Raw genomic sequence first — 56,418 nt, 5'->3', positions numbered from 1 at the left:
CATACTCTGCACACCGGTGGCCATGTTGGAATCCTGATGGTTCACATAGTCCGTCGCCAGGATCTCCTTGGCCTGGGTGTAGCCGTCGCTGGCCCACAGGTCCTGTGCGGCCTTGGCCAACGCCTTGTTGGCGTCGAGCTGCGAGGCCCCGTCCGTGCTGGCCGCGAGGACGGTGGCCGGCGAAAGAGCCAAGGCCGCCGCCGCCGCATAGCTTGCGATCTTCTTGTTGAGCTTCATGTCATGTCTTCCTTGTTGTTACCGGCGCCGTTCAGGTCTGGGGCGCCTTGGGCTGCGTCACCAGGCCAAGCTCCTGGAACAGGTCGAACTTGTCCCAGTTCACCCAGCTCTCAGCGATCCGGCCGTCTTTGATCCGGTCAACCTGGATGCCGGTGATGGTGTAGTTCTTGCCGTCCGGCTGAACACCCATGAACGCGCCCGACAGAGTGACCGTGTTTTCCCAGACCGTCGTCACCAGGTCGCCTTCGGCGATCTGCGACTGGATGGTCACCTCGGTGGGCGTAAAGGCCCTGTGAAAGGTGTCGAGCATCGCGACGAAACCGTCGCGGTCCATGCTCTGCATGCCGGCGACGTTGCTGTTGTCCTGGTGGTTGACATAGTTGCTGGCCAGGATGTCGGTGGCGCGGACGTTGGTGTCGGTGCTCCACAGCTCCTGCGCCATCTGGGCGAGCGCCTTGTTCATGTCGAGCTGCTTCGAGGCGCTCTGCGTGGCGGCCAACGCGACGGCCGGCGACAACGCGACGAGGCCCGCGGCGACAGAGGTTGCAATCTTGTTCATCGGATTTTCCTTCTTGTTGTTGGTCGACCCGCGACCGGCCGATCGGCCGGTCGCATCGACATTTTCAGGCGGCGCCTGATCAGGAGGTAGGCGAGACGGGCTCGTTCACCAGACCGAGATCGTTGAACAGGTCGAACTTGTCCCAGTTGACCCAGCTCTCGACGATCCGGCCGTCCTCGATCCGATCGATCTGGATGCCGTGATAGGTGTACTGCTGGTTGGTCGGCTCGATGCCCATGAACGGGCCGGAGAAGGTGACGGTGTTCGACCACATGGTCGAGACCTTGTCGCCCTCGGCGACCTGGAAGTGGATCGTCACCTCCGACGGCGAGAACGTGCGCTCGAAATCCTCGATCACCGCCAGATAGGCATCGCGATCCTTCGTTTGCATGCCGCTCACCCGGTTGGTGTCCTGATGGTTGACGTACGTCTTCGCTAGAATGTCGTCGGCCGAGACCTTCAGACCGGTGTCCCAAAGCTTCTGGGCTTCAAGGGCCAGGGCCTTGTTGGCCTCGAGCAGCTTGGCGCTATCCTTGGCGGCGAGCGCGGCGGCGGGCGAGAGAGCCATCACGCCGGCAGCGAAAGACGTTGCGATCTTGTTCATTGGTTTCTCCCTTATCGTCGGTCGTCACGCCCTGCCCAAACTCATGCGCGGAGGGCATGACCGGTTCGTGGGGACCGTTCGTCGAAGCGCCGCGCGGCCAAGCGCGCCACTCCGCCGATGCCCCAGATATGGTGGCGTAGACTGACCCCTACCCCCGTATGGGCGCAGATGAGCTATCAGCCTGCCAATTTGAGAAGCCGCTGAAGGGCGGGTGAAGGGGGTTTTGCCGTCTAGTTCACAAGGCCGAGTTGGGAAAGGAGGCCAAACTTGTTCCAGTTCCCCCAGCTCTCGGCGATCCGGCCATTCTCGATACGGTCGATCCGAATTCCGCCATAAACGATCTCTTTGCCGGTCGCGGCGACACCCATGAAGTCGCCCGTATGGACCGCCGAAAGCTGCCAGCGGGTCGCCACCATGTCTGCCTCGGCGGTCTGTGACAGAACAGTGACGTCGATTGGATTGAACGAACGATGGAAATCCGCGATCACGGCAAGATAGGTCTTGAGGTCTACGGGCCGCGTTTTGCCGTCGTCAGCCGCCTCGTGGTTCACGTAGGCCGACGCATAAACATCTTCGGCCGTGGCGATGTCGCCGGTGCTCCACATCTGCTGGGCTTGACGGGCCAGGGCCTTGTTCGCCTCAAGCGTTTCGGAATCCTGAGCCAGGACCGGGATCGGGCAGATAGCCCAGATCATCACCATCATGAAAAACCGTCTCACCGTGTGGCCACCTCGCATTTGCCGGACGCGCGCTTAGCCCGCAATCTTCAGCAGGGGCTCTCGGTTGACGCGGCCATACAGATGGCGCTGGGTCTCTTTGCTGCCGATCACGCCCGGTTTGTCGCAGTAGCTCAGTAGCGCAATACAGCGCCACGTTCCCGGCGCCGGCGCGGTGACACGATGCATGGAATGGCGGCCTTCAAAAAACTGCAGGTCGCCGGGTTTCATATCAAGGTCAACCACCCTGTCCGACGTACCGTCCAGCACCGCCGTCACGTCGTCGTAGTTTTCGTTGTCATCGCTGCGCAGATAGGACGCGTACTGAAAACGACCGCCTTCCTCCGGCTCGTGAACCAACAGCGACACGACAAAGTGGGTGACATCGAAATGCCAAGGCAGCGCTTCGCCCGCCTCCTGGATGGAAAGGGCGCAAGCGCCCAGAGGGTCGGCATAAGGATAAAGAACGTCGACCCCGGCGACCCGGCGGACAAACTCGGTCATGGCGGGGGTCTCGTAAAGCTGCCGGGTCAACGATTGGCCATCCAGCCAGTCATAGCCGACAAAGCGGTTGCGTCGTAACGATTGGCGTCTGCGCGGATGACCAGCCGGCCAGTCGCCGTCCGAAACTCGCTGATAGGGTGGATAGGGCCAAAAGTCCCGTTCGACGGGGATCGTCCGATCGCGCAGGCGTTCGCCCTCTGCCGCCATGTTGGCCGCGGCCTCGGGCAGCACGAAGCCCTTCAGAATCGAACAGCCGTCATCGGCCAGACCGGCCCTTGCTTCGGCGACCGCGGCTTCGAAGCCCGGGCCGTCAACGTCATGGATGGGATACCGCGCTGCATCAACAATGCCGTCCAAAGCCATCGCCTCGCCTCGCACAACGTTGTGTCTGGCGACACGCTACGGCCGGCCGGGATCGAATGGAAAGCACTTTTCGCAGTTGGTGTGACGCCTGGCGCTCGACGGCGAGCCTTAGAGGTCAGGGTGTGTGCCGCCGTCAGGCGCGCCGAAGAACGATGACCCGCTCGCCGCCATAAGCTGGCGGCGCGCCTTCGAAGTCACTGAACTCCGCTTCGATCTCGAAACCGGCGTGGGCAATCAGATGAGCGAACTCGTGGCGATAGGTCCATCGTATCGCCAGCTCAAGATCCTCCCGTCGGCACATTTTGCCGTTCTGATCGAACTCCTCATGGCGCCAGACGTCGCGGCGCACCTGGGTCATCAGGTCAAGGTCGGCCTTCAAAAGTGACTTGCGGACAATATTGCCGGTGACGATCGAGCGGCCCTCGCGTTCGCTGTTGGGCAGATCTTGCTGGCCAGTCAGATACTCCAGCCGCGGATCGAAGATGTGCAACACGACTCCACCGCCTGGCGCCAGATGATCGGCCATGCGCGCGAGCGACGCCATCTGATCTTCCGGCGTCAGCAGGAGCAGAAACGAGCGATAGGCAATGACGCTCAACGGAAAGCGTTCGTCGAGGTTGAACGTCTCAAGCCGGCCTTCGACGAACGTGATCCGATCGCTTAGAGACGGCGCATTCTCCGCGACAAGCGTCTTGGCGAGCGCCAACATCGCCGGGGATGCGTCGACGCCCCAGACATCGAAACCCGCTTCGGCCAGACCCCTAGCAACCCGGCCAGTGCCGCAGGCAAGTTCCAGCACCGGGCCACCAAAACGCCGTGCCGTGTCGACATAGAACGCGATGTCGCCGGCGATCTCGCGCGGCGGCGGTTCGCACAGGCTCTCGTAGCTCTCAACGTTGAGATTCAAGGACGCATAGAAGTCTTCCATGCGCCGAACCTAGCCGACCGAAGCGCCCTGACAAGGGCGTCGTCGGTTGGGTCTACGTGTTCATGGAGTCGAAGAAGTCGTCGTTGTTCTTCGTGTGCTTGAGCTTGTCCAGCAGGAACTCGATCGCATCGACCGCACCCATGGGCATCAGGATACGGCGCAGCACCCACATCTTGGCGAGTTGGCCCTTGCCGACCAGAAGCTCTTCCTTGCGGGTGCCCGATTTACCGACGTCGATGGCCGGGAAGATGCGCTTGTCGGCGATCTTGCGGTCCATGACGATCTCGGAGTTACCGGTGCCCTTGAACTCTTCGAAGATGACCTCGTCCATGCGGCTGCCGGTATCGATCAGGGCGGTCGCGATGATAGTCATCGAGCCGCCGCCCTCAATGTTACGGGCGGCACCGAAGAAACGTTTCGGGCGCTGCAACGCGTTGGCGTCGACACCGCCGGTCAGCACCTTGCCCGATGACGGCACGACGGTGTTATAGGCGCGCGCCAGGCGCGTGATGGAGTCGAGCAGGATGACGACATCGCGCTTCTGTTCGACCAGGCGCTTGGCCTTTTCGATCACCATCTCGGCGACCGCGACGTGACGGCCCGCCGGTTCGTCGAAGGTCGAGCTGATGACTTCGCCCTTCACCGAACGCTGCATGTCCGTCACTTCTTCCGGGCGCTCGTCGATCAGGAGCACCATCAGGAAGACTTCGGGATGGTTCGCCTCGATTGCGTGCGCAATATTCTGCATCAACACCGTCTTACCGGCGCGCGGCGGCGAGGTGAGCAGCGCGCGCTGGCCTTTACCCAAGGGCGAGACCAGTTCGATGATCCGGGTCGACAGATCCTTCTTGGTGGGATCATCGAGCTCCAGGTTCAATTTTTCTTCTGGATAGAGCGGCGTCAGGTTGTCGAAGGTTACACGGTGGCGCGTGGTCTCCGGCTCCTCGAAATTGATGTTCGAGACCTTGAGCAGCGCGAAGTAACGTTCGTTGTCCTTGGGCGCACGAATCTGGCCCTCGACGGTGTCGCCCGTCTTCAGCGCAAAGCGCCGGATCTGACTGGGGCTGACGTAGATATCGTCGGGACCGGGCAGGTAGTTGGCTTCGGGGCTTCTCAGGAAGCCGAAACCGTCCTGCAGCACCTCCAGCACGCCTTCGCCGAAAATCGGCACGTCCTGGTCGGCGTATTCCTTCAGGATCGCGAACATCAGGTCCTGTTTTCTGAGGACGCTGGCGTTCTCGACGCCGAGTTGCTCGCCGTACTCGAGCAGCTCTTCGGGTTTCTTGTTTTTCAGTTCTTGAAGATTGAGCTGTTCTAGCTCAGGGGGGCTTTTTGCTTCTGCTTCGCTAGCGGCCATTCTTATGCCTGATGCGGCGATCCTAACGGAACGCCTTCCATGGGAGGTTGGGAAATCTTGCTCAGCCACCGCCTGGTCGCGGCTTAATCGGACATCTTTCAGGCCAAGGACGGCCTATGTCGGGCTGGTTTAGATAAGATACCTAAGAAATAGGGGCGGGTGGGCAAAGAGTCAAACAACAATCGTGCAACGATCGACCGTTTTCATCAGAACGGCTTAACGACGGCAAGCAGAACAATTGCAATCATGACGAGTGTCGGCGCCTCGTTCATGAACTTGTAGAAACGCGGCGTGCGCGTGTTCCGGTCCTCGGCAAAGGCGCGCCGCCAGCGGGCGAAAAACATATGAAGGACCGTCATCGCGATCACCAACACAACCTTCACATGCCACCAGCCATCTTGCCAAACTCCGGGTGAACTCGCGATGACGAGCAGAATGCCGAAAACATAGACCGCGATCATGGCGGGATTCATGATCGCTCTCAAAAGGCGCCGCTCCATGGTCTTGAACGTTTCCGACATGGCCGAGCCGGGCTCGGTGGCCGCGTGGTAGACGAAGAGGCGCGGCAGATAGAGAAGGCCCGCCATCCAGGCGATCACGGCAATGATGTGGAACGCCTTTATCCACTGAAAGTTGTTGAGCAGGAAATCCATTTCAGGCCTGCCGGCAGGGACATTTGGCCCATTCCGGTGGACAAAGGCGACGGCCGACGTTGCTCGCCGGATCGTCGTTGCGCGCGAACGCTTCACCGACCAATCCGGCCAGCCCCTCAATAAAGGACGGCTGCGTCTGCAGGGCGGGAACGCGGATATAGGTCTTTACCCCTGCCTTGCCCGCCATCTCTGCGTATTCGATGTCGAGCTCGACCAGGGTTTCAGAGTGCTCTGAAACAAACGCGATCGGGATGACGATAACACCCAGGCTTTCCGTACCAGCTCGCTTGATCTCGTCATCGGTCGACGGCCCGATCCAGGCCAGGGGTCCGACGCGGCTTTGATAACAAACGAGCCAATCGAGCTCTGGACGGCCAATGGCGGCCATGACCGCACTCGCCGTTTGTTCCACCTGCCACTGATAGGGGTCGCCGTTCTTGACTATCTTTTCCGGCAGACCGTGCGCGGAAAACAGCAGGCGGACCGGTTGGTCGTCGGCCTTTTCCAGCGCCTCGCCCACCAGCTTGGCCTGGGCCTCGATCAGGCCGGCTTCTGTCGGATAGCAGCAGACCGTGTGGGTAGGCACATCGAGCCCCGCCGCCTTTGCCGCGCGCTTCCATTCACGCACCGAGGACGCCGATGTCGTGGTCGAAAACTGAGGATAGAGCGGCAACAGGACGATGCGATCCGGCGCGAACTCCTTGACCTGTTCGACGACCTCCTCGGCCATCGGATGCCAGTAGCGCATGGCGACGAAGACCCGTGCCTGGTCGTCGTTCAGCGCCTGCTGCAGCGCCCGCGCCTGATCCCAGGTCTGCTCCAGAAGCGGTGATTTCCCGCCGATCTGGTCATAGATCTCGCGCGCCTGCTTCTGCCGACGCTGGCTGATAACCTGAGCCAGGATCGGGCGAAACGGCCAGGGCAAGCCGATAATCGCGGGGTCGTTGAAGAGATTGGCCAGGAACGGTTGAATCGCGTCGGGACGATCGGGCCCGCCCAGATTGAACAGGATAACGGCGGTGCGGGTCATTCCGCCGCCTCAAGATCCGCCTGGCGCACGACCTCGATCAGTTCGGCGACGTGTTCCGGCGGTGTTGGCGGCATGACGCCATGACCCAGATTGAAGATGTGCGGACCACCGGCGAGCGCCGCGCGGATCGCGCGGATTTGCGCGGTCATGGCCGCACCACCGGCGAGCAGCAGTACCGGATCGAGATTGCCCTGGATCGTGGCGTCGCGCTGCAGGCGGGCCGCGTCGCCAAGGGGGACACCGTGATCGATCTGAAGGCCGGCGCAACCGGTCTTCTCGACATAGGTGTCGTAGAGATAACCGGCGCCCCGGGGAAAGCCGATGACTGGGACGCCCGGATGACTTTGGGCTAAAGCGCCCACGATGGCCGCGGCCGGGCGAACACACCATGTCTCGAACGCTGTGGCCGAGAGAATGCCGGCCCAGCTGTCGAACAGCTGAACGCAATCGGCGCCGGCGTCGATCTGGTGACGCAAGAGGTCGATCACCGCATCGGTCAAGAGATCGATCAGCTGCTGAAAGCTCTGGGGATCGCCGGCAGCCCAGCATCTCGCCGCGGCGAAGTCCTTCGATCCACCGCCTTCGGCCATGTACGCCGCCAGGGTCCAGGGGGCGCCGGCAAAGCCGATCAAGGTCGTCAACGGATCAAGCGCGGCCTTGACCCGGGTCACCGTCTCGAAGACGGGCGCCAGGTACCCGGCCAGCCTGTCCGGCTGCAGCGACGACAGATCACCGGGGCTGATCGGCTCGAGAACCGGTCCTTCGCCCGCCTCGAACCGGACGGGCTGACCCAACGCGTCGGGAATGACCAGGATGTCGGAAAACAAAATGGCTGCGTCCAAGCCGAAGCGGTGTATCGGCTGAAGCGTAATTTCTGTTGCTAAATCAGGTGTATAGCAGGTCGTCAGGAAGTCAGGCGCGCTTTCGCGCAACGCCCGGTATTCGGGAAGATAGCGGCCAGCCTGACGCATCAGCCAGATCGGTGCCGGTGAGACGGCTTCGCCGCTCAGCGCGCGCAAGAGCGGCTTGGTCGGCCGGGTTGATTGCGTTGGATCTGACGTTGTCACGGGGCGGGGATACACCATCCTTCTTCAATTTAGAATTTAAAGAAAAGGTAGTTGATGTAGTGAATCCACCCGGATTTCGGGGATAGATCGGAAGGGCCGGTTTATCCCTCGTGATGTCCCCATACGTGACATGTCCCGGCATGGATCTGGGGAATTGGTGGAGCATGACCATCGACTCGCTGGATCGCTTCGACCCACCCCCGGGACAACTTTGTGGGTGAGTGATCGATGGCAGTGACGGCAGGCAAGTCATCCGGTTTAACAAATGGCATTCTCCCCAGGGGGACGAATGGCCGGAGCATTTCTGGTTCACGGGCAAGAAATTTGTTATGGCGTGCGAAAGCGGCCAGTTATCCCCACTAGCGCACAACCTTCCGGATCGAATCGGCGTGACCAACGACTTCCACTTTCACCTGGTATCCGATGCGACCGGCGAGACAATCCTCTCGGTCGCCCGCGCCGCCGTCGCCCAGTTCGAGGCGGTCGAAGCCCATGAGCATGTCTGGTCGCTGGTGCGTTCGGAGCGTCAGCTCAAACGCGTTCTGGCCGGCATCGAAGCCAACCCGGGCGTCGTCATCTATACGATGGTCGACCAGGCCCGGCGCGATCAGCTGTCCATGGGTTGCCAGCAGATCGGCGTGCCCTGCGTGCCGGTGCTCGATCCAGTGCTCGGTGTGTTGTCGAGCTATCTCGGTAAGCCGGTCAAAGGGACGCCGGGCGGCCAACACGCGCTGGACGCCGAATACTTCGCCCGCGTCGATGCCATGCATTTTGTCCTGCAGCACGACGACGGCCAGTCGCCGCACGACTTGAACGAAGCAGATATCGTCGTCATCGGCGTGTCGCGAACGTCGAAGACGCCGACCTGTTTCTATCTCGCCAACCGCGGCCTGAAGGCAGCCAACGTGCCGGTGGTGCCGGGCGTTGCCTTGCCGCGCGAGCTCGAACACCTGAAACGTCCGCTGGTCGTTGGTCTGACGCAAAGCCCCGATCGTCTGGTCCAGGTCAGGCGCAACCGCATGACCATGCTGAACCAGGACGGCAAGACCGACTACATCGACCCCAACATCGTGCGCGACGAGATCGCCCACGCCCGGCGGCTCTTCAAATCTCACGACTGGCCGGTGATCGATGTGACGCGCCGATCGATCGAGGAAACCGCCGCCGCCATTCTGCAGCTTTATGACGAACGCATGGGCGTCATGCCATGAGCGACGCGCCGGCACTTGTCCTGGCCTCCAAGAGTTTCGGACGGCGCGCGATGTTGGAAAATGCCGGGGTCCCCTTTGTCGCCGACGTTGCCCAAGTCGACGAGGCCGCGGTCAAAGATGCCCTGAAGGTGGAGAACGCGACGGCTGAGCAGGCCGCCGAGACGCTGGCCGAACTGAAGGCCAAACGCGTCGCGCCCCGTCACGGCGGCGCCCTGGTGATTGGCGCGGACTCGATCCTCGACCTCGACGGCGAGTGGTTCGACAAGCCGGAGGATATAGCCAGCGCGCGCGACCATCTGATGCGCTTGCGCGGCCGCCGCCATCGGATCGTGTCGGCTGCTGTGCTGGTGCGCGACGACGCGCGGCTGTGGCATCAAACTGACGCGGCGACGCTGGACATGCGCGAATTCTCAGAAACTTTTGTCGATGAGTACCTCGCACACGTCGGCGAGCGAGCGACCCAAAGCGTCGGCGCCTATCAGATCGAAGGTCCCGGTGTGCAGCTCTTCTCCCGCATCCAAGGCGACCCCTTCACCATCATCGGCATGCCGCTCTTGCCGCTGCTCGAGATCCTGCGCCAGCACGCGGTGATCGTACCGTGATCCCTTCGGGCGCAGCGCGCCTTGCCGGCGTCATAGGATGGCCCGTCAGCCATTCGCGGTCACCGCGCCTGCATGGTTTTTGGCTCGATGCATACGGCATCGACGGCGCCTATGTGCCACTGGCGGTTCCGCCGGACCGGTTCGAGCAGGCGTTGCGAGCCTTGCCGTCCCTCGGTTTCCGGGGCGCCAACGTCACGGTGCCGCACAAGGAAGCGGCGCTTGCGCTGGCTGATCGCGCTGACGATCACGCGCGCCGCATCGGTGCCGCCAACACCATTGTGGTCGGCGACGACGGCGCGCTCCAAGCCAGCAACACCGACGGCTTTGGCTTTCTGGAACACCTGCGCGCGACGGCACCGACGTGGTCGCCGAACGCGCCCGCGCTGGTCCTGGGCGCCGGCGGCGCGTCACGTGCGGTGATCGTCGCCCTTCTGGACGCCGGGGTTCCGGAGATCCGGCTTGCGAACCGGACGGCCGCGCGCGCTGACGCCTTGGCCGGCGAGCTTGGGGGACCCATCACGCCACTGCCGTGGGAAGCGCGCGGCGCTGCGACAGACGCGTGTGGCCTGGTCGTCAACACGACGACGCTGGGCATGACCGGTCAGCAGCCGCTGGACATGACACTGGACGGCGTGGGTAAGGGGGCCGTCGTCTATGATCTCGTCTACGCGCCCTTGGAAACACCGTTGCTCGCCGAGGCGCGCCGCAGGGGTCTGGCCACCGTCGACGGACTCGGCATGCTGCTGCACCAGGCGCGCCCCGGTTTCGCCGCGTGGTTCGGCCACGAGCCGGATGTCACCGACGAGCTCTACCGTTTCGTGGCCGAAGGGCTTTAGTCGCGATGTTCGTGCTTGGCCTGACCGGTTCAATCGGCATGGGCAAGTCGACGGCCGCCGCCATGTTCCGCCGTCAAGGCGCAGCCGTCCACGATGCCGATGCGGTGGTGCACGCCTTGCTCGGACCCGGGGGCGCGGCCGTCGTGCCGGTCGCGGCCGCCTTTGATGGTGTCGTTGAGGGCGTGGGCCAAACCGCCCACATCGACCGCAAGGCACTGGGTGCCCAAGTTTTCGACGATGGTGAGGCGCTGACGCGGTTGGAAAAGATCCTTCACCCGATGGTACGCGAGGCGGAAGACCGGTTCCTGCGCTTGATGACGCGAAGAGGCGACCACCTGGTGGTGCTGGACATCCCGCTGTTGTTCGAGACCGGCGCCCAGGTTCGCTGTGATGCCGTGGCGGTTGTCAGTGCGCCCGCCTTCGTTCAGGAGGCGCGCGTCCTATCGCGGCCGGGCATGACACCGGAGCGTTTGGCCGATATCCGCGCACGTCAGATGCCGGACACGGAGAAGCGGCGACGTGCCGACTTTGTGCTGCCCACAGGGCTCGGCAAAGCAACAACCTTGCGGGCCATCGGCACAGTCGTCAGACTGGTTGCGACCCAAGCCGGCCACACCTGGCCTCCCCGATAAGGAGTTCGTCATGCGCGAAGTGGTGCTGGACACCGAGACGACCGGCCTTGATGTCCTGGCGGGCCACCGCATCGTCGAGATCGGTTGTGTCGAACTGGTCAACCATGTGCCGACCGGAAATACGTTCCAGCGTTATCTCAATCCGGATCGCGCCAACGAGCGCGAGGCGTTCGAGGTGCATGGGCTGAGCGACAGCTTCCTGTCGCGCCAGATGCGCTTTCGCGAAGTCGCGGATGATCTCATGGACTTCCTGGCCGACAGTCCGTTGATCATCCACAACGCCGCGTTCGACCTGGGCTTTCTGAATTTCGAGCTGGAGCAGGCCGGGCATCCGCGGATCAGCGGCGAGCGTGTCGTCGACTCCCTGGAGCTCGCCCGACGCACGTTTCCCGGCCAGGCGAACAGCCTGGACGCGCTGATGCGCCGGTTCGAGATTGATGCGACCGCGCGCACCCATCACGGTGCGCTCCTCGACGCCGAACTGCTGGCGCAGGTCTACCTGGAACTAAGGGGTGGTCGCCAACAGGGCCTGGGCTTTGGCCCGGCGGCCGATGATCAGACTGTCGCGGTTGAAGACGAGGCGGAAGCCGAAACGACCGTGCGCGACGCCCGCCCGCACGAGCCGACCGCCCAGGAACTCGCCGCGCACGAGGCCTTCCTGGACAACCTCAACGACCCGATCTGGCGGCGCAGTTAGAGCGGATCGCACCTCATCAGAGCCGCTTATCGACTCTGATGAGGTGCGTGAAACCGCTCTTAATCAAATAGTTAGAGCGCGCTTGCGTTAGCTCGCGGCATCGCCGCCATTACCAGCGGCGGCTGTCTGCTCGGCGACACGGCGCCGGTAAATGTTGGCGAAATCGACGGGCTCCAGCATCAAAGGCGGAAATCCGCCATCGCGGGCGGCATCGGCCACGATCCGGCGCGCGAACGGGAAGATTGTGCGCGGGCCTTCGATCATCAGGATCGCCTGGGCGACGTTGGGTTCGGCGCCGGTCAGGGAAAACACGCCACGATAGTCGACCTCGACGAGAAAACAGGGCTCGTCGTTCTGTTTCGCGTCGGCGGTGATCTTCAGCGCGACCTCATAGGTCGTTTCGCCGAGTTTGCGTGAATCGACGTTCAGGTTGACCTGGACCTGGGGCGCCAATTCACCCTGGGTAAACGACTTCGCGCCGTTCGGGTTCTCAAACGAGAGATCCTGCAGGAATTGGCTGTGCAGCAACAGGCGCGGGCTTTCCGTCGCCTGCTGGTCGCCGGAGGAAGCGGCGCCGTCCGGCGCTGTGGCGTTTTCGTCGGCCATCAATGCGGCTCCATCTAAAGGATGAGACAGGAGGTGGTTTTCTGCGAAATTGTGGCGGCAGGGCTATCACGGATCGCCGGTGCAAACAACCGCACGGGGACGACACCAATAGGATCACAACTCGTTGATTTAGCGTGGAAAAATCAATCCGGACGGCGCCAGCGTGAATCCGGATTGTGTTCGATCGTGCCCTGGATGTCGTCGACGACCTCGTATTCGCCTTCGATCGTGCCGTCGCGGGTTCGGCCAGCAGCCATGCCGGCTACCTCGACATGACGCGCCAGTCGCGCCTGCAGGAAACGGCGAAGCGGTGGAACAAGGAGCAAAAATCCGATCACGTCGGTAAAGAAACCGGGCGTCATCAACAAAAAACCGGCAACGACAAGGCAGACGCCGTCAAACGCCTCTTCGGCGGGAAACCGGTTTTCGCCCAAGGCGCTGCGCGCGCGATTGACCGTCGCCAGGCCCTGAAGCCGGACCAGCCAGGCGCCCAGACCGGCCGTCACCAGACACAGCGCCATCGTCCAGCCCGCGCCGATGGCGCCGCCGACCAGGATAAACAGATAGACCTCGATCAGGGGGATGCCGAGGAACAGCACAAAAAGGATTAATAGGGGCATGGTTGCGTCACATTACTAGGATCTCCATGTTACATGGTATGCTATACGCTCTGGCGAAAGGCCTAGCGTTGGCTGCCTTCGACTCGACCCGGTGGGCCGAAGCCTTTAGTGTTTTAAGGGCGGATGGCAGCCATGGTCCGCCAAGAGACCAAGATGGACACGGAATAGAAAGCCTTGGAAGGCACATTCATCGATATCATCGTCTTCGCGGCGATCGCAGGCTTCGTGCTGTTTAGGCTCTACAATGTGCTCGGTCGGCGCACCGGCCACGAGCGCACACAGCCGCCGCCGATTGCCTCCGATAGCGCGAAGGACAAGAACGACCAGGATAATGTCGTTCGCCTGCCTGATCGCGACGATCCCGCCATGCCGTCCGCCGTTGACATGGATGGCCCGCTGGCGGCCGGTATCACGCAGATCCGCATGGCCGACCGCGACTTTGATATGGACCAATTCTTGGCTGGCGCCCGCTCGGCCTTCGAGATGATCCTGGAGGCGTTCGCCAAAGGCGATCTGTCGTCGGTGCGCGGCTTCCTGGCCGATGACGTTTATCGCCGCTTTGACAACGCGCTCGAGGATCGCGGCAAGGATGGCGAGACGCGCGAGGCGGATCTGATCTCGATCACTGGCTGCGAGGCGATCGAAGCCGGTATCGATGACCGATTCGCCAAGGTCACCGTGAAATTCACCAGCGAGCAGACCGACGTCGTCAAGGATTCCGAAGGCCGCATCATTGCAGGCGATCCCGGTGAGACGTTGGAGATCGTCGACATTTGGACCTTTGCGCGCGACACCAGTTCGCGCGATCCCAACTGGCAACTTGTCGCGACCCGCAGCCCGAACTGAGCCGCGATCTGGAGCGGATCGTGTTGACGTTCGACCGTCAAACGGTCCCTCGTCAACACGTCAATCCGCTCGTTATCCATGAGTAGAGCAGATTCACCCGTCTTGATGTCATCGCGAAGCGATTCCATCAAAACAGGATCTGCTCTGGGTCGCGCGCTTGTCGGTTTGGCGGCGGTGCTGCTTGTCACCGCCTGCACGTCTCGGGCGCCCGAAGAAGCCATCGATGAAGCCCCTGTCATGACCCTGGTGCCGGCCGGCTTTGGCGAGGTGCCGGGCTGGGCGAACGACGATCAGAAAGGCGCGCTCGTCGCGTTCCTGATCTCCTGCGGCAAGCTCGAGACATTGCCCAACGACCGCGCCATGGGCGCGCTTCCCGCCGCCGGCGTCGTCGGCGACTGGCTGCCGGCATGCCGTGCCGCGAAAAACGTCCCCGAAGGCGGTGCGCGCCAGTTCTTCGAGACCTGGTTCCGACCCTGGGCGGTTGATGACCGCGGCGGCGACCAGGGATTGATGACCGGTTATTACGAACCACTGTTGCAGGGTTCACTGGTGCGCGACGCCACTTACACATATCCGCTCTACGCCAAACCCGACGACATCGTTACCGTCGATCTCGGTGCGTTTGCCGAGGATCTCGATGGTCGCAGCATCTCCGGTCAGATTGATGGCGGGACGCTCATCCCCTATCACGATCGCGCGGCGATCGATGACGGCGCGCTCGATGCGCGCGATCTGGAAATCGTCTGGGTCGATGATCCCATCGCGGCGTTCTTCCTGCACATTCAAGGGTCGGGCCGGGTTCAGCTCAATGACGGCACCCAGTTGCGCGTCGGTTATGCCGGCCAGAACGGCAGGCCCTACTTCGCCATCGGCCGTGACCTCGTCGCGCGCGGCGAACTGACCAAGGAAGAGGTCTCGCTGCAATCGATCCGCGACTGGCTTAAGGCCAATCCCGGCGAGGCCGCGGCGGTCATGGAAAAGAACCCGTCCTATATCTTCTTCCGCATGCTCGATGGACCCGGACCTTTGGGCGCCCAAGGCGTGCCACTGACACCGGAACGCAGCCTTGCGGTCGACCGCGACTATGTGCCGCTTGGGCTGCCGGTCTGGCTCGACACGACACTGCCCGATGACACGCCCTATCGCCGTTTGATGATCGCGCAGGATACCGGCGGGGCCATCGACGGACCGATCCGCGGCGACGTGTTCTTCGGCACCGGTGACCGGGCCGAGGATCTGGCCGGCCACATGAAACAGGACGGCCGATTCTGGCTGCTGCTGCCCAGCCTGGTGCCGTCTGGCGAGTTCGCCGCCACCCTCCCATGATCGCGCCATGACCGCGACGTCGACGCCCCATGTCGCGCTTTTCGTCTCCTGTCTTGTCGATCTTATGCGCCCGACCGTCGGCTTTGCCGCGGTCAAACTGTTGCAGGATGCCGGCTGCACGGTCGACGTGCCGCAGCAGACCTGTTGCGGCCAGCCGGCCTATAACTCGGGCGATCGCGACAACGCCAGGAAGGTCGCGCGCGGCCTGCTCCAGCAGTTCCAGGATTACGATTACATCATCGTTCCGTCCGGTTCGTGTGCCGGCATGTTGTCTCATGACCTCGTCGATCTGTTCGACGACGGCGATGAAGCCGTGTTGGCGGCGGATGTTGCCGCGCGCACTCAGGAGCTGACGTCGTTCCTGGTCGACATCATGGGTATCAATGGCGTCGCGGCGTCCTATGACGGGATCGTCACCTATCACGATAGCTGTTCGTCGCTGCGCGCCATGCAGGTGCGTGACCAGCCGCGCCGCCTGCTGGAGAGTGTCAACGGCCTGACGCTGCGCGAGGCCCAGGACCATCAAGTCTGCTGCGGCTTCGGCGGCACCTTCTGCGTCAAGTATCCGGCCGTCTCGTCGGCCATGGCTGCTGACAAGGCGGACCGTCTGGCTGAGACCGGCGCTGATACGGTCGTGGCGGGCGACCTCGGTTGCCTGATGAACATTGCCGGGATCCTGAAACGTCGGAGGTCGCCGATCCGCGTGCGCCATGTCGCCGAAGTCCTGGCCGGCATGACCGATACCCCGGCGATCGGCGACGGCAGGCCGACCTGATGGAACGCTCGGCCCGCGCCTTCACACACAACGCCCACAAGGCGCTGGCCGACGACGTGCTGCAGGACAATCTGGTCAAGCTTAAGGGCAACTTCCTGGTGCGCCGAGAACGCGCGCGCGACAGCCTGCCGGAATTCGATGTGCTGCGCGACGAGGCCAAGGCGATCAAGGACCACACGCTGGCCCATCTCGATCTCTATCTCGAAGCGTTCGAGGCACAGGTGACCGCGACCGGCGGCCAGGTCCATTGGGCCCGCGATGCGGCGGAGGCGCGCGCCATCGTCTTGGAGATTTGCCGGGCCGAAGGCGCGCGCACGGTCACCAAGGGAAAATCGATGATCGCCGAGGAGATCGCTCTCAACCCCTATCTCGAGGCTCATGGCATCGAGCCGGTTGAGACCGATCTCGGCGAATACATCATCCAGTTGGCGAACGAGCCGCCCAGTCACATCATCGCGCCGGCGATCCATAAGAACCGCCAGCAGGTCGCCGAACTCTTCGCCGACAACCACGCGCATCTCGATGGCCGCCTGCTCGACGATATAGACGACATGCTGGCCGATGCGCGCAAGGTATTGCGCGAGCGGTTTCTGAAAGCCGATATCGGCATCACCGGCGCCAACTTCATGGTCGCCGAGACCGGCCAGACGATCATCGTCACCAACGAGGGCAACGGCGATCTGACCCAGCTGTTGCCGCGCGTCCATATTGCATTGGCATCGATTGAGAAGGCCGTCCCGTCGCTTGAGGACGTCACAACGATCCTGCGCGTGCTCGCCCGTTCGGCGACGGGTCAGGAGATGGCGTCCTATACGACCTTCTCCGCCGGCGGGCGACGCGACGGAGAGACCGACGGGCCGGAGGCCTTTCACGTCGTTATCGTCGATAACGGCCGGTCGGCGATGCTGGGCAGCGAGGTCCAGGACATGTTGCGCTGCATCCGCTGCGGCTGCTGCCTCAACGCGTGCCCGGTCTATGGCAAGCTGGGCGGCCACGTTTACGGCACGACCTATTCGGGACCCATGGGTTCGGTCCTATCGCCGTCGCTCTTCGGCATCGACGAGATGCACCACCTACCGAATGCTTCGACCTTGTGCGGACGCTGCGAGGACGTTTGCCCCATGCGCATCCCGATCCCGCGCATGCTGCGCTATTGGCGCGAACGGGAGACCGAGCGCGGACTGGCACCGTCGACAGCGCGCTGGGGGCTCAATCTGTGGAGCGCCTTCGCCAGCCGACCGACGCTTTACCGGCGATTGATGCGTATCGGTGTCGGTGTCTTGGGCCGGCTGGGTCGGCGCCATGGCGGTTTCGCCAATCTGCCGCTGGCAGGTGGCTGGACGCGCGCACGTGAGATGCCGGCGCCGGAAGGACAAACCTTCCAGGACCGCTGGCAACGGGGTGAACGGCCATGACCGGCGCGCGCGAAGCGGTACTGGGCCGCGTCCGCGAGCGGCTCGCGCGCTCGCCGGACGACGAAACGCGAGCCCGGCGCGACATCGCCGAAAGGCTCGCCGGCCAACGCCGCGGTACCCAGCCGGCGCGTATCGATCGCGACCGGGCGGGTCTGGAGACGCTGTTTGTTGAAAAGGCCGAGGCCGTCGACGCCACCGTGGCGGTGGTTAAAAAGGCCCAGGATGTCCCGGAGGCGGTCGCGGGCTATCTGCGCGAGCGCAACCTGCCGGCCGAGGCGGCGATCGCGCCCCATGCGGCGCTCGACACCATGCCGTGGCAGGGCTCGGCGCTCAGCCTGTCGCGCCGGGCCGCACGGGGCGAGGATGCCGTCGGCATCGCCTATGCCTTCGCCGGCATCGCGGAGACCGGGACGTTGATGCTGGCGTCGGGACCGGATTCCCCGGCGACCCTCAACTTCCTGCCGCCGACCCATATCGTCGTTCTGCACGAGACCGATCTTGTCGGCGGTTACGAGGACGCTTGGCAGCTGCTGCGTGATGCCGGCCGGGGCCGGGGTCTGGATCTGCCGCGCACGGTCAACCTGATTACCGGCACGAGCCGCACGGGCGATATCGAACAGACGCTGCAAAAGGGCGTCCACGGACCCAAACGCCTCCATATCGTCATGGTGCGCGACGGGTCTTGACCGGCCGTTCTCTTGGGTCACCATGGGTCCATGTCTGTCACCGACCTTCTGGCCGAGATCGGCCGCACCGCCGCGCTCCCCTTCGAGGCTGCGGAAACCCTTCCTTCAGCCGCCTATACCGATCCCGATTTCACCGCCTTGGAGGTCGAACGGCTGTTCCGCGGAGACTGGGTGTGTGTCGGTCGGGCGGACGAAATCCCCGAAACCGGTGATTATCTGACCCATCGCATCGCCGGCACGGGGGTCGCCGTGGTGCGCCAGGCCGATGGATCGCTCAAGGCGCTGGTCAATATCTGCCGCCATCGCATGGCCGAACTCCTGGTCGACCAGGGCCATGTCGGCAAGATCGTGTGCCCCTACCACGCTTGGTCCTATGACCTCACCGGCCAGCTCCTGATGACGCCCTTCATGGGTGACGGGGTCGACAAGAAAGAGATCTGCCTGCCCGTCCTGCGCACAGACCAGTGGGAGGGCTGGATCTATGTCACCGACGATCCGGATGTGGCGCCGATCTCCGAGCGTCTGAAGAGCCTGTCGCGGCGCATCGCGGATTATCGCATGGCCGACCACGTCATGGTCTATCGCGCGGAGGAGGTCTGGGACTGCAATTGGAAGTCCTTGGTCGAGAACTTCACGGAAAGCTACCACCTGTTCTCCAGCCACAAGGACACGCTGCAGCCCTTCGCCCCGACCCAAGGGGTGTGGTGCGAACCCGGCGATACCGGTTGGAACATCCACTGGATGGATACGTCCTGGCCGCAGACGAGGGTGTGGGAGGATACGCCGGAGGCGGCGCTCAACACCTTTCCACTGTTCCACTGTTATCCCAGCCACGTGGTCAGCATCTCGTTCAACCGCGGCTTCTGGATGTCGCTGCAGCCCGAGGGGCCGACGCGGGTGCGCGTCCTGTGGGGCGCCACCGCGCCAGGCCCGATCGTTCCCGGCGAGCCGGAGGCCCGCGCCGCCTATCGCGCCGAGACCAAAAAGACATTTGATGAGGTCAATCTGGAAGACCGCACCATCGTTGAATCCATCGCACGCTCCCATCAAAGCCCCTATGCCGATCGCGGCCGGCTGGGCGAAAAGGAGCGAACCATCTGGGAGTTCTGGCGATTTCTTGCCGGCGCGCTCGGCGCGCCCAAGCCATCGGCCCTTTCTGCCGCGCGCTGACGCGTGGCCAAGAAACCGCGCGACGGTCTAAGCGAAGAAGATCTTCGCTTGTGGTGGCGCGTCACCCAATCCGTATCGCCGCTGCCCGGTCGCGAGGTCGACGGCGCCGAGACCGAGAAGGCACCGACAAGAAGGCAACCCAAAGCCGCTAAGCAGGACGAACCGCAACCGGCACCTCAGGACGTCACGCGGCTGATCCACAAACCCCTGGTCGATCGGCCGCGGGTCAATCATCACAGCCTTCTGGCCGGCGAGCTTGACGGTGTCGACCGCCGCCTCGGTCAGCGCCTGAAGCGCGGTCAACTTCCCATCGAGGCGCGGCTCGACTTGCACGGCCGACGGCGCGACGACGCCCATATGGCGCTGAATGCGTTCCTGGGCGACGCCCAGGCGCGCGGCATCCGCTGCGTGCTCGTGATTACCGGTAAGGGTCGGCGTACGCCACTGGATGAGCCGCGGAGCGTCCTTAAGGCGATGCTGCCGCGTTGGCTCAACGAGCCGCCAAACCGCAATCGTATTCTGGCTTTTGCCCACGCCCGGCCCCAGCATGGCGGCGAGGGTGCCTATTATGTGCTGCTCAGGAAGGGTCATCGTTAAGACCTTTAGAAGGAGATCCGCCATGCCCCAGCTCAACGGTTCCTGCCATTGCGGCGCGGTTCGCTTCTCGGTTCAGTCATCGACGCCATACCCCTATATGCGCTGCTATTGCTCGATCTGCCGCAAGACCGATGGCGGTGGGGGCTACGCGATCAATCTGATGGGCGATGCGGCGACGCTTGAGGTCACGGGCGCGGACGCGCTCACGGTCTATCAGGCGATGATCGACGGTGAACAGAGCCCGGCGCGCCGCCACTTCTGCAAAAACTGCGGCACGGCACTTTGGCTCTTCGACCCGCGATGGCCTGACCTGGTCCACCCCTTCGCCAGCGCCGTCGACACGCCGCTTCCACCGACGCCGGAAACCCAGCACATCATGCTCGAGGCCAAACCGGACTGGGTCGAGGTCGCCCCGGCGGACGAGCAGAACATCCACTTTGCCGGCTATCCCGAGCAATCGATCGAGGATTGGCACAAGAGCCGCGGTCTGTGGCAAGACGAAGCTTCATAACGGGCGCCTGGAGAGAACGGGGAAACAACAATGACAAAACGACTTGGCATCATCAGCCCGGGCGTCATGGGGTCCGCGGTCGGTCGGGTTCTGGTGGAGAACGGCTGTCACGTGGTGACCTGCCTGGCCGGGCGCAGCGAGATCAGCAGGGAACGCGCCGAAAAGGCCGGCATGGTGGGTCTCGCCGATATCGACGCAGTGGTCGCCGCGTCCGACATGATCCTGGCGATCCTGCCGCCGGCCGATGCGATACCCTTGGCGCGCATGGCGGCGGCTGCCATGGACCTCACGCACTTCTCGCCGGTCTATGTCGACTGCAACGCCGTCTCGCCCGCGACCGCGCGCGAGATCGCCCGCATCATGGACGGCGCCAAGGCGCCCTTTATCGATGCCGGCATCATCGGCGGGCCACCTGAAGATGGCTATGCGCCCACGTTCTATTGCAGCGGACAGGAGACCGGTCCCTTGATGGCGCTCGACGGCATGGGGATCAAGGTGCGCGATGCCGGTCCTGAGATCGGCGCCGCCTCGGGCGTCAAGATGTGCTACGCCGCCATCACCAAGGGCACGATGACCCTGCACACAGCCGCTCTGATCGCCGCCGAACGCATGGGCCTGCGCGACGTTCTGTGGCGCGAGCTGGAAGTGAGCCAGGGCAAGGTCGCCGAGAAGATGACCGAGACCGTGCCGTTCCTGCCCGCCGATTCCGCGCGTTGGGTCGGCGAGATGGACGAAATCGCGGCGACCTTTGGCGACGCTGGCCTGCCGTCAGGCTTTCACGAAGCGGCCGGCGACGTCTTTCGGCTGCTGGCCCGGAGCCATTTCGCCGGCGAAACCCGCGAGACCATGAACCAGGACCGCACCCTGGACGAGGCGGTCCGCGCCTATGCCGAGGTGCTGGACGACGCTGATCGCGGTGGCTGAGCGCTGGTTGCCTGCTCTATGGTGGCCAGCGCGCTGAGAGGGAACCAGCACCATGCCTTCCTATGAACTGCTTCTGGCCTTTGTCGTCGCCACCGCCGTCTTCGCCTATATGCCGGGTCCGGCCATGCTCTATACGGCCGCCCAGACAATCGCGCGCGGCCGCCGCGCCGGGTTGATGGCGGCGCTCGGCATCCACATCGGCGGCTACGTTCATGTCATCGCCGCGGCGTTCGGCCTTTCCGCCATCTTCAAGCTGGTGCCCGAGGCCTATATGGCGGTCAAGATCATCGGTGCGTTCTATCTGATCTGGCTCGGCATCGGCATCATCCGCCAGCGCATCGACGGTACCACCCGACCGCAGACCGCCGCCAAGTCGGCGCGTCGCGCCTTCTTCGAGAGCATCACGGTCGAGGTCTTGAACCCAAAGGCCGCGATCTTTTTCCTGGCCTTCCTCCCGCAGTTCGTCGATCCGGCGGCGGCATTTCCGGTCTGGGTCCAGTTCCTGATCCTGGGCACGGTGGTGAACCTCGCCTTTTCCTCAGCCGATCTCGTCTGCATCCTGCTCGCCTCGACCCTGGTCAAGCGGCTCAAGAACGGCGGCTGGGGTGAGCGTTTGGCGCGCTGGACCGGCGGGGCGCTCCTGATCGGGCTGGGCGCGCGCCTCGCCTTCGACAGGGACTGAGCCCATGGCCGGCCTCGATCCCCGTCACTTTTCCGATTTTGAGGCAATCGTCGGCGCGCGCGGCTTGCGCCAAGGCAACGTGACGGAGATGCTGGAGCCCGGCATCCACCCGGCCAACCTGGACGCCGACGTGGTGCTGCTGCCCGCCTCGACCAGCGAGGTCGCGGCGATCGTGGGCTATTGCGCCCAGCACCAGATCCCGATCGTACCCCATGGCGGGCGCACGGGGCTCGCCGGTGGTGCGGTCTCGACGCCCGGCCAGGTCGTCGTTCAGACAACGCGCATGGATGGCATCGTCGAGGTCGATCACTTGGCCGGCACGGCCGTCGTCGAGGCGGGCGCCACCTTGGGCGCGATCGACGAGGCCGTCGCTGAACACGGCCTTTCGGTCGGCATCGATCTTGCCGCGCGCGACAGCGCGACCATCGGCGGCATGGTGTCGACCAACGCCGGCGGCATCGAGGCGTTCCGCCACGGCGTGACCCGCCAGCGGGTATTGGGTTTGGAGGTCGTGCTGCCGGACGGGCGCGTGCTGGACGACTTGAAGCTCGTCTCGAAGGCGAACGAGGGCTACGACATCAAGCAGCTCGTCATTGGCGGCGAGGGAACCCTGGGCATCGTGACCAGGGTGGCGCTGGCCCTGGTGCCGCGACCTGGGGCCAAGGCAACGGCGCTGGTCAGCGTCGCCAGCGCCGATGACGCCGTGCGCCTCTTCCGTCGGTTCCGCCACCATCCGGGCGGCACGCTACTGGCCTCGGAGATCATGTGGTCCGGCTACGCCCGCGCCGTCGCCGAGGCCAACGATCTCTCCGGTCTGCTCTCCTTCGAAAGCGACCCCGGGGCGCTGTTCGACGTTATCGACGTCGCCGACGACGCAGCCGGTTCCGGTCAGGCGTTTTTGGAGGAAGTGCTCGCCGAGGCCGCCGAGGCCGAGGAGATCCGCGACGCCCTGATCGCCAAGAACGACCAGGAGCGCGACAAGATCTGGCTGATCCGCGAGGACTCCTGGGCCATCGACCGTGCCAAGCCGGATGGCTTCTGGTACGACGTTTCGGTCCCCCATGGCGCGCTCGACCGCTACGCCGCCGATGTCTTCCAACGCATCGCCGCGCTCAATGCGGGGTTCGAGGTTTTTGTGATGGGCCATCTGGGCGACGGCAACATGCACCTCACCATCACCGCCGGCAAACCACTGCCGGACCACTACGACGCCGTCTGCGACGCCGTTTACGCGGGACTGGCGGATATCGGCGGTTCGTTCTCCGCCGAACACGGCATCGGCCTGGAAAAACGCGCCGCGCTGGTCGACCACGGCTCGGCCGTCAAGCTCGACATGATGCGCGCGGTCAAGGCCGCGCTCGACCCGCAGAACATCATGAACCCCGGCAAGATTATTTAGTACAACTGATGTGTTAAAACGCCCGCCTGTGGGCGAGAGGAGGAAACGCCATGAAAACAGGGTTTCAGCCGCCTGGCGTCTGGCCGTCGTTCGGGTGCAATTCAATGGGGTTGGTGACCGGCGAGGGTCGGCAGGTGCTGCTCAGCGGCCAGGTCGCCTGGGATGAGAAGCGGCACGTGGTCGGTGTCGGCGACATGCGGGCCCAGACCGAGCAGACGTTCCGCAACATCCAGGCCTCGCTGGCGGCGGTCGGTGGCGAGATGGACGACGTGGTCTCGATCGTCACCTACGTGACGACGCCCCAGGGCCTCTCCGACATTCACGACGTGCGCAAGCAAGTCTTCTCGGTGCCCTACCCAGTCAGCACGCTGGTTCAGGTGGCTGCCCTGGTCGACCCGGATCTGCTGATAGAAATCACCGCGACCGCCATCGTGCCGCTGGATCGCTACCGCGAACCCGACGCGATGGAGCCACAGACCTTCGACGTCAGCGAAGGCGGCTTCAACCTCTGACGTTGATGCCTAGAGAATGAACTTCGAGAGGTCGGCGTTCTTGGCCAGTTCGCCGACGCGTTCGTGGACGAAGGCGGCGTCGATGGCGACCGTCTCGCCGGCGCGGTCGGGCGCCGAGAAGCTGATCTCGTCCAACAGCTTTTCCATCACCGTGTGCAGGCGCCGCGCGCCGATGTTCTCGACACTCTCGTTGATCTGGGTCGCCAGATCCGCCAGCGCGTCGATGGCATCCTCGGCGAAGGTCAGCGTCAGCTCTTCGGTGCCCATCAACGCGGTGTACTGAATGATAAGGCTGTTTTCCGGCTCGGTCAGGATGCGGCGGAAGTCGTCGCGGGTCAGCGCCTTCAGCTCGACCCGATTGGGCAAGCGTCCCTGCAGTTCCGGCAGCATGTCCGAGGGCTTGGAGAGATGGAAGGCGCCGGAGCAGATGAAGAGCACGTGGTCGGTTTTGACCGAGCCGTGCTTGGTCGCGACGGTCGTGCCTTCGATCAGCGGAAGGAGATCGCGCTGCACGCCCTCGCGGCTGACATCCGCGCCCTGGCGATCGCTGCGGGCGGCGATCTTGTCGATCTCGTCGATGAAGACGATGCCGTCCTGTTCGACCATGTCGATGGCGGCCTTCACCACCTGCTCTTCGTCCAGCAGTTTGTCGGCCTCTTCGGCCAGCAGCAGATCGTAGCTGTCGCCAACCTTCATGCGTTTCGGCTTGGTCTGACCGCCGAACGCTTTGCCGAAGACGTCGTTCAGATTGAGCATGCCCATCTGCGCGCCCGGCATCCCGGGAATGTCGAAGGTCGGCAGCGCGCCGGAGCCGCTGTCGCGCACGGCGAGTTCGACCTCCTTGTCGTCAAGCTGACCCTGGCGCAGCATGACACGGAACTTTTGGCGCGTGTCCGCGCTGGCATTCTCGCCGACCAGGGCGTCGAGCACGCGCTCCTCCGCGTTGATCTCGGCCTTGGCCGTGACCTCCTTGCGCATGGTCTCGCGGGTCATGGTGATGGCAATCTCGACGAGGTCGCGCACGATCTGTTCGACATCGCGGCCGACATAACCGACTTCGGTGAACTTGGTCGCCTCGACTTTCAGAAACGGCGCGTTGGCGAGCTTGGCCAGGCGGCGCGCGATCTCGGTCTTGCCGACGCCGGTCGGGCCGATCATCAGAATGTTCTTGGGCAGCACTTCCTCGCGCAGATCGTCCGGCAACTGCTGACGGCGCCAGCGGTTGCGCAGCGCGACCGCGACGGCGCGCTTGGCGTCGTTCTGACCGACGATGAAACGGTCGAGTTCGGAAACGATCTCGCGGGGTGAAAAACTGGTCATGAGCTCTGGTGGTCCGTGGGTTCTGTTTTTGGTTTGGCATCGCCAGCCCACTCCCCCTCCCGGCCACCCATGGCAGTATCCTCGGGGTGGCCGGGAGGGGGAGTGGGCTGGAGCCGTCGCATCGCATCAGGCAGCGTCAAGAGTCTCAACGACGACCTGGTCGTTTGTGTACACGCAAATTTCGGCAGCGACCGCAAGCGACTTTCTGGCGATGGTCTCGGCGTCCATGCCCTCGATATCCATCAGCGCGCGCGCGGCGGCCAGCGCATAGTTGCCGCCGGAGCCGATGCCGATCAGCCCGTCCTCGGGCTCCAGCACGTCGCCGGTGCCGGTAATCAGAAGCGAGACCTGACTGTCGACAACCGCCATCAGCGCCTCGAGACGGCGCAGGTAACGGTCCGTGCGCCAATCCTTGGCGAGCTCGACGCAGGCGCGCTGAAGCTGGCCGGGATGGCGTTCCAGCTTTTGCTCCAGGCGTTCGAACAGGGTGAAGGCGTCGGCCGTCGCCCCGGCGAAGCCGGCGACGATATTGCCGTCGCCCAGCCGGCGCACCTTGGTCGCATTGCCCTTGACGATGGTCTGGCCCATGGAGACCTGACCGTCGCCCGCGACGACGACCTTGCCGCCCTTGCGCAGGGCGAGGATGGTGGTGCCGTGCCACTGACTGGCATCTGTATTGCTCATCGGCATATCTCGTTGGGTCAGGCCAGGGATCGCACGCCGGCAGCCGCCGATTGGGCGGCGCGCGTACCCGTGCTATGTGAGGGCCCGAAACGTGCCGGTCAAGGGCAGGGGTGCCATGCGGGAATATTGGGTCATGATGCGCGAGAAGGCCGATATCGATATCGAGCTGGTGCGCGACGGATTCTCGTGGGGCGCGTGCCTGATCCCGCTGTTCTGGGCGCTTTACCGCAGGCTGTGGCGGGTCTTCTTCATTCTCCTGGCGGTTATCATCGGCCTGTCTATCCTGTGGAGTTCGCTGGGGCTGGGCGAGACCGGCGTGATGATCGCCAATGTCGCGCAGGCCGTGGTCTTGGGCTTTCTGGGCAACGAGTTGCGCCGTTGGGAACTGGGCCAAAAAGGCTTCAACGCGGTCGATATCGTGGCCGCCAGGCGATTTGATGATGCCGAGGAAAAGGCCGTTATCCGCCTGGCCGAGCACGAGGCCGAACAGCATGAGACCCGTCTAGCGGAAAATTCATTCCCCCAGGGGTTGCACCCCCAGCCAGACCAGTCCATTTAGGCGCCATGGAAACTCGTTCCGCGTCGGCCTCCGCGTCCGTCGAGGTCAAACACGTCACCGAACTCAACCGACTCGATCTCGACGACCTGTGCGATGCCACGGACGCCGCGATCGTGGACGGCAACGGTTTCGGCTGGCTGAATCCCCAGCCGCGCGAGCAGATTCAGCGCTATTGGAAAGGCGTGCTTCTGGTGCCCGAGCGAGAGCTTTGGGTCGGCCGCCTGGACGGCACCATCGCGGCGTCGGCGCAGCTCCAGAAACCGCCGCGCAACAACGAGGCCCAGGCCCATTCGGCCCAGTTGACCACCCATTTCGTCGCGCCCTGGGCGCGCGGTCATGGGCTGGCGGCCATGCTGCTGCGCGCGGCCGAAGACTTCGCCCGCGACGTCGGTCTAAGCCACATGCGGCTCGACGTCCGATCGACCCAGACCCGCGCCATCGAACTCTACGAAACCAACGGTTACGTCCGTTGGGGCGAGCTGCCGTCCTATGCCAAGGTCGGCACCGATCTGGTCACCGGGCTCTTCTACGTGAAAAAGCTTTAGAGCAGATCGGGCTCTAGTTCAGGCCTGGCCTGACGGCACCACCGACTAGGACGCGACTTCCCTAGTTCACCTGCGGGCGCCACAGATAGGCGTCACGGTAGCGCTGGGGATTGATGTCGCGCAGCAGCCGGATGATCTCCAGGCCCTGCTCATGGGTCAGGTTGCCGCCGTAGTAGACGCCGACCCAGCCGTTGTCGGACGGTTCGGTGATGCCCGCCTGATTGTCGTGTTCGGCGGCGGGCTGGGCGGCGCACAGGGGTTCGCGCGCGATGTCGAGGATGGCGTCGAGACGGCCCTTGTTACCGGGCTCGGCTGCCGCTTTCCTCATGTGCTCAAGGTAGGCCTCGGCCTGTTCTTCCTTCTGGAATGAGGCCAGGAACACCCGGTAGTCGGCGTTCTCGAACCGGTTGAGCGCAAGCAGGAAGTCGCCGAGATTGGTGTCGTTGCGGCACGCCATCAGGTCGAGCATGTAGTCGGCGAGCTGCACCGGGTTGAAGTACTGGTCGACCTGAACGTAGTAGGCGGGCTCGATCTCCTCGCGCGGATCGCAGAAGTAGACCGGCAGGAACTTGTTGACGAAGACCTGGTCGAGCGGCGCCGGTTCCTGATTGGCTTCGATCACATCCTTGAGATTGGATCGCGCGGCATCCATGTCGTCGAGCAGGATGTCGTTGATCGCCATCAACATCAGGATATCGGAGCGGAAGTTGGGCAGGCGGTCGTCGTCGGTCGTATCGATCCGCTCATAGATCGTTTGATAGACCTCGTTCGACTGCATCAAGGCCCGCTGTGCGGCTTCACTCAACGGCCAGGACGGAACGCCCTGACCGTCGGCGGTGAAGTAACCGATCATCGACTGTTCCTGGAACGCGCGTGCCTTCAGGAACTCCGCGTAGAGTAAGAAACGGCTGTCCGGGTACGCGCTGATAACGAGATCGGTAATGCCGATCTTGTCGTCCATGTAACCCTCGGTACGGCCGCGCGCGTAAAAGGCGTCATAGAACAGGCCGCGACTGTTCATCAACGCGCGGTCGACGATCGAACGGGTGTTGTCGTCCAGCCGGTCGTCGCTGGTGATCAACCCGTAGAGATAGGCTTGATCGCCGGCCAGGTCGTCGGAGACCCATCCCGGCGGCAGATTGGCGAGAACCTGGGCGATCGTGACCATATCGTCGGCCGTCTCGGCGCGGCGCATGGCATCGATCAGCATTGAGACGCGGGCGCCGACACAATCGGCGTTCAGGCGCGACCCGCAGGTGCCTTCGGGCGGCGGCTCGGTGTTGTCCCTGAACTGTGAGCAGGCGGTGTAGACTTCGCTCATCAGCCCGGCCAGCTCGGCGCCATAGTCGGTCTTGCCGGTACCGATTGCCTCGATAAGGCTATCGAGGTCTTTGTCGATCTCGTCGAGCGTGCGCGGCTCGTAGGCGGCCAGAGCGGGTGTTGCCGACAGGACGACAAGAGCGGTCAGCAGCACACAGACGAACTTCGGCATGGGCAATCTCCGCCGGCGGCCCCGGCGGCCCCAGCAGCCTAGTTCATCGGCTCGCTGCTCTCCTGCGGCGAAATCTGTCGTGTGCATCCCCACTCCATTCGCTGCCGGTCCGACACCATGATGGTGAGGTCCGGATGATCGTCGTCATAAGACAGCACCATCAAGGACGGGTCGATGCCCGGTGCCTGGCTCTCGTGATAGATGACCGCCTCGGACCCGTTGGACAGGATGGGCACAGGCAGAATGTAGGTGCCCGCCACGTTGAACGGCTTGATCAAACCGTTTGCCGGATCAAAGGCATCACCGTGATTGTCGGTGAAGGTCTCGAAGGTCGGTTCCTGATCGAAGTTGGAATCGTTGTAGCGCAGCTGGGCGCGGATCTGGCTTAAGAAGATACTCTCTTCGCGGCAGCGGAACCGGATGAACAGCACGCGGCTGTCGCGCGCCTCGGCCATCGCGAGTTCGCGTGCCTGGTACTCCGCCTCCAACGCCGCCATGCGATCGTCATACGCATTGTTCTGCTCTTCCATCACGCGGGCGACCTCGGCATCGACCTTGGCGTTGAAGTTCACCATCTCGTTCAAGTCATCCATGGTGAAGAGGCCGCCGTCCGGGCGCAGCAAAAGCCAGATCAGTCCCATGTAGACGGCCGGTGCGCCGCCCAGGGTGATCCATTTCCATTCGATCTTACCGGTACCGCCAAGGATGCCGACAAACGCGACGGTCATGGCGGCCATCAAGAACAGGAAGGCGAAGAGACCGTTGGGTTTTTGGAGGGTCGCGAAGACCACGGAAAGAATGATGAAGACGCCGAAGATCGCCAGGACGAAGGCGAGGAAGAAGGTACCGGACACCGGGCGGCCGGGCTCAGGCTTTTGGCGATCAGGGGTCGTCTTTTCCGTCGGCATGACTGTCAGACCTCACCAGCAGGGACAGGAGAACCAGCAACCCCAATCGCCGCAGCAATAGTCCCAGCGACAGGACTGGGCGATCGTGATGTCGTCGTCCATCAGCCTGGGCGATTGATTACCCTGGTGGTTGCCCGATGGGCTGTTGCCGTAAAGCTCGGGAAGGGAAATGCCAGCGCGCATTAGCGCGGCGGTCCATGGACGTTCGGGCGCGGGGTCACAGACGCCGGACTCCGCCATCGGCAGTGCCGCGGTCCCACGCGGTTCGCTGCCGAAAGACGCTGACACACTGGTCATCGCCAGGGCAACGACAAGACATGAGACGAGCCGAACCAGCATGACTATACCTTTACCGAAACTGACTTCGCACTCGACACAATGAATCTAGTAAATCGGAAATAGACTGTCAAATCACGACGAAAGCCATTCAGCCACGAAAAGGTAATCAGCGCTGAATTCTACTATCAGTCTGGCGCCAGCGGAGCACGCCAAAGCCGACAAAGGCCAGTCCGGCAATTGCCAAGATGGCGCTGAAGGTCACGCGCTCGTTTCGCAGCTCGCGAAGACGAGCGATGACGTCGCCGGCCGGAACAATGGTGACGTCGCCCGCTGCAGCGCCCCAGATCAGGGTCCGGTCGGCAGCGTCGCCGGCATCGGGCCACATCTGGACCGTGATGTCGCCTTCCAGGGCCAGCTTGACCTCATCATAGGCTGGCAGGTCCGAGCGGTAGAACACGGGCTCGGAACCCGGTTCCAGGATGGCTCGAAACTCCATGATGGGTCCGCCAGAAAACAGCGGAATACCGCCTGACCGGACGCTAACCTCGGCGGTCTGCGAGGCCGAGCCGGTCACTGGAACCAGCGCGGCCTCGCGGGGGTAACCGGCAAACAAGGGCTCGGCGCCCTGCCACACGCCGAGCACAAGAAGGATGGTTCCCGCAGCGATCGGGGCGTGGGGCTTCCACCCCAGACTGCGCGCAAATCGCCCGATCATCGCAACAGTCTCCTGCCGCCCGTCCGCGCCACGTTACCGGCCAATATCCTTGGCCACGGTATCGAGTGCCGCGCGCATTGTCGTCGCGATGTCGTCGGCCTGGTCCTTGGTCAAGATCAGCGGCGGCGACAGGACCATGGAATCACCGCAGGCGCGGACCAGCAGACCATCGCTCCAGGCGGCTTCGCGGATCCGGGTGCCCAACTCCATATCATCGGGGAAGCTCTCGCGGGTCGCCTTATCCTGAACGACCTCGACCGCCGCCATCATCCCCATGCCGCGCACCTCGCCGACCAGCGGGTGATCCGCCAGTTCGCGCAGGCGGGCCTGGAAGTAGGGCCCGGTCTCGACGCCCGCGGTCTCGACGATACCCTCGCGTTCCAGGATGTTGATGTTCTCCAGCGCCACCGCGGCGGCCACCGGGTGACCTGAATAGGTGAAGCCGTGCTGGAACTCTCCGCCTGCGTCGATCATCACGTCGGCAATGCGGTCATGCACCATGACGCCGGAGATCGGCAGGTAGCCAGACGACAGCCCTTTGGCCATGGTCATGAAGTCGGGGTCGATGTCCATGGTCTGCGAAGCGAACCACTTGCCGGTGCGCCCGAAACCGCAGATCACCTCGTCTGCGATCAAAAGCACGTTGTGCTCGCGGCAGATGCGCTGGACTTCCGGCCAGTAGCTTTCCGGCGGCACCAAGACACCGCCCGCCCCCATGATCGGCTCGCCGATGAAGGCGCCGACGTTCTCCGCGCCCAGCTCCAGAATCTTCTCCTCGATCGAGCGGGCGGCCTTCAGCCCGAATTCATGGGGGTCCATGTCGCCGCCATAGCGGTACCAGTGCGGGCAGTCGACGTGGACAAAGCCTGGCAACGGCAGATCGAAGGACGGATGCATCGGCGTCAGGCCACACAGGCTGGCGGCGGCCATGGTGACGCCGTGATAGGCTTTGTTGCGGCTGATGATGGTCTTTTTGCCGGTTTCGCCTTTGGTGTTCCAGTACCAGCGCACCATCTTGGCGATGGTGTCGTTCGCCTCCGAGCCGGAGTTGGCGTAGAAAACGTGGTTCAGGCCCTCCGGCGTCACCTGGGCAAGCTTCTGCGAGAGCTCCGTCGCCGGTTCCGTCGTGGTCTGGAAGAAGGTGTTGTAGTAGGGCAGCTCCTGCATTTGTTTGAAGGCGACCTCGGCCAGTTCCTTGCGGCCGTAACCGATGTTGACGCACCAAAGGCCCGCCATGCCATCAAGGATGCGCTCGCCCTCGGAGGTCCACATGTAGCAGCCCTCCGCGCGGGTGATGACGCGCACGCCCTTGTTATTGAGCGCCTTTGAATCGGTGAACGGATGCAGGTGATGTTGGCGGTCCAGATCCTGCAGGACCGCGGTCAAGTTGGAAGCCATGATGGTGATCTCCATAGAAGGGGTTGATGGATAAAGTGGGCCACACGCGGCCCAAGGCCCCGTCTAGGGATCAAAGTCGATGCGCGCGCACTGGATCAGAAGATCGTCGTGGCGGGAGATATCGGTCCTGTCGGTATCCTGGACTTTCATGGGACCATGATAATTCAGGTTAAGGCCGTGTGGCGAGAGCCTTCGATAACGCCGGAATGGCTGGTTGATAGGAGGACGTGAGGTGAACCAGACACTGACCATTCGGTCGTTCGAAGCGGGCGATCTGGCGAGGCTTCACCGCATACGCGAAGCTGCGTTCAAACCCGTCTTTGCGTCCTTCCGCAACCTGCTCGGCGAGACGATTGCCGGGGTCGCCCTTGCCGGCGCCGAGCGAGAACAGGCCGAACTCCTGGACCGCCTTTGCGCAACCAGCTCACCCGATCGGGTCTTCGTGGCTGAGGCCGATGGAGAGATCGTCGGCTTTTGCGCCATGTCGCTCGACCGCGACGCGCGCGTTGGCGAGATCGGCCTGAACGCGGTGCATCCCGATCACCAGGGCAAGGGTATCGGCACGGTGATGTACGATCATGTTCTCGCGCGTATGCGCGAAGACGGTATGAGCGTCGCGACAGTGGGCACAGGCGGTGATGCGAGCCACGCGCCGGCGCGCCGGGCCTATGAAAAAGCAGGCTTTGGCCCCGCCATTCCGAACGTCTACATGTACCGCTCGCTTTAGCGTCCTTCGGTGCCTGGTCTCGATGGACGTCGGTGCCGCCACTTGTCTAGAGTTCCCCGGACGCTGTTACGCGTGGAGACGATCGCGTGTCCAAGGAACGAAAGAACCTGCTGTTCCTTCTCGGCGAAAGCCATGCACCGCACCTGATGGGTGCGGCGGGGAACCGCGTTATCAAGACACCCAATCTGGATGCGTTGGCGAGGCGCGGCGCCATCTTTGACGCCGCCTATTGCGCCAGCCCGCTCTGCGTTCCCGCGCGCGCCGCGATCGCGACCGGGCGCTACCCGCATGAGACCGGGTACTGGGATAGCTCGATGGCGTTCGATGGCGAACGGATGAGCTGGATGAGACGTCTTCGCGACGACGGCTACGAAACCGTCGGCATCGGCAAGATGCACTTTCGCAGTGACGACGACGACAACGGCTACAGCCGGTTCATCGACACTATGCACATCGCCGACGGCATCGGCGATCTTGTCAGCGCGCTTCGCTACAAAACCGAGGAGCCGACCTATCAGGGGCTCTGGAACATATGGACATCGCAATACGGACCTGGCGACTCATCGCCCTATCGTCGCTACGACGAACGCATTGTCGCCGAGGCCACCGACTGGCTGCGCACGGAAGCGACGACATCGGCGAAGCCGTGGGCGCTGTCGGTTCACTTCATCGCGGCCCATGCGCCGTTCGTGACACCGCAGGCATTTTACGATCTCTACAATCCCGCCAGCCTTCCGCCGCCGCCGCGATTTGCCATCGACGAGCGGCCGAACCATCCCTCGGCAGCCCACCTGCGCAAGACCGTCTGCCACCAAGACGACATTGCGCCTGAGCACGTGCAACAGGTCCGCGCCGCCTACTTCGCGACCGTCAGTTATCTCGACGATCTGATCGGGCGCGTGTTGACGGCGCTCGATCACCTCGGCCTCGCGGAGACAACCCAGGTCGTCTACACGTCCGATCATGGTTTCAGCTGCGGCGACCACGGCCTCTTCGGCCTCTTCCACCTCTACGAGGAATCGCTCGGCGTGCCCTTGCTGATGGCGGGACCGGATGTGCCGGCAGGCGGCCGCATCGCCGATCCGGTGTCGCATGTCGACCTCTACCCGACGATCCTGGAGACCTGCGGCGTGCCGTTGACGGAAGCCGAGCGCAACGCCGACAGGGAAAGCCTGTGGCGGTTGATCGACGGTGAGGCATGGCGCGACAGCGTGTTTGCCGAATACCACGGCACCGGCACGACCGCCGCCGGTTACGTGTTGCGCCAGGGATTCTGGAAACTGATCTATTTCGTCGGCATGACGCCGCAGCTCTTCAACCTCGCCGCCGACCCATATGAGGCCAACGATCTGGCGCACGATCCGCAGCATGCCGCGCGTCTGGACGCGATGATCGTCAAGCTGCAGCAACGCGTCGATCCCGAAGCGGTGGACCTTAAGGCCAAGGATGATCAGCGCGTGCTGATCGAACGCCACGGCGGTGAAGCCAAGGTGGTCGAGGCGATGGCGGGCTTTGCCTATTCGCCGCCGCCGGGCATGAGCTGGCGGGCAGTCAACGCCCCCCGGAAACGTCAATGAAGCTGCCGGTGACGTAGCTTGCCTTCGCCGAGCACAGCCAGACGATGGTCTCGGCCACCTCCTCGGCCGAGCCGCCGCGCTGCATAGGGACGAGATGAGCCAAGTCATCGACCCGATCGGGCTGGCCGCCAGAGGCATGGATGTCGGTTTGGATCAGCCCGGGTCGGACAGCGTTGACGCGAACGTTTTCGGTGGCGACCTCCTTGGACAAACCGATGGTCATCGAGTCCATGGCTCCCTTGGTCGCGGCGTAGTCCGTGTATTCGTTGGGTGAGCCGAGCCGCGAGGCGGCGGACGAGACGTTGACGATGGCCCCGCCGCTGCCGCCATGGCGCGTCGACATGCGTCTCACCGCCTCGCCGCACGCAAGGTAGGCCCCGGTCAGGTTGATCGCGACAATGCGCTGTAGGCGCTCAGCATCGATCTCGTCGAGACGCGCGGGAGGACCGACAATGCCCGCGTTGTTGACGAAGGCGTCCAACTGTCCGAATGCCTCGTCGCAGACACGGAACAACTGCTTGATGTCGTCGGGGTTCGCCATATCGGCCTTGACGACAGCAGTCTTGCGGCCCGCCGCCTTGACCTCTGCCACGACCCGTTCGGCGGCCTCGCGATCGCTGACGTAGTTGACCAGAACGTCATAGCCCTCGCGCGCGGCCAGCCGGGCGGTTGCCGCGCCGATGCCGCGGCTGGCGCCGGTGATCAGCATGACCTGTTTCATCACCGGCGTGCCTTGTTGTGCGTGTTAGTGCACGTGCCGTTCGCACGTGCGCTGCACCAGCCCACTCCCCCGCCCGGCCACCCATGGCAGCATCCTCGGGGTGGCCTCGGCGAAAACGCCTCTCGGCGTTTTGCCCCGGAGGTGGGGGAGTGGGCTGGTGATGCCAACTGATCGGTAAACGATCTAGTTGATGGGGTCCCGGACCAGGGGACAGGTCGAGCAGTGAACGCCACCACCATTGTGCTGCACCTTGTCATAGGGGATCTGCACGACCTCGACGTTAAGGTCGGCGAGTCTGTCCATGGTTCGGTTGGAAATGCCATGGGGCATGATGACGCGCCCTGGCTTGACCGCCAGACAATTGATGATCCAGTGGGAGTCCTGGGATGTCACCTCGACCGTCCGGATGCCAAGCTCTTTCAGCTTTTCCAGGAACCAATAAGGCAACTGCGCCGAATCAATGATGGCGAGGTCGACGTCGATCATGGTCAGCGCGCCGTCGATGTGGATCTGGTAACCCGCCAGATCGACGCGGATCAGGTCGACTCCTTGAGAGTTCAGCACCTCCTCGATCTGACGCGAGCCTTCTTCGTTGACGCAGATTGAACGGCCGATCACCGCGGTCTCGGGGTTGAGCCAGGCGAAGCTGCCACCTTCGGCCATGGCGTTGCCGTTCAGCGTGCGCAGGATCGGCATGCCCAGATTGGCAAGCGTCTTGGTGACATGCGCTTCCTCGCCGCGCCGGATGGTGCGCGCCAGGCGCGTGATGATAGCGCCGCCTTTGACGGCAAAGGAGGAGTCGCGGGTATAGATCGACTTGATGCCGTCCGGTTCGATCGAGTCCAGAAACACGACCTCGACACCCTCATCGCGCAGAGTCTGCACCAGACCGTCGTGCTGGGCGCGGAACTCATCCATCGGCGGGATGGTTTCGCTCTGCCAGTACCAGCCTTCTTCCAGGTCGCCATAGGAGCCGATTTCCTCGATGCGTTTGTTGGCGTCGACGATCTTCATCTCGTCGCCCGGCCGGTGCATCAAGACGACGCGCAACTGGCCGACATCGTTGTCACAGCCCCACTCGCGGCCCCACACGCCGGTCTGCTGTTCCGGGCTCTCGAAGACCGGCTCCGGGTGGGAGCCGAACAGTTTAATGGTCTGGCCGTAGATGTCGCTCATGGTTGTCCTCCTGCTAACTGCTTGGGGATTGTCGGGTCGGTGCCGGAAATGTCGAGCCTTGATGTGATGGTGGCGATGGCGTCCAGCGTCGGCTGCAGGGCGGTCTCGATCCACGCCGTGAAGGCGACGATCGGTTCGCGTTCGATCAAGTCGGGGTGGGCGGCCATGACGTAAGCCTCGTCGGTTTCCAGCGTGGGCCCGAACGGAACCGTCAGTCTGCCCGCGTTCACGTCTTCGGCGGCGAGCGCCAGGCCAGCGAGCGCCAGGCCCTGGCCGAGTTCGGCGGCGGCGAGCACCAGGCCGGAATCGCTGAAGTTGGCGCCCCTCTCGACGCCGGGATGATCAACGCCGGCGGCCGCGCACCATTCCGTCCAGCCCAGCGATCGTTCGTCGTGGATCAGCGGCACGCGCGTGACGTCGGCGGGATCGATAAGTTCATGCCGTTCCGCGAACGACGGCGCGCATACCGGCGCGACCTTCTCCTCGACCAAAAGGCGTGCTTGGGGCGGCCTGTTCCGGCTGTCGCCGTAACTGATCACCAGGTCGACCTCGTCGACCTCCAGATCGATCGCCAGTGCCGTCGTGTAGAGCCAGACGTCATAGTCGGGATGGGCCTCGCGAAACGCCGGCAAACGCCGCAACAGCCAGCTCGATGCGAAACCGTGTGGTGCGGCGACAATCAAGGAGCCGGGCTTACTGTATGCCCTCAGCCGGGCGACACCCTGCTCCAGTCTATTTAACACATCACGTGTAATGCGAAGAAAGTCCAAGCCCGCGTCGGTCAGATGGATGGCGCGATTGGCGCGGATGAAGAGCGGTTGGCCGAGCGCTTCTTCCAGCGAACTGATCTGATGGCTGATCGCCGATTGCGTCAGATTCAGCTCGCGCGCCGCCTGGGTGAAGCTGCCCAGACGTCCGGCGGCCTCGAAACCCCTGAGCGCGCTGAGCGGTAGATTGCTTGATATCATCGTGGATAAGTTCTGCTCATGTAAACACCGAAAGCCATGCATGCATTGCTGCAGGTAGTGACTGAAAGCCCATCCGCTCGGATGTGTCCGACTTATCATGAACCAAACTAATCTATCAAGTGATACTGCGGTCTTCCTGGTCGTCGCCGACCAGGGATCGCATCGACCCCATGCCGGTCATTGACCGTCAGCGCCATTTAGAAAGTAATCACTTTTCTTTTTAGGTGAGATCGTGCAAGGCTTCGCCAGGTTTCCAAGGGTCCCCGATGACAGTCTCCAGTGCGCCGATAGCGAATGCCGCTGAGCGACGGCGCAGCCTTGCCGCCGCGATCTCGGCGATGTTCATCGTCAATCTCGTGTTTTTCCTGTCCCCGCCCTTGATGGCGGTCGTGCTCGAGCGCCACGGTGCCGATCCGGCGGCGATCGGCATCAACGCCGCCGCCATGGCATGCGGCATTTTCTTCATCGGGCCGCTGGCGCCGCGTTGGCTCGCCCGCTTCGGTCCGGCGCGGCTGATGCGCTGGTCGCTTGCCGTTTCGGTGGTGATCTTTCTGCCGATGCCGATCGAGCCCGACGCGCTCATCTGGCTACCACTGCGCACGGTCCTGGGCGCGGCGGCCAGCATATGCTGGATCGCCAGCGAAGCCTGGATCAACGCCCTGGCGGTAGAGGCCCGGCGCGGCCGCCTCATGAGCATCTACAGCATGGCGGGCTATTGCGGTCAGGCGCTGGGTCCCGCGACCCTCGTTGTTGTCGGCAGCGAGGGCTTCATCCCGTTCGGCGTGGCCGCCCTGCTGACCGCTCTTGGCTGCATCCTGGTTAGCGCCGGCGGCAATGTGCGGCCCGATCTCGGCCAGCCCGGCAGGACGCCGCTGGTGCGCTTCTTGTGGGCCGCGCCTCTGCCGATGCTCGCGGTGTTTGCCCAGGCAGGTGCTTTCCAGGCCTATTTCAGTTTTTTCCCGGCGTTCGGCGAAAGCCGCGAGTTACCTCTGGAAACGGCTTTCACGTTGCTGACGGCGACCAGCCTCGGCGGCCTCCTGCTCAACTACCCCATGGGATGGCTTGCCGACCGGGTCAACCGGACAGCGCTGGCGGTTACTTGGCTGACCCTGTCGTCGGGCGGCATTCTTCTGTTGCCCCTGGTCGTGCCAGCCGGACTCGGCGCGCTGCCGTTCTTCGTCGCTCTGGGCGGCATCATGTCGGGGACATACAGCCTAGCGATCGTCCTGGTCGGCGCGCGGTTCCGCGCTGCCGAACTAGCCGCCGCGACGACGGTTTTCACCATGATGTACAACGCCGGCGCGCTGGCCGGCCCCGCGGCCGCCGGGCTCGCCATCGATGCCGTCGGCCCGATCGGCCTGATCGCGGTGATGAGCGGCCTGTTGGGGCTTTGTATTCCCGTGGGCCTCATCGTGCTGATGCGTCGAGCCCGCCGGACTTAAGCACCGGGACGGTGCGGTTCGCTCACACGTTCAACAGCAGGTGCTCGCGTTCCCAGGGGCTGATGACGTCCTGGTACTGGTTGAACTCCGTATGTTTGACCGCGATCAGGAGATCGACGAAGTCCGACCCCAGCACCTCGCGCAAAGGCTTGGAGCGGCTGAGCCGCGTCAGTGCGTCGGGCAGGTGGCTGGGCAGGCCCTGACCCTTGGCGCGGTAGGCATCGCCGGTCTGGGGTTTGCCGGGCTCCAGCTTCTCGATCATGCCCAGATAGCCGCAAGCCAGCGTGCCGGCGATGGCGAGATAGGGATTAACGTCGACGCCGGCGACCCGGTTCTCGACCCGGCGTCCGGCACGGTCGGATTCCGGCACGCGCAGGCCAACCGTGCGGTTCTCGTAACCCCAGTGGGTGTTGATCGGCGCGTCTGAATCGGCGCGCAGCCGCCGGTAACTGTTCACGTTTGGCGCGAAGAGCGGCATGGCGGCGGCGAGATAGTGCTGCAGGCCGGCAACATGGGCGTGAAACAGTTTGGTGTCGCGCCCCTTGGCGTCGGCGAACACATTGCGCCCGGTCTTGGTGTCGACGATCGACTGGTGCACGTGCATCGCCGAGCCCGCCTCGCCCTCGATCGGCTTTGCCATGAAGGTCGCGTAGACGTTATGGCGCAGCGCCGCCTCGCGAGTCGCGCGCTTGAAGACAAGCACCTGGTCGGCCAGCGCCATCGGATCGCCGTGATGGAAGTTGATCTCCAGCTGCGCCGGGCCGCTCTCGTGGATCAGCGTATCGACGCCGACGCCGGCGGCCTCGCAGAAGTCGTAGAGGTCGTCCATGACGTGGTCGAACTCGTTGACCGCGTCGATGCCATAGGCTTGGCTGCCCGCCTCCTGTCGGCCCGACCGGCCCTCCGGCGGTTCCAGCGGATAGTCGGGGTCTTTGTTGGTGGCGACCAGGTAGAACTCCAGCTCCGGCGCAATGACCGGCCTCCAGTTCCGCTCGGCGTAAAGCTCGAGCACGCGGGCCAGCACCTGGCGCGGCGCGACGCCGACCGGCTTGCCGTCGCGGGTGACGCAGTCGCAGATCACCTGTGCGGTCGGCTCCTCGTACCAGGGCACCAACCGCAAGGTGGAGATGTCGGGATTGAGGATCATATCGGGTGACGTCGGATCGCCCGGGAACGGCTCTGGGTATTCGCCGGTCACCGTCTGATAGAAGATGTCCTGAGGCAGGCGCAGTGACGCGCTCTTCAAGGACGCCAGGAACCGTTCGCGCGGCAGAATCTTGCCGCGCGCGATGCCGGTCAGATCCGGCACCATGCATTCGACGTCGTCGATCCGGTAGGTCTTAAGCCACTTGGCCGCGTCGGTTGTCATCGGAAGCATCCCTCTTGGCGTCCGCATAGGCCCGGCACGCGTCGCCGAACGCGGTGAACAGGGCGCGGTCGGCCGGCCGTTCGTCGAAGCGCCACTCCGGATGCCATTGGACACCCAGCATGAAGCCCGGGGCGTCGCGATGGCTGACCGCCTCGACCTGGCCGTCCGGCGCCACCGCCTCGACGGTCAGACAATCGGCGACCCGGTCGATGCCCTGGCCGTGGATCGAGTTGACGGTGTAATGCGTCTCGCCGGTGATCTTGTGCAGCACACCGCCTGGCGTGACGTCGATGGTGTGGGCGGGCGCGTACTGTTCCTCGCGCGGCTTCGTCTCATCGGCCCGGTGATCGAACCGGCCGGGCACCTCTTCGACATGCTGGAACAGCGTGCCGCCTAACGCGGCATTCAGTTCCTGGATGCCGCGGCACACCGCCATCAACGGCATGCCCCGCGCGATCGTGTGATGGATCAGCTTCAGGGTCAGCGCGTCGCGTTGTGGATCGCGCGCCGTCGTCGGCCGCGGTTCGTGGCCGCCATAGTGATGCGGCTCGACATTAGAGAGGCTGCCGGTCAGGAAGACGCCGTCGAGGCGGTCGAGCAGATCGTCCAGGTCGACCAGCGTGTCCAACGCATCGAGGTCGGCGCCGCCGCCGAATGCCGGGATCATGAGCGGCATGGTACCCGCGCCGTGCGCGACGGCGTTGATGTACTTCTCGCCGACCGCGTGGAACGGGTGGATATCGATCTGTTTGACACAACAGGGGATGCCGACCAGCGGCAGGGGGAGGTGACGGTTCATGGCGGAAATGGCTAGCATGGCACCCCGGACACGGCAAGCGGGGTGCCCCAAAGGACGCCATGGACTTAACGGCACTTCTAAGCGCCAAGACCGCCATCGTGGCCGCCGGCTTCGCCATGTTGCTCATCGCCGAGCGGGTCTGGCCTGCGGAACAACGTTTGGGCGGCTGGCCGCGCGTCGGGCGTAATGGCGGGCTCTTGGTCATCAACATGGCACTCGCGCCGTTGATCGTTGTGCCGCTGGCCGCCTGGGCGACGACCTGGCATGTCGGTATCAGGCCCGACTGGTGGACCGGCGCCTGGGCCATCGCGCTCGATCTGGTGCTGCTTGATCTCTGGCTTTATGGCTGGCACCGCGCCAATCACCGGGTGCCGTTCTTGTGGCGCTTTCATGAGGTGCACCACCGCGACCGCTTTCTCGACGTAACGACCGCCGTGCGTTTCCACGCCGGCGAGGTCGTGTTGTCGGCCTTTGCGCGCATGATCCCGATCGCCCTGCTGGATATCCCGCTGACATCGGTCTTGCTGCTGGAAGGTCTGCTCCTGATCGCGACGGGTTTCCACCACTCCAACCTCAAACTCCCGCGAGCGTTCGAGCGGGTGTTGTCGTGGCTGATCGTGACGCCGTCGATCCATTGGGTGCACCACCACAACATCGTCCGCGACACGGATTCAAACTATGCGACCGTCCTGTCGTGCTGGGACAGGATCTTCAGAAGCCGCAGTCCCAACCCGCGTACCCGCGCCATGCCATTGGGCGTCCAAGGTGAGGACGAGTTGAGTTTTCCCCGGCTCCTCATCCAACCCTTTATGTCTCGGCGCCGCGCACCAGGGCCGGATAGCGCACCCACAAGGTGAGCGCGCGCAGCGCGTACATCACGTAAAAGCCGATCCAAAGACCATGGTTGTCGAAGACAGCCCATAGCGCGACCGCGATCGGCGTGTAGAGCGCCAACATCAGCAGCATAGCATTGCGCATGTCGGCGCCGCGGGTCGCGCCGATGAAGACGCCGTCCAATTGGAACGACCAGAACGCGGCAAGCGGCATCAAGACCGCATAGGGCAGGTAGGCGTAAGCGACCTGCCGCACGTCGTCCAGATCGGTCATCAGGTTGACGATCGGTACGCCGAACAGGCCGAAGACCAGACTGGCGAACACCGCGGTGACCGCCGACCAGATCATCGTCACGCGAACCGCCGTGCGCAAAAGACGCCGGTCGCGCCTGCCATAGGCCTCGCCGACAATCGCCTCGGCGGCGTTCGCGAAACCGTCCAGGCCGAAGGCGGCTACGCTCAAGAACATGACCAGCACCTCGTTGGCGGCCAGTGTAACGTCGCCGAGCCGCGCGCTCAGCGCGATGAAGATGGCGAAGGCGAGATTCAGCGACAGGGTGCGGATCAAGAGGTCGCCGTTCAACGTCAGGATGGGTCGGTAGCGATGCCACGCCAACAGGCCGTCGATCCGCCACGTGCCGGGATAGGGTCTAACCACACGCAGCAAGATCAGAATACCAAGACCCAGGCCGACCCATTCCGAAACCGCCGTCGCGCCGGCTAGGCCGGCGATGTCCCAGCCGAAGCCGAACACGAAGAGGAAGTTCAGCACGACGTTCAGCGAGGCGATGACAATCTGGATAACGAGCGCCCAGCCGGTGCGCTGGATGCCGATCAAACAGCCAAGGATCACATAGTTGCCGAGTGTCGCCGGCGCGCTCCAGATCCTGACGTCGAAATAGATCCGCGCCTGTTCGGTCACCGCCGGGCTGGCATCGACCAGGACGAGCGCCAGCCAGCCGATCGGCGCCTGCAGCGCCAGCATGGCGAGCGCGATGACGACCGCCACCACGCCGGCGCGTGCGGCGATCGCACGCAATTCGCCGCCATCGGCGCGGCCCAGCGCCTGGGCGACGTAGCCGGTGGCACTGAAGCGCAGGAAGCTGAAGGTCCAGAAGACGAAGCTGAAGATCAGCGCGGCGACCGCCACGCCCCCGAGGTACTCAGGCCCCGGCAGGTGGCCGGCGACCGCCGTGTCGACCGCACCGACGATCGGCAGGGTGAGGTTGGAGAGAATGATCGGTGCGGCGAACCGCAGCACGCGGCGGTGCCAATAGCGCGCGTCGTCCATGGAGCCGCCTGCGCGATCGCTCATGACGCGGGGTCGAGGGGTTCGGATTGTGGTGGCGGTGCTTTAATCACCGCCGCAGATTAGGGCTTCATCGCGTCACGAAAAGCGCAATCTGACTACTCCGTTCCCGTGGTGGGCCGGATCAGTTCCAGGTGATCGATCTCGAAGAGGTCGGTCGACAACGGCACGCCGAACTCCGCGGTGACCAACGTGACGCGGGTGATGTAACCCTGGGCATCGCGCACATACCACTGGGTCAGCTCAAGCGGTGTGTCGGCCTCATCGTCCAGGGGGTCGTGGAACACCAGCGTCAGAACACCGGAGCCCGGCTCCTCGGACGGCTCGATGGTCATGTAGACGGACGGACCATCGCGGCGGATGCCGCGCACCTTCACAGCCTCCTGAAGATCGATGTCGGACTGCAGCAGGATCGAGGCCGGCGATGTCGACACCGGGCCCTCGTAAAACTGCCCGATCTCGGCATCCCAGAACTGATACTTCTGACCGCGCGCGACCATGATGGTCGGCGGATCGTCATAGGCGATGCGCGCCAGGTTGGGTCGTTTCAACTGAAACTCGCCCTTCGAGGTCGTGCCGTCATAGTTCAGCTGCACGAAACGCGCATCGAGCGTGGTGATGCTGTTGAGGTAGTCCTGAACCCGCTGCAACAGCTCGGCCTCAGTCTCGGCCTGGGCGGGCGCCGTCGCGGCGGTCAGGATCAGCAGCAGGGCGCCGAGCGCCATTCGGAAACCAGTCATGCGTGCTTATGGTGCTGTGGGGCGGGCCGCGTCAAGACTCCGGTCTGATTGAGGCCGAAGCACGGCAGCCTGCCACAATCTGACAGATCAAATGTCTAGTGGTTGCTGGTGCCCGGTCGGATCTTTGCCCGGTGATCGATCGCGAACAGGTCGTCCGCCAACGGCACGCCGAGCGCGACGTCCTCCAGTCTGACGTGGGTCATGTAGCCTTGGGCGTCGCGCACATACCACTGCACCAGTGCCAACCCATCGCCGGTATCCCCGGTCGAATCGTCGAAGACGAGCGTCAGCACGCCGGCGCCTGGGTCGTCGGACGACTGGATTGTCAGGAAAACGCGGTCGCCATCGCGGCGCAGAGCGCGGATGTTGAAGGAGTCCTGAAGATCGACATCGGGCCGCAGCAGGACCCACATGGGCGAAGCGGTAACGGGCCCTTCGAAGAACTGCCCGGTCTCGGCATCCCAGAACTGGTACTTCTGGCCGCGCGCGACGACCTCGGTCGCTGGGTCGTCATAGGCGATGCGGGCCAGCATCGGACGTTTGAGCTGAAAATCGCCGGCCGACGTGCTGCCGTCGTAGTTATCCTGTGTAAAGCGCGCTTCCAGCGTGGTGATGCCGTTCAGATAGGTCTCAACCCGTTGCAGCAGCTCACCGTCGGATTCCGCGCGCGCCAGGCTGGCCGCGGCGGCGGTTGCCAGGACGAGCACGACAACCAGAATCGTCATAAATCGTTTCATGGATGCCCATGTCGTGTGGCTGATCGTTGCGATCAACCCTCGCCCGACATTGCGGCAAAAGCGCGGTCACACAACGGTTTGGGCCAATTGGCCCAGTTTCACGGTCCGTTCTTTTGGCCCGGGATGATCCGCCCTAGAGCTCCGGCGGCGCGGCGGCCAGGACCTCGCGTTTGCCGACATGGTTGGCGGCGCTGACGACGCCGTCGGCCTCCATGCGCTCGATGATGGTGGCGGCGCGGTTATAGCCGATCTTCAGGTGGCGCTGGATGAAGCTGGTCGAGGCCTTCTGCTCTTTGGTGACCAGGAAGACGGCCTGGTCATAGAGCGCCTTGTCCTTGTCGTTGCCGGCATCGCCGCCGAACCCGCCGCCGCCGATGTCGGACGGCATCTCGAAGGCCTCTTCGGTGACATCGTCCAGATAGTCGGGTTTGCCCTGGCGGCGCAGGAAGTCGGCGACCTGCTGGACCTCGTCATCGCCGACGAAGGGTCCGTGGATGCGCGTGACGCGCCCGCCGCCGCGCATGAACAGCATGTCGCCCTTGCCCAGGAGTTGCTCGGCGCCCTGCTCACCCAGAATGGTCCGGCTGTCGATCTTGCTGGTGACGTGGAAGCTGACCCGGCACGGGAAGTTCGCCTTGATGGTGCCGGTGATGACGTCGACCGACGGGCGCTGGGTCGCCATGATCAGATGGATGCCGGCGGCGCGCGCCATCTGGGCCAGGCGCTGGATGGCGCCTTCGATGTCGCGGCCGGCAACCAGCATCAGGTCGGCCATCTCGTCGACCACGACGACGATATAGGGCAGCGGCTTGTCGGCGATGACCTCTTCCTCGAACACCGGCTCGCCTGAATCGGTGTTGAAGCCGGTCTGCACGGTGCGCGTCAGTTCGAGACCCTTGGCTTGTGCTTCGGCGACGCGCTTGTTGAAGCCGTCGATATTGCGCACGCCGATCTTCTGCATGGCGCGATAGCGGTTCTCCATTTCGCGCACGGTCCACTTCAGCGCCACAACCGCCTTACCGGGCTCTGTAACGACGGGGGCCAGCAGATGCGGGATGTCGTCATAGACCGACAGCTCCAGCATCTTCGGGTCGATCAGGATCAGGCGGCACTGGTCGGGCGTCATCTTGTAGAGCAGCGACAGGATCATCGCGTTGATCGCGACCGACTTGCCCGAACCGGTGGTGCCGGCGACGAGGAGATGCGGCATGTGGGCGAGGTCTTCGACCACCGGCGCGCCGGAAATCTCCTTGCCCAGCGCGATCGGCAGCTTGGTGCCGGACTTCGTATAGGTCGGCGCCTCGAGCAATTCGCGCAGCGCGACGGTCTCGCGGTCGGCGTTGGGCAGTTCGATGCCAAGCACCGTGCGGCCCGGGACGACCGAGACGCGGGCAGAGATCGCGCTCATGTTTCGCGCGATGTCGTCGGCCAGACCGATCACGCGGCTGGCGCGGATGCCGGCTTCCGGCTCCAGTTCATAGAGCGTTACGACTGGTCCGGGGCGAACCTCGTCGATCTCGCCACGAATGCCGAAGTCCTGCAGCACGCCTTCCAGCATGCGCGCGTTTTGTTCGAGCGCCTCGTCGTCGATGACATTGCGCGAATTGGGATCAACGTCGGTCAGGAGCTCCAGCGGCGGCACGGTGACGACGCCGTTGCCGTCGAGCGCCAGGCTTGTCTGTTGCGGCTTGCGCCGCTTGCGCTTCTTGGCGGTGTCCTTGCGTGGGCGCACACGTCGCTTGGGCGGCGGTGCTTCGGCTTCGACCTCCTCCTCGATCTCCTCCTCGTCCTCGTAGACGTCGGCCTCCGGCTCGTCCTCGTACTCTTCGTCGTCTTCCGAATAGGCCTCCTCTTCGTACTCTTCCTCGTCTTCGTCGCGGTTTCTCTCCGGCAGGCGGTCATAGAGGCCGCGCAGGAAGACGACGGTGACAATCGAGCCGCGCCACAGACCGTGCGCCACGGTGGTCGTCAGGAACCAGAGGCCGCCGGCGGCCCGGCGCACATCATCGCGCGGCAAGCCGGCGGTGAGGACAAAGAGGATGATCCCGAACAGCCCGAAACCGATGGCCAGCCAGGTCAGGCCGATGAACGAGACAGCACCGACATTGACCAGAATGCCGTAGAGTGTCGCGCCCACGATGCCGCCCGAACCGACGCTGAACGGCCAGTCGGCGGGCCACCCGGTCATCTGGAAGGCAAGCGCCAAAACCGCCGTCGCGAACGGCAGGGCGAACAGCCCGAGCCACGGCCGCGCCAGATGCTGATGGGCCATCAAACGCCACGCCCAGGCGGCAAGCACCAGGACCGGGACGACAACGGCAAAGCCGATCCAGGAAAACAGGATGTCGGCGCCATAGGCACCGGGCCGTCCCATCAGATTGGCGACGCCGCCGGTTGTCGCGTGGTTATAGGAGGGATCGTTGGCGTCGAAGCTCAACAACGCCAGCGCCAGGGCCAGCGCGACGATGCCGATCAGCAGACCGGCACCCTGAACCGCGCGGCGCTTGAGGTAAGCGGCGACCTGTTCGGGCATCAATCGGAAGCGAGGTGCGGTGGCGCTGCGGCTTGCCATCGAAATTCTCCCCTAAAGCACTGCTTTGCGAGCCGGCATCACCAGCCCACTCTCCCGCCCGGCCACCCCGAGGATGCTGCCATGGGTGGCCTCGGCGAAAACGCCTCTCGGCGTTTTGCCCCGGAGGCGGGGGAGAGGGCTGGCACCGGCATCTTGCATGTGTACATACCTACAATACCTCCGCGAGGCGGGTCAGCGCTTCGCGCGTGGTATCGATATCGTTGACCAAGGCGACACGGATATAGGCTTGGGCCGGGTTCGGCTCGCCCTCTCGACTGGCCGCGAGGTAAGCGCCGGGCAGCGCTTTCACCGCGGCCTTCGACCACAGCGTGCGCGCGGCTTCCTCGCCGTCGCCGACATCCAGCCACAAGAAGAACCCACCGGGTGGGCGGAAAAACCCAAAGCGATTGCCCAGGATCCGCTCGGCAATGTCGATCTTCTCGCGATAGAGCGCGCGGTTGGCCTCGACGTGGGCCTCGTCGCGCCACAGCCGTTCGGCGGTGTCGTAAGCGGCGAACGAACTGGAGGCGGCCGCGTATTTTCTAAGGCGCACGAACGCCTTGATGAAGTCGGGATCGCCAGCGATGAAACCGGAACGAAGGCCGGGCACGCTGGAGCGTTTGGAGAGCGAGTGGAAGGCGATGACATTCGTCATGTCGCCGTCCTGGGCGCAGATCTCCAGTGCGCTCGGCGGCGGCGCCTTGTCGTAGATCTCAGCGTAACATTCGTCGCTCGCCAGGATGAAGTCGTGTCGGCGCGCCAGGTCGACGGCCCGGCGCAGATAGTCGCGGCCGGCGATCGCACCCTGCGGGTTCGCCGGCGAGCACAGATAGAACAGTGCCGTGCGGTCCAATAGCTCCGGCGTCAGGGCGTCGAGATCCGGAAGGAAACCGCTTTCGGGGCCGCATGGCAGATAGATAGGCTCGCCGCCGGCGCTCAGCGCGCCGCCCTTGTAGGGCTGATAGAACGGGTTGGGCATCAGGACGGCCGGCTGCCTGCCCGCTTTCTCCGTCGGCACGGCGGCGATCGCGATCATGAAGAGAGCCTCGCGCGTGCCGGCGACGGGCATGATGTTGCGGCCGGGGTCGATGAATCCTTCGGGCAGGGAAAAGCGCCGGGTGAGCCAGGCCGCGATCGCGTCGCGCAGGCCCGGTGTGCCCTCGATCGGCGGATATCGGCCGTAGTCGTCGAACCGGCTGGAGAGCGTGTCGCGCGCAATTTCCGGCACGCCGTGCTTGGGTTCGCCCATCCACATCGGGATCGCCGTTTCCCCGTCCGGCAGCGGCAGATCGGCGATCAACGCGTCGAGCCGCGGGAACGGGTAGTCGGTCAGCTCGTCCAGGCGATCACTGATCATCAGGGTTTCCGCTGTATTGAACGGCCGGGAACATTAACACGTCGCGGACTCCTGATGCAAAAGACCGTTTCGAGTCCGTTGCTTACGAGCGAATCTTCGACTCAGTCTTGACAAACCGGCCCGAATAGGCGCAATTGGGTATAGATTGTGGTTCGACGCCATCAAACCGCCATATCTTGTGTTATCTTACGGCCTGCAGGGCGCTATCGGGGGTACGGGGAAGCGATGAAGTGTTTCCGACGACTTGTCACTTTTTTGGCGGCGCCACTCGCTGTCGTCTTTTTTGTCACATCATCCGGTCTGACGAGCGCCCATGCGGGCCTGGTCACGACCGAAGAAGCCACCCAGCAGCTGGATACCTCGCTTGATCGCGACGCGCTCTTGAGCCTCATCGAGCGCGAAGACGTCCGTCAGGAACTGATTGCCCACGGGGTCGATCCGGAAGAAGCGACAGCCCGAATCGCCGCGCTCAGCGACGACGAGCTACGCCAGATCATGCACAAAATTGACGAAATGCCGGCCGGCGAAAGCACGGTTGGCGTCATCGTCGGCGCTGCGCTGATCGTCTTTCTGGTGCTGCTGCTGACCGACATTCTGGGATTCACCGACGTCTTTCCGTTCACCAAGTAGGGACCGTTGCCGTACCGCGGCAAAAGGGGGTCAGGGCGTGGAGCCGGTCACCAGGTTAGGTGGCCGGCTTCTTGCCGTCTGGCCGCTTGTTCTCCTGACGCTGGCGGCCTGCGCCGGCACGCCGCAAAGCGACCGGCTTCTGTCGGCCGGCACCACGGCCGGCGGTCTTCCCATGCGCGCCCAGATAACGGATGTACCGTTCTTTGCGCAGGAAGAGCGCTATTGCGGACCGGCCTCGCTTGCCATGGTGCTCGTCTGGGGCGGCATCGCGACCGACCAGGAAGAGGTCGGCGAGGAGATCTATACGCCGGGGCGCGAGGGCACGCTGGTCAGCGACGTCCTGGGCGGCGCGCGCCGTCACGGCCGGCTTGCCGTGCCGGTCAACACCCTTGACGCCCTGCTTGCAGAGATCGCCGCCGGGCATCCGGTTATCGTCTTTCAGAACCTCGGCCTCGACTGGTACCAGCAATGGCACTTCGCGGTCGCTATCGGTTATGACCTCGATGCCGGTACGCTAACACTCCACTCCGGTCTCGACGAGCGGCGGGTAACGCCGCTCGATACGTTCGAGCACACCTGGCGGCGCGGCGACTATTGGGCGCTTGTGGTTTTGCCGCCGGCTACGTTGCCGGCGACGGGGTCTGAGGGCGAGGTCGTCGACGCAGCAGTCGCGATCGAACGCTTGGGCCTGACCGGCGATGCGGCGCAAGCCTATGCCGCGATCGTGGAGCGCTGGCCCGGCAGCGGGACAGCTTGGCTTGGTCTCGGCAACACAGCCTATGCCATGGGCGATCTCTTCGACGCGGCCGATGCCTTCGGACGCGCGGCGGTGGCCGATCCGGACTTCGGCGCGGCGTGGAACAATCTGGCCGTGGTCCTCGCCGAACAGGGCCACCGCAACGCCGCGATCGACGCGGCCGAAAAGGCGATCGCCACCGGCAACGGCGATATCGAGGAGTACCGCCGCACGCTCGAAGAGGTCGGCGCCGGCACCTAAGGCCGGCTGCCACGCTCCTCGGCGAGAACACGGCGGAGCGCGCCATAGTCCTCGAGGCCCAGCGCATCGCCGATACGTTCCCGCCATGCGTCGTCGAACGCCGCCACCAAGTCGTCGCTTAAGACGGCGCGGTGACCGCCGACCTGACCGGTGCGGACCTTGTTGGACTCGCCGTCCGGGGGCAGGCCGGCAATAGCGTCGCGTGCTTCGCGCAGCAGGTGATCGTCGAACTGGCCGGCATGCGTCTGCATGAAGGGCAGGCTGGAATGCTCGATGGCGGTGTCGATGGCGGGCGATCCCGGTGCGATGCCCATGAAAGCAGCGACGCGCCGCACGGCGCCCGCGGGGTCGTCCTTCATGTCTTCATAGGTCAGGAACAGCGTGTCGTCGTCCAGACGTTTGTGCCACCACGACGCAAAGTGCGGCCAGATACCGCGCGCGGCGTCGCCGCCCAAAATATCGCGACGCACGAAATCGTCGATCGAGATGGCGCCAGCCTCGAAGAACCAACCTTCCGAGAAGCGGTAGAGCGACACCGCGATGTCCTTGGGCTCGCGGGTTATGTAGATGTAACGGCAACCCTTCGGCACCTCAGACCAGTCGAGATGGCTCTTATAGGCACGCGGCGGCGCGGCCTGTTCGCCCTCGATGTCGAGGCCCGTGTCAAAGGCTATCTCGATCCACGGGACGACGGCGGTTATCTCAGTGAAATCCATGTCGCCGCCGGTGCGCAGTTGATGCACGATCTGCTGCATCCACGTTGTGCCGGCTTTGGCATAGGTCGAAATGATGATGTCGTCGGGTTGCGGCTTGAAGGCGACGCCGCGCTGATGGCTCTCCTTCGTGAAGTACTTCGCGGCAACCGCGTCCATCTCCTCGAACGTCGTGGGTCGTCGTAGCGCCATGCCCTCTCCCGGTTCCTCTGTGCGGCGCAAGGAGACACCGGCCAGGCACGCGATGGCAAGCGGCAATGGTCTTGGTTGGGTGGCGTCCCGCCGAGCAGCGACGGGACGCCACACTGGCTAGACCGTCACGGAGTCCCGGCCGAACTCCGGATAGGCCGCCATGCCAAGTTCGACCTGATCGAGACCGGCGACTTCCTCGTCGGCACTGACGCGAAGCCCCACCGTTACCTTAAGGGCGAACCAGACGAGCGCGCTGGCGACGGCGGCGAACGCGCCGATGGCGACGACGCCCAACGCCTGCACGCCGACGCTCGCCTCGCCGTTGGTCAACGGCACCGCCATGGTACCCCAGATGCCAGCGAAGAGATGGACGGGGATGGCGCCGACGACATCGTCGATCTTCAAACGATCGAGCAAGGGAACGCCGGCAACGACAATCAGCGCGCCGATGCCGCCGATGATGATGGCCTCACCAATGGTCGGCGTATCCGGGCCGGCGGTGATGCTGACCAAACCGGCGAGCGCACCGTTCAACACCATGGTCAGATCGACCTTGCGGTAGACAAGCTGGGTCGCGACCGCCGCGGCGACCACGCCGCCGGCCGCCGCCATGCCGGTGTTGGCGAAGATGTTGGCCATGGCGACCGCGTCGGCCGCCGAGCCCAACGCCAGTTGCGAACCGCCGTTGAAGCCGAACCAGCCGAGCCACAGGATGAACGTGCCGAGCGTCGCCAGCGGCAGGGACGATGGCGGCAGCAGACGGATCTCGCCCTTGGGCCCATACTTGCCAGCGCGCGCGCCCAGGATAATGGCGCCGGTCAACGCCGCCCAGCCGCCGACCGAGTGCACGATGGTCGATCCGGCGAAGTCGGCGAAACCTTCTTGCGCCAGCCAACCGCCGCCCCACTGCCAGGCGCCCTGGATCGGATAGATGATGGCGGTCAAGACAACGACGAAACCCAGAAAGGGCCACAGCTTGATGCGTTCAGCCAGCGTGCCCGACACGATCGAGGCGGCGGTCGCGACAAACACCATCTGGAAGAACCAATCCGACGCCGCGGCGTACCCGCCGTTAAAGTCGGCATTCGCGACCGCGCTGTCGTCGGCAACCCACGGTGCGAAACCGCCGATCAACCCGCCGTCGACGCCGTCATACATCAGGTTGTAACCGACGAGGTAATAAGCGATGCCGGCGATCGAAAAGAGCATGACGTTCTTGACGCAGATGGTCGCCACCGATTTGGTGCGCACCATGCCGGCCTCCAGCATCGTGAAGCCCGCCGCCATCCACATGACGAGCGCACCGTTGACCAGAAACGAAAAGGTGTTGAGCACATAGGCCGTCTCCGCCTCGACCCCGGCATGCGCCAGGCCGGGCAGCAGGATCGCGCTACCGAACAGGACGGCGAGCGCGCCTCGCCTCAATGTCGTTGTCATCGAAAACCTCCCAGGTTTGCCGTTTGCCCGCACGGGGCATGTTCCCGGAAGACTCTCTTTTCAAACGGCGTGCCAATCTGCTGCGCTGCAACAAATCCATATAGATCAACACGTTGGGATCTGGAATGTCACGAGTCCTGACGCATTTGCCTGCCGATTAGGCAGCACCCTGCCTATCTGGGCGGCAAGGCTCAGCCAGTTTCAATGGCCAGGCGTCGCTCGCGGTGCCAGACATAAAGGCCGCTGCCGACAATGATGGCGATACCGAGCCAGGTGATGGCGTCTGGAAACTCATGCCAGATCAGATATCCCAAGATGGTGCCGCCAATGATCTCGACATAGGCGAACGGTGCCAGCAACGAAGCCGGCGCATGGGCGTAGGCGCGAATGGTGAAGCCGTTGCTGCTGGCCGACAAAATGGCGACGACGACAAGGCCGAGCCAAATCTCCGGCGTCGGTGCCTGCCAATAGAACGGCGATGTAACGATAAGCACGACGAAACCGACAATGGCTGCCCAGAACATCATGGTTCCGGTGCCGTGGTGCGGAGCCAGCATGCGCGTGATAACCGCGTAGACAGAGTAGAAAAAGACGGCGGCCAGCGGCAGCAAGGCGGGCAACCCCATGCCGCCTTCATAGGTCGGCCGGATCATGATGAGCGCGCCGACCAAGCCGAACCCACAGGCCAGCCAGCGTCGCGGTCCGACCTTTTCCTTCAGGACGAGGGCGGCGAGCGCGGTGACCATGAGGGGCCCGAGCATGATGATGGCGATGATGTCGGCGAGCGGTAGGAGAGCGAGGCCGGAAAAAAAACTGATGGCGCTCGCGAACTGGCAACAGGAACGAATGAGCTGCAGGCCCGGCCGACGGGTTCTGACCAGCTGCGTCAGGTTCGTCGTACGCGCGATGAACGGCACGGCAAGGATCATCGCGCAGGCTTGGAACAGGGCGACCTGATAGACCGGCACCTGTTCGATGGTGAGCTTGGCGACCGCGTCGGAACAGTTGATCAAGGTCAGTGCCACCAGGATCAGCAGAATGCCGATCATGTGCGGATGACGCCCGCCTCCCGTCACGATGTTGCCGTGCATCGTCTCCGGCGGCGGAAGGTCGGGATGGGTCATGATGATCAGCCGGCGGCGATTGCGGCTTCGATCGCTTTGCCCAGACGCAGGATGGCGGCTTCTTGGTCGGCGCGCTGCATGATCATGAGGCCTGCCGGCAGGCCGAGATCATCGCGGCCGCACGGCAGGGTCAGCGCGCAGAGCTTCAGCAGGTTGCCCGGCGTCGTGTTGCGCAACGTGTTGCGATTGGCTTTGCGATAGGCCGCCTCGTCGTCGATCAGATCGGCAATCGGCGGCGGGCTGATCGGCACGGTCGGTGCGATCATCGCGTCCCAGCCGGCGAGCCGTCGGGCCATGGCATCCTGCACGGCCTCCAGGTCGTTCTGCATGCGCACCAGATTGAAGCCGGCGAGCTTCGTGCCCTCGCGAAAGCGCGGCAGCATGTTGGCGTAAATCTCGTCCGGCTTGTCTTCGACCAGGTCACCCCAGCATGCATAGGCCTCGACGGTCACAACGCCGCCGCCCTTGCCCATGATCTGGACCGCCTGATCGATCTCGTCGACCTGCTCCCAGGAGACGCTCGCGCCCGCGCGTTCCAGGGCCTCGATGCCGGCGCGCACCGCCCGCTCGATCCCCGGATCGACATCGGCCCACATCGCGTTCTTTGGCGCCAGGAAACGTTTACCCTTGAGCGAGGCGCCGGTCAGATCGGCGGCTTTGCGTCCGCTCAGAACCGACCACACGGCGTTGGCGTCGGCGACGTCACGGGTCAAGGGACCGATGGTGTCGAGGCTCGGCGACAGCGGCAGGATGCCGTCAAGCGTCAGATCGCCGGCGGTCGTCTTGAGCCCAACCACGCCATTCAGTGATGCCGGAATGCGGACGGATCCACCGGTGTCCGAGCCGATGCCGGCCGGCGCCAAGCCGCGCGCGACGGAGACCGCCGCGCCGGACGACGACCCGCCCGGGATCCGGGCGACCGTGTCGTCATGGGCATTGGGGGGCGTGCCATGGGTCGTGTTGATGCCAAGGCCGGAAAACGCGAACTCCGTCAGGTTGGTCTTGCCCAGGCAGATCGTGCCGGCCCTTGTCGCGCGCCCCAGAAGCGTGGCGTCATACTCGGGCACGCGGCCCTGCAGGGCGCGCGCGGCACCGGTGGTCTCGACACCCGCCGTGTCGACAAGGTCCTTCCATGATAGCGGCACGCCGTCGAGCGGTCCGCGTCGTTGCCCGGCCTTGGCGCGACGGCCCGCCGCGTCGGCTTCGACGCGCGCGCGCTCGGGCGTCAGGCGCAGATAAACCAGATGATCGCTGTCCTCGGCGGCGATGCGATCCAAGAAAAAGTCAGTCAGCGCGACCGGATCGATCGCGCCGGCGCCGATGCCGGAGCCAAGCTCCAAAGCCGTCATGTCCTGCCAGGCCTTGGCCATCGCGCCCTCCTGCTGGTTGTCCACTGCTACAGTCTTACCGGGATGGGCTGGACATTGCATCCCGGCGTGCCGATGTTTCCTTCATGACAGGCACGCTAAGGCAGGAAGCGGACATCGCGATTGTCGGCGGTGGCATGAATGGTCTGACGGCGGCCGTGGCGCTTGCCGGCGCCGGCTTTGATATCGTGCTGCTGGACCGGCGCGATCCCCGCGACACGGTGGATGCCGGGTTCGATGGGCGGGTGACGTCGATTGCCTGGAGTTCCAAGGTCATGCTCCAGACCATGGGTGTGTGGCCGGGCGTGGCCGATCAGGCCGAGCCGATCCAGGAGATTCGCGTCTCCGACGGCGACGCGCCGCTGTTCCTCCACTATGACCACCGCGACATCGGCGACCATCCGTTGGGCTTTATCGCTGAGAACCGCACCATCCGCGCCGCCTTGCTCGCCCATGCCGACGGCTACGGCAATATTCGCTTCGCGGCGCCGTGCACCGTGGCGGATCTGAAGCGCGATCACGATCGTGCGTCTCTGGTCCTTGAGGACGGCGGGCAAGTTCAGGCGCGTCTGGTGGTGGCGTGTGACGGCGCATCGTCACCCCTGCGTGCGATGGCGGGCATCCGCCACGTGCGGCACGCTTATGGCCAGACCGGTATCGTGACGACGGTGAGCCACGAACGACCCCATCGTGGCATCGCCCATGAGCGGTTTCTGCCGGCTGGTCCGTTCGCCATCCTGCCGCTGCCCGGCAACCGCGCATCGCTTGTCTGGACCGAGGCCGACGATATCGCCGGGCGCATCATGGCGTTGGACGATGACGCGTTTCACGAGGAGATCGCCTGGCGTTTCGGCGATTTTCTGGGCGCGGTCGAAGCCTATGGTCCGCGCTGGTCCTATCCACTGAGCCTGGTGCACGCGGAGCGTTACGCCGAGGACCGGCTGGCGTTGGTGGGCGATTCAGCCCATCAGATCCACCCGATCGCCGGCCAAGGCTATAACCTCGGTCTGCGCGACACCGCGGCACTGGCAGAGGTGCTGACCGATCGGCGCCGCCTGGGTCTGGAACCCGGCCACGGCGACGGCCTTGAGCGCTACGCCCGCTGGCGGCGCGTCGACAACCTGATGCTGATCGCTGTCACCGACAGTCTTAACCGTTTGTTCTCGAACGACGTGGCGCCGATCCGGCTGGCGCGCGATGTCGGACTGGCCGCTGTTAACCAATTGCCGCCTCTCAAAAGGCTTTTCATGCGCCACGCGATGGGAACCGTCGGCCATCTGCCGCGGTTGCTGCGTGGCGAAGCGCTCTGACAGACCATCGCTAACTGCGTGATAACGAACACTAATGACGATTTGATCAGGCGTTACCAATCGAAATGAGCAGCCTCATTACCGATTAGGGCGCGTGCCTTCGCCAATGAGCGGCACGGGCGGCCGGATAAATGTATCCAAAGTGTTATCGCGACACGGCCGACCCCCACGAAACCCCCGCGCCGCGATAAAGATTAAGCATCACAGACCTCCTTGATGCGCCAAGCGGCCCACCCAGCCAACCGGCACATCGCAGATCAGGACCGGAACCCGACCGCCCCCGACCCCAAACCCCCCCGGGTCTGATCTTTCGTCAGACGCCGCACCCGACCCCAAGGGCGCGGCGTCAATTTTTT

The 56,418-nt window shown here is 64.0% G+C and carries 59 protein-coding genes (1 of these 59 only partly in view); 26 read left to right on the top strand and 33 right to left on the bottom strand.

What is annotated here, in order from left to right:
- The 10 genes from AAF563_01535 to hemE all read right to left on the bottom strand — a co-directional run.
- Positions 1–237, bottom strand: the start of a protein-coding gene (locus AAF563_01535) for an ester cyclase (GenBank protein MEM7119925.1). 300 nt of this gene lie to the left of the window's left edge; 237 of the gene's 537 nt are visible here — the first part of the coding sequence; it begins with the start codon at positions 235–237; the stop codon falls past the left edge of the window.
- A 31-nt stretch (positions 238–268) separates the two neighbouring features.
- Positions 269–796: an ester cyclase gene (locus tag AAF563_01530; protein MEM7119924.1), complete on the bottom strand. Its 528-nt coding sequence runs from the start codon at positions 794–796 to the stop codon at positions 269–271.
- Positions 797–875: 79 nt separating this feature from the next.
- Complete coding sequence (locus tag AAF563_01525; protein MEM7119923.1) at positions 876–1,400, bottom strand: ester cyclase; 525 nt, start codon at positions 1,398–1,400, stop codon at positions 876–878.
- A 230-nt stretch (positions 1,401–1,630) separates the two neighbouring features.
- Positions 1,631–2,119 (bottom strand): ester cyclase, encoded by a 489-nt coding sequence (locus AAF563_01520; protein MEM7119922.1) that lies wholly within the window; start codon positions 2,117–2,119, stop codon positions 1,631–1,633.
- A gap of 33 nt (positions 2,120–2,152) precedes the next feature.
- The gene (locus tag AAF563_01515; protein MEM7119921.1) at positions 2,153–2,983 is read right to left on the bottom strand and encodes an arpA protein; all 831 of its coding nucleotides are present in this window, start codon (positions 2,981–2,983) and stop codon (positions 2,153–2,155) included.
- Positions 2,984–3,116: 133 nt separating this feature from the next.
- Positions 3,117–3,911 (bottom strand): class I SAM-dependent methyltransferase, encoded by a 795-nt coding sequence (locus AAF563_01510; protein MEM7119920.1) that lies wholly within the window; start codon positions 3,909–3,911, stop codon positions 3,117–3,119.
- A 52-nt stretch (positions 3,912–3,963) separates the two neighbouring features.
- Complete coding sequence (gene rho, locus AAF563_01505; protein ID MEM7119919.1) at positions 3,964–5,268, bottom strand: transcription termination factor Rho; 1,305 nt, start codon at positions 5,266–5,268, stop codon at positions 3,964–3,966.
- 206 nt (positions 5,269–5,474) lie between these two features.
- Positions 5,475–5,921 (bottom strand): protoporphyrinogen oxidase HemJ, encoded by a 447-nt coding sequence (gene hemJ, locus AAF563_01500; GenBank protein ID MEM7119918.1) that lies wholly within the window; start codon positions 5,919–5,921, stop codon positions 5,475–5,477.
- 1 nt (position 5,922) lies between these two features.
- Complete coding sequence (gene hemH, locus AAF563_01495; protein MEM7119917.1) at positions 5,923–6,951, bottom strand: ferrochelatase; 1,029 nt, start codon at positions 6,949–6,951, stop codon at positions 5,923–5,925.
- Positions 6,948–8,018 (bottom strand): uroporphyrinogen decarboxylase, encoded by a 1,071-nt coding sequence (gene hemE / locus AAF563_01490; protein ID MEM7119916.1) that lies wholly within the window; start codon positions 8,016–8,018, stop codon positions 6,948–6,950. Before hemE ends, hemH begins: the two co-directional genes overlap by 4 nt.
- Before the next feature lie 389 nt (positions 8,019–8,407).
- Here hemE and AAF563_01485 point away from each other — a divergent pair, with 389 nt between their 5' ends.
- Genes AAF563_01485 through dnaQ form a run of 5 tightly spaced genes read left to right on the top strand, consistent with a single transcriptional unit; the run spans position 8,408 to position 11,996 of the window.
- A complete protein-coding gene (locus tag AAF563_01485) occupies positions 8,408–9,229 on the top strand; it encodes a pyruvate, water dikinase regulatory protein (protein ID MEM7119915.1) in 822 nt (273 codons plus the stop codon).
- Positions 9,226–9,831, top strand: a complete 606-nt coding sequence (locus AAF563_01480) for a Maf family protein (protein MEM7119914.1) — start codon at positions 9,226–9,228, stop codon at positions 9,829–9,831. The genes AAF563_01485 and AAF563_01480 overlap by 4 nt, the downstream gene beginning before the upstream one ends.
- Positions 9,831–10,667, top strand: a complete 837-nt coding sequence (locus AAF563_01475; GenBank protein ID MEM7119913.1) for a shikimate dehydrogenase — start codon at positions 9,831–9,833, stop codon at positions 10,665–10,667. The genes AAF563_01480 and AAF563_01475 overlap by 1 nt, the downstream gene beginning before the upstream one ends.
- Before the next feature lie 5 nt (positions 10,668–10,672).
- Complete coding sequence (gene coaE, locus AAF563_01470; protein MEM7119912.1) at positions 10,673–11,299, top strand: dephospho-CoA kinase; 627 nt, start codon at positions 10,673–10,675, stop codon at positions 11,297–11,299.
- 10 nt (positions 11,300–11,309) lie between these two features.
- The gene (dnaQ, locus tag AAF563_01465; protein MEM7119911.1) at positions 11,310–11,996 is read left to right on the top strand and encodes a DNA polymerase III subunit epsilon; all 687 of its coding nucleotides are present in this window, start codon (positions 11,310–11,312) and stop codon (positions 11,994–11,996) included.
- Positions 11,997–12,083: 87 nt separating this feature from the next.
- Here the strand turns inward: dnaQ and secB are convergent, their stop codons facing one another.
- Together secB and AAF563_01455 are read right to left on the bottom strand one after the other, a co-directional pair.
- Complete coding sequence (gene secB, locus AAF563_01460; protein ID MEM7119910.1) at positions 12,084–12,602, bottom strand: protein-export chaperone SecB; 519 nt, start codon at positions 12,600–12,602, stop codon at positions 12,084–12,086.
- A 143-nt stretch (positions 12,603–12,745) separates the two neighbouring features.
- Positions 12,746–13,222, bottom strand: coding sequence for an FxsA family protein (locus tag AAF563_01455; protein ID MEM7119909.1), 477 nt, complete (start codon positions 13,220–13,222; stop codon positions 12,746–12,748).
- 174 nt (positions 13,223–13,396) lie between these two features.
- On the opposite strand from AAF563_01455, the gene AAF563_01450 reads away from it, so the two are divergent.
- From AAF563_01450 to AAF563_01395, 12 genes are all read left to right on the top strand, one after another.
- Positions 13,397–14,068, top strand: coding sequence for a Tim44/TimA family putative adaptor protein (locus tag AAF563_01450; GenBank protein MEM7119908.1), 672 nt, complete (start codon positions 13,397–13,399; stop codon positions 14,066–14,068).
- Positions 14,069–14,173: 105 nt separating this feature from the next.
- Positions 14,174–15,394: an MltA domain-containing protein gene (locus tag AAF563_01445; GenBank protein MEM7119907.1), complete on the top strand. Its 1,221-nt coding sequence runs from the start codon at positions 14,174–14,176 to the stop codon at positions 15,392–15,394.
- A 7-nt stretch (positions 15,395–15,401) separates the two neighbouring features.
- Complete coding sequence (locus tag AAF563_01440) at positions 15,402–16,169, top strand: (Fe-S)-binding protein (GenBank protein ID MEM7119906.1); 768 nt, start codon at positions 15,402–15,404, stop codon at positions 16,167–16,169.
- A complete protein-coding gene (locus AAF563_01435) occupies positions 16,169–17,584 on the top strand; it encodes a LutB/LldF family L-lactate oxidation iron-sulfur protein (GenBank protein ID MEM7119905.1) in 1,416 nt (471 codons plus the stop codon). Before AAF563_01440 ends, AAF563_01435 begins: the two co-directional genes overlap by 1 nt.
- Complete coding sequence (locus AAF563_01430; protein ID MEM7119904.1) at positions 17,581–18,270, top strand: lactate utilization protein; 690 nt, start codon at positions 17,581–17,583, stop codon at positions 18,268–18,270. The genes AAF563_01435 and AAF563_01430 overlap by 4 nt, the downstream gene beginning before the upstream one ends.
- A gap of 30 nt (positions 18,271–18,300) precedes the next feature.
- The gene (locus AAF563_01425; GenBank protein MEM7119903.1) at positions 18,301–19,440 is read left to right on the top strand and encodes an aromatic ring-hydroxylating dioxygenase subunit alpha; all 1,140 of its coding nucleotides are present in this window, start codon (positions 18,301–18,303) and stop codon (positions 19,438–19,440) included.
- Between the two features lie 3 nt (positions 19,441–19,443).
- Complete coding sequence (locus AAF563_01420) at positions 19,444–20,037, top strand: Smr/MutS family protein (GenBank protein MEM7119902.1); 594 nt, start codon at positions 19,444–19,446, stop codon at positions 20,035–20,037.
- A gap of 22 nt (positions 20,038–20,059) precedes the next feature.
- Positions 20,060–20,548, top strand: coding sequence for a GFA family protein (locus AAF563_01415; GenBank protein MEM7119901.1), 489 nt, complete (start codon positions 20,060–20,062; stop codon positions 20,546–20,548).
- A 30-nt stretch (positions 20,549–20,578) separates the two neighbouring features.
- A complete protein-coding gene (locus tag AAF563_01410) occupies positions 20,579–21,472 on the top strand; it encodes a DUF1932 domain-containing protein (GenBank protein ID MEM7119900.1) in 894 nt (297 codons plus the stop codon).
- Between the two features lie 52 nt (positions 21,473–21,524).
- Positions 21,525–22,154, top strand: coding sequence for a LysE family translocator (locus tag AAF563_01405; GenBank protein ID MEM7119899.1), 630 nt, complete (start codon positions 21,525–21,527; stop codon positions 22,152–22,154).
- Between the two features lie 4 nt (positions 22,155–22,158).
- Entirely contained in the window at positions 22,159–23,553 is a 1,395-nt protein-coding gene (locus tag AAF563_01400; GenBank protein ID MEM7119898.1) for an FAD-binding oxidoreductase, read from the top strand.
- Positions 23,554–23,603: 50 nt separating this feature from the next.
- On the top strand, positions 23,604–24,065 hold the full coding sequence (locus AAF563_01395) for a RidA family protein (GenBank protein MEM7119897.1): 462 nt from the start codon (positions 23,604–23,606) through the stop codon (positions 24,063–24,065).
- A gap of 9 nt (positions 24,066–24,074) precedes the next feature.
- On the opposite strand, the gene hslU is transcribed toward AAF563_01395, so the two are convergent.
- Together hslU and hslV are read right to left on the bottom strand one after the other, a co-directional pair.
- Complete coding sequence (hslU, locus tag AAF563_01390) at positions 24,075–25,385, bottom strand: ATP-dependent protease ATPase subunit HslU (protein MEM7119896.1); 1,311 nt, start codon at positions 25,383–25,385, stop codon at positions 24,075–24,077.
- 126 nt (positions 25,386–25,511) lie between these two features.
- Entirely contained in the window at positions 25,512–26,069 is a 558-nt protein-coding gene (hslV, locus tag AAF563_01385) for an ATP-dependent protease subunit HslV (protein ID MEM7119895.1), read from the bottom strand.
- A gap of 115 nt (positions 26,070–26,184) precedes the next feature.
- Between hslV and AAF563_01380 the strand changes: the two genes are divergently transcribed.
- Positions 26,185–26,628 carry a DUF2628 domain-containing protein gene (locus AAF563_01380; protein MEM7119894.1) on the top strand — a complete coding sequence of 148 codons (444 nt, stop codon included), beginning with the start codon at positions 26,185–26,187 and terminating at the stop codon, positions 26,626–26,628.
- Positions 26,629–26,633: 5 nt separating this feature from the next.
- A complete protein-coding gene (locus tag AAF563_01375) occupies positions 26,634–27,173 on the top strand; it encodes a GNAT family N-acetyltransferase (GenBank protein MEM7119893.1) in 540 nt (179 codons plus the stop codon).
- Positions 27,174–27,234: 61 nt separating this feature from the next.
- Here AAF563_01375 and AAF563_01370 read toward each other — a convergent pair whose 3' ends face one another.
- The 5 genes from AAF563_01370 to AAF563_01350 form a co-directional block, all read right to left on the bottom strand.
- The gene (locus AAF563_01370) at positions 27,235–28,665 is read right to left on the bottom strand and encodes a hypothetical protein (protein MEM7119892.1); all 1,431 of its coding nucleotides are present in this window, start codon (positions 28,663–28,665) and stop codon (positions 27,235–27,237) included.
- Positions 28,666–28,703: 38 nt separating this feature from the next.
- Positions 28,704–29,573 (bottom strand): hypothetical protein, encoded by an 870-nt coding sequence (locus tag AAF563_01365; GenBank protein MEM7119891.1) that lies wholly within the window; start codon positions 29,571–29,573, stop codon positions 28,704–28,706.
- A gap of 12 nt (positions 29,574–29,585) precedes the next feature.
- The gene (locus tag AAF563_01360) at positions 29,586–29,912 is read right to left on the bottom strand and encodes a hypothetical protein (protein ID MEM7119890.1); all 327 of its coding nucleotides are present in this window, start codon (positions 29,910–29,912) and stop codon (positions 29,586–29,588) included.
- Between the two features lie 106 nt (positions 29,913–30,018).
- On the bottom strand, positions 30,019–30,567 hold the full coding sequence (locus tag AAF563_01355) for a hypothetical protein (GenBank protein MEM7119889.1): 549 nt from the start codon (positions 30,565–30,567) through the stop codon (positions 30,019–30,021).
- A 33-nt stretch (positions 30,568–30,600) separates the two neighbouring features.
- Positions 30,601–31,965 (bottom strand): aspartate aminotransferase family protein, encoded by a 1,365-nt coding sequence (locus AAF563_01350; GenBank protein MEM7119888.1) that lies wholly within the window; start codon positions 31,963–31,965, stop codon positions 30,601–30,603.
- Positions 31,966–32,197: 232 nt separating this feature from the next.
- Here AAF563_01350 and AAF563_01345 point away from each other — a divergent pair, with 232 nt between their 5' ends.
- Both AAF563_01345 and AAF563_01340 read left to right on the top strand, forming a co-directional pair.
- Positions 32,198–32,692 (top strand): GNAT family N-acetyltransferase, encoded by a 495-nt coding sequence (locus tag AAF563_01345; GenBank protein ID MEM7119887.1) that lies wholly within the window; start codon positions 32,198–32,200, stop codon positions 32,690–32,692.
- Positions 32,693–32,778: 86 nt separating this feature from the next.
- A complete protein-coding gene (locus AAF563_01340; protein ID MEM7119886.1) occupies positions 32,779–34,269 on the top strand; it encodes a sulfatase-like hydrolase/transferase in 1,491 nt (496 codons plus the stop codon).
- Here AAF563_01340 and AAF563_01335 read toward each other — a convergent pair.
- The 3 genes from AAF563_01335 to AAF563_01325 form a co-directional block, all read right to left on the bottom strand.
- The gene (locus AAF563_01335) at positions 34,244–34,990 is read right to left on the bottom strand and encodes an SDR family oxidoreductase (GenBank protein ID MEM7119885.1); all 747 of its coding nucleotides are present in this window, start codon (positions 34,988–34,990) and stop codon (positions 34,244–34,246) included. The genes AAF563_01340 and AAF563_01335 overlap by 26 nt on opposite strands.
- A gap of 183 nt (positions 34,991–35,173) precedes the next feature.
- On the bottom strand, positions 35,174–36,166 hold the full coding sequence (locus AAF563_01330) for an arginine deiminase family protein (GenBank protein MEM7119884.1): 993 nt from the start codon (positions 36,164–36,166) through the stop codon (positions 35,174–35,176).
- Positions 36,163–37,134, bottom strand: coding sequence for a LysR substrate-binding domain-containing protein (locus tag AAF563_01325; GenBank protein MEM7119883.1), 972 nt, complete (start codon positions 37,132–37,134; stop codon positions 36,163–36,165). The genes AAF563_01330 and AAF563_01325 overlap by 4 nt, the downstream gene beginning before the upstream one ends.
- 266 nt (positions 37,135–37,400) lie before the next feature.
- On the opposite strand from AAF563_01325, the gene AAF563_01320 reads away from it, so the two are divergent.
- The gene (locus AAF563_01320) at positions 37,401–38,576 is read left to right on the top strand and encodes an MFS transporter (GenBank protein ID MEM7119882.1); all 1,176 of its coding nucleotides are present in this window, start codon (positions 37,401–37,403) and stop codon (positions 38,574–38,576) included.
- A gap of 22 nt (positions 38,577–38,598) precedes the next feature.
- On the opposite strand, the gene AAF563_01315 is transcribed toward AAF563_01320, so the two are convergent.
- The gene (locus AAF563_01315; GenBank protein ID MEM7119881.1) at positions 38,599–39,945 is read right to left on the bottom strand and encodes a glutamine synthetase family protein; all 1,347 of its coding nucleotides are present in this window, start codon (positions 39,943–39,945) and stop codon (positions 38,599–38,601) included.
- Positions 39,917–40,744, bottom strand: a complete 828-nt coding sequence (locus tag AAF563_01310) for a gamma-glutamyl-gamma-aminobutyrate hydrolase family protein (protein MEM7119880.1) — start codon at positions 40,742–40,744, stop codon at positions 39,917–39,919. The genes AAF563_01315 and AAF563_01310 overlap by 29 nt, the downstream gene beginning before the upstream one ends.
- A 59-nt stretch (positions 40,745–40,803) precedes the next feature.
- Here AAF563_01310 and AAF563_01305 point away from each other — a divergent pair, with 59 nt between their 5' ends.
- A complete protein-coding gene (locus tag AAF563_01305) occupies positions 40,804–41,601 on the top strand; it encodes a sterol desaturase family protein (protein MEM7119879.1) in 798 nt (265 codons plus the stop codon).
- On the opposite strand, the gene AAF563_01300 is transcribed toward AAF563_01305, so the two are convergent.
- The 5 genes from AAF563_01300 to AAF563_01280 all read right to left on the bottom strand — a co-directional run bounded on the left by AAF563_01300 (position 41,552) and on the right by AAF563_01280 (position 48,292).
- Complete coding sequence (locus AAF563_01300; protein ID MEM7119878.1) at positions 41,552–42,892, bottom strand: MATE family efflux transporter; 1,341 nt, start codon at positions 42,890–42,892, stop codon at positions 41,552–41,554. The genes AAF563_01305 and AAF563_01300 overlap by 50 nt on opposite strands.
- Positions 42,893–42,984: 92 nt before the next feature.
- Positions 42,985–43,626: an outer membrane lipoprotein carrier protein LolA gene (locus AAF563_01295; GenBank protein ID MEM7119877.1), complete on the bottom strand. Its 642-nt coding sequence runs from the start codon at positions 43,624–43,626 to the stop codon at positions 42,985–42,987.
- Positions 43,627–43,721: 95 nt separating this feature from the next.
- On the bottom strand, positions 43,722–44,351 hold the full coding sequence (locus AAF563_01290; protein ID MEM7119876.1) for an outer membrane lipoprotein carrier protein LolA: 630 nt from the start codon (positions 44,349–44,351) through the stop codon (positions 43,722–43,724).
- A 145-nt stretch (positions 44,352–44,496) separates the two neighbouring features.
- Complete coding sequence (locus tag AAF563_01285) at positions 44,497–46,935, bottom strand: DNA translocase FtsK 4TM domain-containing protein (GenBank protein ID MEM7119875.1); 2,439 nt, start codon at positions 46,933–46,935, stop codon at positions 44,497–44,499.
- A gap of 169 nt (positions 46,936–47,104) precedes the next feature.
- Positions 47,105–48,292 carry an aminotransferase class I/II-fold pyridoxal phosphate-dependent enzyme gene (locus AAF563_01280; protein ID MEM7119874.1) on the bottom strand — a complete coding sequence of 396 codons (1,188 nt, stop codon included), beginning with the start codon at positions 48,290–48,292 and terminating at the stop codon, positions 47,105–47,107.
- Between the two features lie 225 nt (positions 48,293–48,517).
- Here AAF563_01280 and AAF563_01275 point away from each other — a divergent pair, with 225 nt between their 5' ends.
- Entirely contained in the window at positions 48,518–48,922 is a 405-nt protein-coding gene (locus AAF563_01275; protein ID MEM7119873.1) for a PA2779 family protein, read from the top strand.
- Between the two features lie 37 nt (positions 48,923–48,959).
- A complete protein-coding gene (locus tag AAF563_01270) occupies positions 48,960–49,919 on the top strand; it encodes a PA2778 family cysteine peptidase (GenBank protein ID MEM7119872.1) in 960 nt (319 codons plus the stop codon).
- Here AAF563_01270 and AAF563_01265 read toward each other — a convergent pair.
- The 4 genes from AAF563_01265 to AAF563_01250 all read right to left on the bottom strand — a co-directional run bounded on the left by AAF563_01265 (position 49,916) and on the right by AAF563_01250 (position 54,755).
- The gene (locus tag AAF563_01265; GenBank protein MEM7119871.1) at positions 49,916–50,824 is read right to left on the bottom strand and encodes a sulfotransferase domain-containing protein; all 909 of its coding nucleotides are present in this window, start codon (positions 50,822–50,824) and stop codon (positions 49,916–49,918) included. The genes AAF563_01270 and AAF563_01265 overlap by 4 nt on opposite strands.
- 117 nt (positions 50,825–50,941) lie before the next feature.
- Positions 50,942–52,261, bottom strand: coding sequence for an ammonium transporter (locus AAF563_01260; protein ID MEM7119870.1), 1,320 nt, complete (start codon positions 52,259–52,261; stop codon positions 50,942–50,944).
- A gap of 191 nt (positions 52,262–52,452) precedes the next feature.
- Positions 52,453–53,385, bottom strand: coding sequence for a DMT family transporter (locus tag AAF563_01255; protein MEM7119869.1), 933 nt, complete (start codon positions 53,383–53,385; stop codon positions 52,453–52,455).
- 5 nt (positions 53,386–53,390) lie between these two features.
- Positions 53,391–54,755, bottom strand: coding sequence for an amidase family protein (locus AAF563_01250; GenBank protein ID MEM7119868.1), 1,365 nt, complete (start codon positions 54,753–54,755; stop codon positions 53,391–53,393).
- Between the two features lie 83 nt (positions 54,756–54,838).
- Here AAF563_01250 and AAF563_01245 point away from each other — a divergent pair, with 83 nt between their 5' ends.
- Positions 54,839–56,062 (top strand): UbiH/UbiF/VisC/COQ6 family ubiquinone biosynthesis hydroxylase, encoded by a 1,224-nt coding sequence (locus AAF563_01245; protein MEM7119867.1) that lies wholly within the window; start codon positions 54,839–54,841, stop codon positions 56,060–56,062.
- The last annotated feature ends 356 nt before the right edge of the window (positions 56,063–56,418 follow it).

The sequence above is a fragment of the Pseudomonadota bacterium genome (genome assembly GCA_039028155.1).
Lineage (GTDB): Bacteria > Pseudomonadota > Alphaproteobacteria > SP197 > SP197 > JANQGO01.
Note: the sequence above shows the minus strand (reverse complement) of the source record. Positions and strands in the feature narration are given on the sequence as shown.

Coding starts and splice junctions, on each gene's coding strand:
- AAF563_01280 (MEM7119874.1), bottom strand. CDS start 48,292: ATGATCAGTGATCGCCTGGACGAGCTGACCGACTACCCGTTCCCGCGG.
- AAF563_01315 (MEM7119881.1), bottom strand. CDS start 39,945: ATGACAACCGACGCGGCCAAGTGGCTTAAGACCTACCGGATCGACGAC.
- AAF563_01455 (MEM7119909.1), bottom strand. CDS start 13,222: ATGCCCCTATTAATCCTTTTTGTGCTGTTCCTCGGCATCCCCCTGATC.
- AAF563_01275 (MEM7119873.1), top strand. CDS start 48,518: ATGAAGTGTTTCCGACGACTTGTCACTTTTTTGGCGGCGCCACTCGCT.
- AAF563_01360 (MEM7119890.1), bottom strand. CDS start 29,912: ATGCTGGTTCGGCTCGTCTCATGTCTTGTCGTTGCCCTGGCGATGACC.
- AAF563_01430 (MEM7119904.1), top strand. CDS start 17,581: ATGACCGGCGCGCGCGAAGCGGTACTGGGCCGCGTCCGCGAGCGGCTC.
- AAF563_01295 (MEM7119877.1), bottom strand. CDS start 43,626: ATGACTGGTTTCCGAATGGCGCTCGGCGCCCTGCTGCTGATCCTGACC.
- AAF563_01375 (MEM7119893.1), top strand. CDS start 26,634: ATGGAAACTCGTTCCGCGTCGGCCTCCGCGTCCGTCGAGGTCAAACAC.
- AAF563_01380 (MEM7119894.1), top strand. CDS start 26,185: ATGCGGGAATATTGGGTCATGATGCGCGAGAAGGCCGATATCGATATC.
- AAF563_01410 (MEM7119900.1), top strand. CDS start 20,579: ATGACAAAACGACTTGGCATCATCAGCCCGGGCGTCATGGGGTCCGCG.
- AAF563_01370 (MEM7119892.1), bottom strand. CDS start 28,665: ATGCCGAAGTTCGTCTGTGTGCTGCTGACCGCTCTTGTCGTCCTGTCG.
- AAF563_01365 (MEM7119891.1), bottom strand. CDS start 29,573: ATGCCGACGGAAAAGACGACCCCTGATCGCCAAAAGCCTGAGCCCGGC.
- AAF563_01515 (MEM7119921.1), bottom strand. CDS start 2,983: ATGGCTTTGGACGGCATTGTTGATGCAGCGCGGTATCCCATCCATGAC.
- hemH (MEM7119917.1), bottom strand. CDS start 6,951: ATGACCCGCACCGCCGTTATCCTGTTCAATCTGGGCGGGCCCGATCGT.
- AAF563_01320 (MEM7119882.1), top strand. CDS start 37,401: ATGACAGTCTCCAGTGCGCCGATAGCGAATGCCGCTGAGCGACGGCGC.
- hslU (MEM7119896.1), bottom strand. CDS start 25,385: ATGACCAGTTTTTCACCCCGCGAGATCGTTTCCGAACTCGACCGTTTC.
- hslV (MEM7119895.1), bottom strand. CDS start 26,069: ATGAGCAATACAGATGCCAGTCAGTGGCACGGCACCACCATCCTCGCC.
- AAF563_01440 (MEM7119906.1), top strand. CDS start 15,402: ATGACCGCGACGTCGACGCCCCATGTCGCGCTTTTCGTCTCCTGTCTT.
- AAF563_01285 (MEM7119875.1), bottom strand. CDS start 46,935: ATGGCAAGCCGCAGCGCCACCGCACCTCGCTTCCGATTGATGCCCGAA.
- rho (MEM7119919.1), bottom strand. CDS start 5,268: ATGGCCGCTAGCGAAGCAGAAGCAAAAAGCCCCCCTGAGCTAGAACAG.
- AAF563_01445 (MEM7119907.1), top strand. CDS start 14,174: ATGTCATCGCGAAGCGATTCCATCAAAACAGGATCTGCTCTGGGTCGC.
- coaE (MEM7119912.1), top strand. CDS start 10,673: ATGTTCGTGCTTGGCCTGACCGGTTCAATCGGCATGGGCAAGTCGACG.
- dnaQ (MEM7119911.1), top strand. CDS start 11,310: ATGCGCGAAGTGGTGCTGGACACCGAGACGACCGGCCTTGATGTCCTG.
- AAF563_01250 (MEM7119868.1), bottom strand. CDS start 54,755: ATGGCCAAGGCCTGGCAGGACATGACGGCTTTGGAGCTTGGCTCCGGC.
- AAF563_01265 (MEM7119871.1), bottom strand. CDS start 50,824: ATGGCGCTACGACGACCCACGACGTTCGAGGAGATGGACGCGGTTGCC.
- AAF563_01400 (MEM7119898.1), top strand. CDS start 22,159: ATGGCCGGCCTCGATCCCCGTCACTTTTCCGATTTTGAGGCAATCGTC.
- AAF563_01350 (MEM7119888.1), bottom strand. CDS start 31,965: ATGGCTTCCAACTTGACCGCGGTCCTGCAGGATCTGGACCGCCAACAT.
- AAF563_01245 (MEM7119867.1), top strand. CDS start 54,839: ATGACAGGCACGCTAAGGCAGGAAGCGGACATCGCGATTGTCGGCGGT.
- AAF563_01330 (MEM7119884.1), bottom strand. CDS start 36,166: ATGAGCGACATCTACGGCCAGACCATTAAACTGTTCGGCTCCCACCCG.
- AAF563_01305 (MEM7119879.1), top strand. CDS start 40,804: ATGGACTTAACGGCACTTCTAAGCGCCAAGACCGCCATCGTGGCCGCC.
- AAF563_01435 (MEM7119905.1), top strand. CDS start 16,169: ATGGAACGCTCGGCCCGCGCCTTCACACACAACGCCCACAAGGCGCTG.
- AAF563_01510 (MEM7119920.1), bottom strand. CDS start 3,911: ATGGAAGACTTCTATGCGTCCTTGAATCTCAACGTTGAGAGCTACGAG.
- AAF563_01255 (MEM7119869.1), bottom strand. CDS start 53,385: ATGACCCATCCCGACCTTCCGCCGCCGGAGACGATGCACGGCAACATC.
- AAF563_01525 (MEM7119923.1), bottom strand. CDS start 1,400: ATGAACAAGATCGCAACGTCTTTCGCTGCCGGCGTGATGGCTCTCTCG.
- AAF563_01395 (MEM7119897.1), top strand. CDS start 23,604: ATGAAAACAGGGTTTCAGCCGCCTGGCGTCTGGCCGTCGTTCGGGTGC.
- AAF563_01260 (MEM7119870.1), bottom strand. CDS start 52,261: ATGACAACGACATTGAGGCGAGGCGCGCTCGCCGTCCTGTTCGGTAGC.
- AAF563_01300 (MEM7119878.1), bottom strand. CDS start 42,892: ATGAGCGATCGCGCAGGCGGCTCCATGGACGACGCGCGCTATTGGCAC.
- AAF563_01310 (MEM7119880.1), bottom strand. CDS start 40,744: ATGAACCGTCACCTCCCCCTGCCGCTGGTCGGCATCCCCTGTTGTGTC.
- hemJ (MEM7119918.1), bottom strand. CDS start 5,921: ATGGATTTCCTGCTCAACAACTTTCAGTGGATAAAGGCGTTCCACATC.
- AAF563_01425 (MEM7119903.1), top strand. CDS start 18,301: ATGTCTGTCACCGACCTTCTGGCCGAGATCGGCCGCACCGCCGCGCTC.
- AAF563_01335 (MEM7119885.1), bottom strand. CDS start 34,990: ATGAAACAGGTCATGCTGATCACCGGCGCCAGCCGCGGCATCGGCGCG.
- AAF563_01290 (MEM7119876.1), bottom strand. CDS start 44,351: ATGACGATTCTGGTTGTCGTGCTCGTCCTGGCAACCGCCGCCGCGGCC.
- AAF563_01405 (MEM7119899.1), top strand. CDS start 21,525: ATGCCTTCCTATGAACTGCTTCTGGCCTTTGTCGTCGCCACCGCCGTC.
- AAF563_01325 (MEM7119883.1), bottom strand. CDS start 37,134: ATGATATCAAGCAATCTACCGCTCAGCGCGCTCAGGGGTTTCGAGGCC.
- secB (MEM7119910.1), bottom strand. CDS start 12,602: ATGGCCGACGAAAACGCCACAGCGCCGGACGGCGCCGCTTCCTCCGGC.
- AAF563_01480 (MEM7119914.1), top strand. CDS start 9,226: ATGAGCGACGCGCCGGCACTTGTCCTGGCCTCCAAGAGTTTCGGACGG.
- AAF563_01530 (MEM7119924.1), bottom strand. CDS start 796: ATGAACAAGATTGCAACCTCTGTCGCCGCGGGCCTCGTCGCGTTGTCG.
- AAF563_01415 (MEM7119901.1), top strand. CDS start 20,060: ATGCCCCAGCTCAACGGTTCCTGCCATTGCGGCGCGGTTCGCTTCTCG.
- AAF563_01355 (MEM7119889.1), bottom strand. CDS start 30,567: ATGATCGGGCGATTTGCGCGCAGTCTGGGGTGGAAGCCCCACGCCCCG.